This is a genomic window from uncultured Williamsia sp., from assembly GCF_947494875.1.
GTDB lineage: Bacteria > Actinomycetota > Actinomycetes > Mycobacteriales > Mycobacteriaceae > Williamsia_A.
The window spans coordinates 169235-226116 of sequence record NZ_CANLWM010000007.1 but is presented as its reverse complement, the minus strand read 5'-3'; the positions used below and the strand labels follow the sequence as shown (position 1 = coordinate 226116).

The following is a 56882-nucleotide window of genomic DNA, read 5'->3' as shown; positions in this document are numbered from 1 at the left end:
CGCGTTCATCGCCTGGAAGCGCTGGCCGTTGCACTCGAAGGTCGCGGTGAACACGGCATCGCCGGCCATGCCCTTGTCGTGCACGACGAAGTCGGGGAAGACGCGACCGTAGAGCTCGAGCGCATCGCCGAGGTCGTCGTCGAACCACAGGAACGGGGTGATCGGGGCGGCCATGGTGGTCTCCTTCGGGGAAGCGGGGTGGTCTCGCCTGTGTGGACTCGGTGGGGCGCCGGAACTCATCGCCGCGGCCTCGTCGGTGGGCGGCGTTCCCGCGTACCCTCCCAGGGCATGGCGCCGCGCGCGGTCGAACTGACGATCGGCGACCTCGCGCGCCGGTCGGGGGTGAGCACCTCGGCACTGCGCTTCTACGAGGACAAGGGCCTCATCTTCTCCCGTCGCACGTCGGGCAACCAGCGTCGCTACCACCGGGCCATGCTGCGGCGGGTCGCGTTCATCCGGGCATCGGCCGCGGCGGGTATCCCGCTGTCGAAGATCGCCGAGGTGCTCGCCGTGCTCGGGGACTCCGAGTCGCCGACGCCGAAGATGTGGGAGAAGGCGTCACGGAAGTGGGTCGCCGACCTCGACGCGCGCATCGAACTCCTCACGCACATGCGCGATCTCATGGGGTCGTGCGTCGGATGTGGGTGCCTGTCGATGACGTCGTGCAAGTTGCTCAACCCCGACGACGTCGCCGCCCGCAGCGGCCCCGGGGCTCAGCGCCTCGCGATCCCGTCGGAGATCACCGACCCCGACTGACCTCGGTGACTACTCGGTCGCCAGCCGCAGGCTGAACGCCACCAGGGCGGTGCCGGTGACGGCATCCATCGCCGCACGGACCCGGCTGCGGGAGAAGACCGCCCGGGCGCGGTCCACGCCGACGACGATCGCCAGGAGGTAGCCCACACCGATGGCGGGCACGGTGACCGCGTAGACCACGACGGTGCCGACGGCCGGGTCGGTGCCGAGGAACTGCGGCAGCACCGCGAGGTAGAAGGCGATGACCTTCGGATTGCAGATGTTCGAGAGGAACCCCTGGCGCAGGCCGGTCAGCACGGGGCGATCGGAGCGCACCGGGGTCACGACCACGTCGTCGCCGGTCCGGTGACGACGCATGGCGCGGAAGGTCTGTACGGCCAGGAACATGAGGTAGGCCGCACCGACCCACTTGATCGTGAGGAACAGCGGCTCGATCCGGACGACGAGGACGCTGAGACCGGCGGCCGCGGCGACGCTCTGCACGAGGTTCGCGACACCGATCCCGACCACCGCCGACAGCCCACGAACCCGTCCGCCGGCCAGCGTGTTCGCGATCGACACGGCCGTGTCGGGGCCCGGGATCAGCGTCAACACGACGGCGAACCCCAGGAAGACGACCCATCCGCCCCAGTCCATGCGGGTGAGGATACGGCCGCGCCGTCGGCGATCCGTAATCTGGCAACCGTGAGGAAACCGACGGCGGCCGTGGCGCTCGGCAGTGGGGGAGCGCGCGGGTACGCGCACATCGGGGTCCTCGAGGTTCTGCAGGAGCGCGGCTACGACATCGTCGCCGTCAGCGGCTCGTCGATGGGTGCGCTGGTCGCGGGACTCCACGCCGCCGGGAACCTCGACGAGTACGTCGACTGGGTGACCGGGCTCGGCCAGCTCGACGTGATGCGACTGCTCGACGTCTCGCTGACCGCGCCGGGCATGATCCACGCCGACAAGATCCTCGACAAGGTGCGCGAGATCCTCGGTGACCGGGTGATCGAGGACCTCGACATCCCGTTCACCGCCGTCGCCACCGACCTCACGTCGGGTCGCCCGCAGTGGTTCCAGCGCGGCCCCGTCGACGTGGCGATCCGCGCGTCCATCGCGATCCCCGGGGTGATCACCCCGCACGTGATGAACGGGCGCGTCCTCGTCGACGGCGGCATCCTCGACCCGCTGCCCATCGCCCCGCTCGCCGCGGCCCCGGCCGACGTCGTCATCGGCGTCGACCTCGGTTCGGAGGGCGTCGGCCTCGACGACGACAGCCGTCTCGAGAACGGGCCGCCGTCCGACGCCGACGCCGAGGAGTCGGTGCAACGCTCGGGCGAGACGGGCCCGGGGATGCCGCTCGACGCGATGTCGCGTCTGCGCCGGCTCGGGTCGCACGCGCTCGACAGCGACTTCGTGCGGTCCATCGTCGACCGGGTCGCCGGCGACTCGATGGGCGGCTCTGACCAGGTGATCGACGCCATCGCCGCCGAACAGCGGTCGGGGTCGGGCAATGCCGGCGACGCCGCGCGCAAGCTCAGTCGATTCGCGGTGATGAACAGGTCGCTGGACATCATGCAGGAGGCACTCGCGCGCCATCAGCTCGCCGCGTTGCCGCCCGACATCCTCATCCAGGTGCCCCGTACCGCCATCCGATCGCTCGACTTCCACCGCGCGAGCGAGGCCATCGAGCTCGGCCGATCGCTCACCGAACGTGCCCTCGACTCGCACGCCTCGCCGATGGTCACCGCGTTCGAGCGGCCCCGGAAGCAGGGTCAGGTGTCCTGACGGTCGCGACGATCGGGGGATTTGTCCGAGGTGATCCGATGCCGGACCATCGACAGGTGAGCGCATCCCCCCGTGACGACCGATCAGCTGGGGCGATCACCTTCCGACGGCTCACCCGCGACGACTTCCCGATGCTGGCCCGCTGGCTCGCCGACGAGCGGGTGCACCGCTGGTGGTTCCAGGATCACGACGACGCCGCGCTCGAGAAGGACTTCGGTCCGCAGATCGACGGCACCGAGCCGGGCGAGGACCTCGTCGTCGAGGTGGACGACGGTGCGACACCGCGACCGGTCGGACTGCTGCAGCGATCGCGGATCCATGACTTCCCCGAGGACGTCGCCGCCCTCGAACCCGTCGTCGGTGCCGTCCCGCCGACCGCGTGGTGCCTGGACCACCTGATCGGTGACGAGGCCGACCGCGGCCGTGGGCTCGGCCCACGGATCCTCGCCACCGCCGTCGACGACACGTTCGCACGGTTTCCCGAGGCCACCGAGATCCTCGTGCCGGTCGTCGCCGCGAACCGTGCGTCGTGGAGGGCGTTGGAGAAGGCCGGGTTCGCGATCGTCGCGACCGGGGACATCCCGCCCGACAACCCCGTCGACGAACCCCGCCACCACGTGCTGCGGCGCACGCGAACGGAGAACTGCTGATGCGCGCCATCCCGCGCGAGATCTGGGTCCTGCTGTCCGCCAACGTCGTCATCGCCCTCGGGTACGGACTGATCGCCCCGGCCCTGCCGGCGTTCGCGCGCAGCTTCGACGTGGGTGTCGGCGCGGCGTCGGTGATCGTCTCGGCGTTCGCGGCCATGCGCCTGGTGTTCGCGCCGGTCGGCGGCCGTCTGGTCTCACGCCTGGGGGAGCGACGGATCTACCTGACGGGCCTGGTCATCGTGTCCGCGTCGACCCTGGCGTGCGCCTTCGCCCAGTCCTACTGGCAACTGCTGCTGTTCCGGGCGGCCGGCGGCATCGGGTCGACGATGTTCACCGTCTCCGCGCTCGCGCTGCTGATCCGGTTGGCGCCGGCCGAGATCCGTGGTCGCGCCTCGGGCTTCTTCAGTGCGGGCTTCCTCATGGGCAGCATCACCGGGCCCCTGATCGGTGGGGCCCTGGTCGGCTTCGGCCTGCGCATGCCGTTCGTCGTCTATGCGATCGCACTCGTCATCGCGTCGCTGGTCGTCGCCACGCTGCTGCGGGGCGTCGGCGGGCGCCCGGTCGTCGACGCGTCGGCACCCGTCGCGCAGCCGCTGCCGTTCACCGAGGCGTTGCGCGACAGCGCCTATCGGGCGATCCTCACGTCGAACTTCACGCAGGGGTTCGCCTCGATGGGCGTCCGTGTCGCGCTCGTGCCGCTGTTCGTCGTCGACTCCGACGGTCTCGACGAGTCGCCCGCACTCGCCGGTGTGCTCCTGGCCGTGTACGCGGCAGGCAACGTCGTCGCGATCCTGGCCGCGGGACGACTGTCGGACCGGTTCGGCCGCAAGCCGCTGATGCTGCCGGGTCTGGCCATCATGGGGGCCTCGACGCTCGTCCTAGGGTTCAGCGGGAACATCGTGCTCGCCGGCCTGCTGAGCTTCGCGGCCGGCATCGGGTCGGGTCTGTTCGCCCCGACCCACCAGGCGTCCCTCGCCGACCTGCTGTCGGTGCGCGGTCAGGGCGGCACGGCGCTCGCGGCGTTCCAGATGACCTCCGACATCGGTGCGGTCAGCGGACCGGTCGTCGCCGGATTCGTGGCGCAGAGCGCGGGTTTCGGCCCGGCGTTCCTGCTGACCGGCGTGGTGCCGCTCGTCTCGCTCGTCTTCTGGTCGCTGGCGCGGGAGACAGCCCCTGCACGGTCCGCGGCCCCGACCGCGACCGCCACCGACGGTGTGTGACCGGGACAGGCACGCCGCCCCGCCACTACCGTGGGTCCATGGAGACCGAGGAACCGTCGACACCGCGGCCGCCTGGCGCCGATTCGGAGGTGGGTCGCCTGCGAACGGTGCTGCTGCACCGGCCCGGTGACGAACTGCGCCGCCTGACACCCCGCAACAGCGACCAGCTGTTGTTCGACGGTCTGCCCTGGGTCGACCGGGCGCAGGAGGAACACGACGCGTTCGCCGATCTGCTCACCGGGCACGGCGTCGAGGTGTTGCTGCTCGGCGACCTGCTGGTCGAGACCATGCAGACCAGTGGTGCCGCCCGGATGCAGGGCATCGCGGCGGCGGTCAGTGCCCGACGGCTCGGTCCGCATCTGGCGAGCGAGCTCGCCGCGTACCTCCGTGGCGTCGACGCGACGGAACTCGTCGCCGTGCTGACCGCGGGCATGACGTTCGACGAGCTGCCGGAGAGCCCCGCCGCGGCGCGCACCTCGCTGGTACGCCGCATGCACCACGGCGTCGAGTTCGCGATCGACCCGCTCCCGAACCTGCTGTTCACGCGGGACAGTTCGTTCTGGATCGGGCCCCGGTTCGCGATCACCAGCCTGGCCCTGCCGGCACGGTCCCGCGAGACGTCGCTGACCGACATCGTCTACGCCCACCACCCACGCTTCCGCGGCGCACGTCGGGCCTACGAGTCACACTCGGCGCCTGTCGAGGGAGGTGATGTCCTGCTGATGGCCCCGGGTGTCGTCGCGGTCGGTGTCGGAGAGCGGACGACGCCGGCCGGAGCGGAGGCGTTGGCACACAGTCTGTTCGACGACGATCTCGCCCACACCGTCCTCGCGGTGCCGATCGAGCAGCGCCGCGCCTCGATGCACCTCGACACCGTGTGCACCATGGTCGACACCGACGCGGTCGTCATGTACCCGGCTGTGCACGACACGCTCTCGGCGTTCACCATCACCCGCGACGCCGGAGCCGTCAGCGGCCCACGGCCGTTCGTCGAGGCCGCCGCCGACGCGATGGGCATCGGCAAGTTGCGCGTGATCGACACCGGCCTCGACCCCGTCACCGCCGAGCGCGAACAGTGGGACGACGGGAACAACACCCTGGCCATCGCGCCCGGCGTCGTCGTCGCCTACGACCGCAACGTCGAGACGAATCGTCGGCTGTCCCAGTCAGGCATCGAGGTGCTCACCATCGCCGGGAGTGAGCTCGGGTCCGGTCGGGGTGGACCGCGCTGCATGTCCTGCCCGGTCACCCGCGACCCGTTGCCGTCGGGGGCCTGAGACGTGGCCCTGTCCCTCGTCATCGACCCGGACTCGTCGGAACCGCCGTTCGAACAAGTGCGTCGCGGTGTGATGGACCTCGTCGCGCGGGGTGACCTCATCGTCGGGACCCGACTGCCGACGGTCCGCGCTCTCGCCGACGACCTCGGCATCGCGGCGAACACCGCCGCCCGCGCCTACCGGGAACTGGAGGCTGCCGGGGTGATCGAGACCCGGGGGCGTCACGGTTCGTTCGTCGCCGCCCGGTCCGACTCGGCGCGTGAGCAGGCACAACAGGCGACCACCGAGCACGTCGCCGCGCTGCGCGCACTCGGCATCGCCGACGACGACATCGTCGCGATGCTGGCCACGGCGGTGCGTCGGCCCTCGTGAGCGACGCTGTGCGCTGCGGTTATTGTCCGGTTACGACCGAATGTCTCTTCTGTGATCTTTTGGCGGTTGGAGCGTTTCGCTGCGAGAGTGATGGGTATGGCAGTCACGACATCCACCCCCGCCACCGGAGAACACGCTGACACCACCAGCGCCCCGTCGCCAAACGGTCGTCGCCGTGTCGGCGTCGACGCGGTCGTCTTCGGTGTCACCGCGGCACTCGTGGTCGGGTTCCTCGTCTGGGGGATCGTCGACAAGACGGGTCTGAAGGAGAGCACGGCGTCGATCCTCGCCGGCATCACCGACAACCTCGGTTGGCTGTTCATCCTGGCGGCGACCGCGTTCGTCCTCTTCGCGATCTTCCTGGCGGTGAGCAAGTACGGGAAGATCCCGCTCGGCCGCGACGGCGAGAAGCCCGAGTACCGCACCGTCAGCTGGATCGCGATGATGTTCAGCGCCGGGATGGGCATCGGGCTCATGTTCTACGGCGCCTACGAGCCGCTCACCCACTACGTCAACGCCCCGCCCAGGACCGACGCACGCGACGTGGGTGTCGCCATGGCCACCACCATGTTCCACTGGGGTCTGCACCCCTGGGCGATGTACGCCGTCGTCGGACTCGCGATCGCCTACAGCACCTACCGCTGCGGTCGGGGTCAGTTGATGAGCGCGGTGTTCGCGCCGCTGCTCGGCCATCGCGCGAACGGCTGGGGCGGCAAGGTGATCGACATCCTCGCCATCTTCGCCACGCTGTTCGGCACCGTGGCGTCCCTCGGACTCGGGGCGGCGCAGATCGGTTCGGGCTTCGAGGAGCTGAACTGGGTGGGGGAGAGCGGCAAATACCTGCTCGTCGGCGTGATCGCCGTCCTCACAGCGGCATTCGTCGCGTCGGCCGTGTCCGGCGTGGCCAAGGGAATCCAGTGGCTCTCGAACATCAACATGGTGCTGGCCATCGTGCTCGCGCTCTTCGTGTTCGTCGTCGGCCCGACGGTCTTCATCATGAACATCATGCCGACGTCGATCGGCAGCTACCTCAACGACATCACCTCCGACGCGGCGCGCAGCGCCGCCACCACCGACGCCGCCGGCCAGGAGTGGTTGTCGGGCTGGACGATCTTCTACTGGGCGTGGTGGGTCTCCTGGACCCCCTTCGTCGGTATGTTCCTGGCCAAGATCAGCCGCGGTCGCACCATCCGCCAGTTCGTGATCGGCGTGATGATCGTGCCGACGACCGTCTCCCTGGTGTGGTTCGCCGTCTTCGGTGGCACCGCCATCAGTCAGGAGATGGCCGGCGAGGGCCTGTCGAACAGTGAGAACGAGGAGTCGCAGCTGTTCGACATGTTGAACAACCTTCCGCTCGCCGGGATCGCGTCGGTGCTGGTGATGGTGCTGGTCGCCATCTTCTTCGTGTCGGGCGCGGATTCCGCCTCGCTGGTGATGGCCACGCTGTCGCAGCGGGGACGTGCCGAACCGTCGCGCAGCGTCACCATCTTCTGGGGTGTCTTGACCGGCGCCGTCGCCGCACTGCTGCTGTGGGTCAGCGGCGACGACGCTCTCGAGGGCATCAAGACGATGGCGATCATCGCGGCGCTGCCGTTCGTGATCGTGATGATCGCGATGTGCGTGTCCCTGTTCATGGACCTGCGCCGCGACCCGCTGATCATCGCCGCGCGGCAGCGCGCCGAGGGCATCGACGACAAGGTCCGCATCCACGCGAACACTCTGGCCGCCACCGACACGACAACCGACGTCCTGCCCTCGGGCAGCGTCCCCGTCGACGCGTCTCTGCTCGACCCGCCGCCGCCCGCCGACAAGATCTGAGTCGTCGGCGCGACGTCGGTAATCGGCGGGACTCGGCTGAGGATCGTTGATCCGGGATGCGATACTCGTCACAGTGCCGCATCCCGGCGGCGGATCTCACAGGAGTCTCGATGCGTCGTGCCGCACGGTGGTCCACCTCAGCTCTCGCCGGAGTCCTCGTCGCCGCGGGGGTGGCCGTGGGTGTCGCACCGGCGTCCGCGGCGTCGGTGACGGTGCCGTCGCCGGTGAAGGCCGCGCCGGGCAGCGTCGATCTGCGGTCGGTGACCGTCGACTACGACCGCGGCGCGGGCCGACTCGACATCACGCTGAACCTGCGGGGTTTCCCCGGGTTCGGTCGCGGTACCGGGCCGACGTACTCGGTCCTCCTCTACGGACCCCGCAACGTCACCGGCGGGACGGGACAGTCGGTGGCCGCGATCTCGGTGAGCGGCCCGCCCATCCGTGACGGCTTTCCCGTGCGCGGCGGGACCCCGTTCACGAGTCCGATGATCTTCAACCCCGTCGGGACCGACAGGAACCAGATCGTGGACACCGAGACGCGCTACGTCGGCCGGCAGGTCCAGTTCCGTGCGCAGGACGACAAGCTCAAGAACCTGCCGCTGGCGTTCTTCGACGTGCAGACGAGCCTCGACCAGATCTACGTCGCCTCTGACGTGGGGACCACCGACACCCTCCGCGGGGTCATCCCGCCCCGCTGAGCCGGCACGCCCAGGTCCGACCTGACGGCGTCACCGTCGTCGACCTCGTCGAGTGGGCGCTTGGACGCGTCGAGTGGGCGCTTGGGCGCGTCGAGTGGGCGGTACGCCGCCTTGCGCGTGCCGAGCCGCCCAGTCGACGTCTCCAACTGCCCAGTCGACGTCTCCAACTGCCCAGTCGACGTCTCCAACTGCCCAGTCGACGTCTCCGACCGCCCACTCGACGTGGTCGCGCCAGGGTTCAGCGGGGCGGTCGCTGCACGGTCAGCGCCAGCTGGGCAGCCACATCTGCAGGTTCCACTCGTGCAGTGAGAGTGGGCCGCCGGTGAGGATCGGCCACATCCAGATGAAGTTCGTGACCACCAGACCGATGTAGATCGACGCGAGCGCCACGCCCAGCATCCGTCGTTCCCGTCCGAACGACCGCCATCGCCCGTCGGCGCCGATCAGGTCGCCGACGCACAGCGCCAGCCCGATCACCAGGAACGGCGCCATCGCGGTGGCGTAGAAGAAGTACATCTGGCGGTCGAGGTTGGCGAACCACGGCAGCCAGGCGGCGCCGTACCCGACGAGCACGACGGCGTACCGCCAGTCGCGTCGCGCGATCCAGCGCCACAGGCCCCACAGCAGCATCGGGAAGGCCAGCCACCACATGGCCGGCGTCCCGATCAGCATCTGTACACGGATGCACTCGCCGCCGCCGCACTGGTCCGGCCCGTTCTGCACCGCGTAGAGCATGGGGCGCAGGCTCATCGGCCACGTCCACGGCTTCGACTCCCAGGGGTGGTGATTGCCCGCCGAGTTCGTGAGTCCCTCGTGGAACTTGAGGATCCCGGCCTCGTAGTACCAGAGCGATCGCCACGCCCCGGGCACCCAGGAGAACGCGCCGTCGTAGCCGACCTGATTGCCGACCGCGTAGCGGTACACCGAGGTCTCGCCGGCGAACCACGGCGCGAAGCTCGCCAGGTACACCAGGATCGGGGTGACGGCGAGGCTGAACCCGGCGGGGACGACGTCGCGCCGCAGTGTTCCCATCCACGGTCGCTGCACGTGATACGTCCGCCGGTTGGCGACGTCGAACCCGAGCGACAGCACGAGGTAGAAGAGGACGAAGTAGATCCCCGACCACTTCGTCGCGCAGCCCAGGCCGAGCAGCAGGGCGGTCGCGAAGCGCCACCACCGGAACCCGAGACGTGGGCCGAAGGGCGTCTCGGCGATCCGTCCCTCCGACCACACGCGGTGCATCCGCGCTCGCATCTGGTCGCGGTCGGCGATGAGCGTCGCCATCGCCGCGAGCAGGAAGAAGATCTGGACGATGTCGAGCATCCCGACGCGCGACGACACGAACGTCACGCCGTCGCAGATGAGGAACACCGCGGCGATCGCGCCGATCAACGTCGAGCGCGAGAGTCGCCGGGTCATCCGGAAGACGATGAGCACCATGAGCGTGCCGAGGACGGCGGATGCGAACCGCCACCCGACGGGCGTGTAGCCGAACATCCCCTCGCCGATCGCGATGATCCACTTGCCGACCGGCGGGTGCACCACGAGCCCGTAGGCGGGGTTGTCCTCGATCCAGTTGCCGCCGGTGAGCACCTGCCACGCCTGCGGGACGTAGTGCTTCTCGTCGAAGACCGGTGTGCCGTTGTCGGTGGGATGCCCGAGGCCCCAGAAGCGGGTCACCGCGGCGATGACGGTCAGCACTGCGGCGACGATCCATCCGCGGCGGGTGTCGGTCGCGCCGAACACGGGTGGCGGGACCGAGGGACCGGGGCGGGCACCGAGGTCCTCGGCCTGTCCGCGCCCGTCGAGCAGTTCCGACGCGTCGACGAGACCTCGGGGGTCGACGGGTGCGGCGGTGCTCACCCGCACGATCGTAGGCTGTCCGACGATGGGGACCACGGATGACGGCGACGCCGACCCGGCTGCGCGCCCGGGTTGTCTGATCCTGGCCGCGACCCCGATGGGCCGCGCCGACGACGCCTCGCCACGGCTCCGGGAGGCATTGAGCAGCGCCGACGTCGTCGCCGCCGAGGACACACGGCGCACGCGTGCCCTGGCTGCCGCCCTGGACGTCACGATCACCGGGCGTGTCGTCAGCTACTACGACCAGGTGGAGGAACGCCGAGCCCCCGGCCTCGTCGAGGAGGTCGCGGCCGGATCGCGGGTCCTGCTCGTCACCGACGCGGGCATGCCGTCGGTCAGCGACCCGGGGTACCGCCTCGTCGTCGCCTGTGTGGACGCCGGTCTGCCGGTCACCTGTCTGCCGGGCCCGTCGGCGGTGACGACGGCGCTCGCGCTGTCGGGGTTGCCCGTCGAACGGTTCTGCTTCGACGGGTTCGCGCCGCGGAAGGGGTCCGCACGCCGGTCGTGGCTGGCCGAGCTCGCCACACAGCCGCGGACCGTCGTGTTCTTCGAGTCCCCGCATCGCCTGGCCGACTGTCTGGCCGACGCGGTCACCGTGCTGGGTCCCGACCGCCGCGCGGCCGTCTGTCGGGAGCTGACCAAGACCTACGAAGAGGTCCGGCGCGGCCCGCTCGCCGAGCTGGCGGCCTGGGCGGCCGATGGCGTACGCGGTGAGATCACCGTCGTCGTGGAGGGCGCGGTCGCGACCGAGGCGGACCCGGCCGACCTCGTCGGGGAGGTCGAGGCCCTCGTCGCCGACGGCGCGCGACTCAAGGACGCCTGCGCCCAGGTGGCCGCGCGCGCAGGCGTGGGGCGTCGCGACCTCTACGAGGCGGTTCTCGCCGCGCGCTGAACCGTCACCGGGAGTGCGTCAGGCCGATGATCGACGCCGCCTTGTCCAGACATTCCTGCCACTCCCGCGACGGGTCGGAGTCGATGGTGATGCCGCCGCCCACGCCGAGACCCATCGCGCCGTCGGGGGTGATCTCGACGGTGCGGATCGCGACGGACAGGTCGAGGTCGCCGTCGGGTGCGCGGACCCCGATCGCGCCGCAGTAGACCCCACGGGCGTCGGTCTCCCAGTCCGACAGCAGTTCTCGCGCACGGAGCTTCGGGGTGCCGGTCACCGAGCCGGGTGGGAACGTCGCGTCGAGCAGTGCGTCGGTGTCGACGGACGGCGACACGTGGGCGGTCACGGTCGACACGAGGTGCCAGACGCCCGGCGCGGCGTGCACGGACAGCAACTCGGGGACGGTGACGGTGCCGGGCACCGCGACCCGCCCGAGGTCGTTGCGGACCAGGTCGACGATCATGATGTTCTCGGCGACGTCCTTGACCGACGCACGCAGGAGAGCGGGGTCCTCGGACAGCGGCAATGTGCCCTTGATGGGACTCGACGAGACCACGTCGCCGACCCGCCGGAGGTAGGTCTCGGGCGAGAACGAGACGACCGAACCCCATGCGCCCGTGAGGAACGCGGCTTTCCGGGGCGACGTCCGCGTCACCCCGTCGCGGAACAGGTCGACGGGCTCCCCGCGCAGGTGTCCGGTGAACCGACTGCACACACAGGCCTGGTAGATCTCGCCGGCCGCGATCGCGTCCAGACACGAGAGGATCGCGCGCTCATGGTGGTCCCGGTCAGGTGCGCGCCACCGGGCCGTCCACTCCTCGATGACCGGCGGGTGGTCGGTCACACTGACGCGCAGTGCATCCGGACATCGGGCACCCGTCGACGAGGCGTGGTGCCACACCCCGTCCCGCAGGAACAGAACGGCGTCACACGTGCCGCCGAGCACGGCCGGCAGCCGGACCTGAGCGGTGCGGTCGGGGAAAGACAGTGCGCCGAACCAGAACCGGTCCGGGTGCGTCGACGGTCCGAGTCCCGCGACCACCTCCAACGAGGGCGCGATCACCGCCTCGGCGTCCAGCCAGTCGCCGACGAGCGCCGCCGGGGGCGGGATCCCGTGTGTGCGTGCGTGATCGGCGAGGGACCCCAGGACGTCGACGGCGCTGCGACCGGGACCGAGCACCTCGGTCGTCATGGCAGCTGTCAGTCGCGGGAGTCGTCGTAGCGCGGGAACACCGGTGTCGGTTTCGGCAGTGCGGCACCCGCGGTGAGGCGGTCGCCGAGGTGAGCGAAGGTACGGGAGTTTTCGTCGACGGCCAGGAGATCGAGGATTCGACCCGTCGATCCCGGCATCACCGGCTGCGCCAGCATCGCGACGATCCGCACCACCTCGGCGCACACGTAGAGGACGGTTCCCGCGCGCGGCAGGTCCGTCTTGGCGAGTTTCCACGGTTCCTGCGCCGAGATGTACCTGTTCGTCTCGCCGAGCACCTCCCACATCGCCTCGAGGGCGAGATGCATGGCCTGCACGTCGAACTCGGCGCGCACCTTCTCCAGCAGACCGTCGGCCCGGGCGAGCAGTGCGGTGTCGTCGTCGGTGAACTCGCCGGGCTCGGGGACCGCTCCGTCGAAGTTCTTCGCGATCATCGACAGCGAGCGCTGCGCGAGGTTGCCGAACTCGTTGGCGAGGTCGGCGTTGATCCGCGACACGATCGCGTCGTGCGAGTAGCTGCCGTCCTGGCCGTAGGACACCTCGCGCAACAGGAAGAAGCGCAGCGGGTCGAGGCCGTACTGCTCGACGAGCGCGTACGGGTCGACGACGTTGCCGACCGACTTGCTCATCTTCTCGCCCTTGTTGAACAGGAAGCCGTGCGCGAACACCCGCCTCGGCAGCTCGATCCCGGCGCTCATCAGGAACGCGGGCCAGTACACGCAGTGGAACCGGACGATGTCCTTGCCGATGACGTGCAGGTCGGCGGGCCAGAACCGTTCCAGCAGAGCGGGATCGGTGTCGGGGAAACCGACGCCGGTGAGGTAGTTGGTCAGCGCGTCGACCCAGACGTACATGACGTGGTCGGGGTCGCCGGGAACCGGGACGCCCCAGTCGAAGGTGGTGCGCGAGATCGACAGGTCCCGGAGGCCGCCCGCGACGAAGCTCGCGACCTCGTTGCGCCGTGTGGCCGGCCCGATGAACTCGGGCCGGGACTCGTAGAGCGCCAACAGCTTGTCCTGGTAGGCCGACAGCCGGAAGAAGTAGCTGGCCTCCTCGGTCCACTCGACGGGGGTCTGTGTGGCGGTGGCGATCCGACTGCCGTCCTCGAGCGTCGTCAGCTCGTCCTCGCCGTAGTAGGCCTCGTCACGGACGGAGTACCACCCGCTGAACGTGTCGAGGTAGATGTCGCCTGCGTCGGCCATGCGGCGCCACAGCTCCTGGCTCGCGACCTCGTGGTCGGCGTCGGTGGTGCGGATGAATCGGTCGAAGCTGCTGCCGAGCGTCTCCTGCATCGCGCGGAACGCGGCGGCGTTGCGGTCGGCGAGCTCACGAGTCGGGATGCCCTCGGCGGCAGCGGTCTGCTGCATCTTCTGGCCGTGTTCGTCGGTCCCGGTGAGGAATCGGACGTCGAAGCCGTCGAGCCGCTTGAACCTGGCGATCGCGTCGGTCGAGACGTACTCGTAGGCGTGGCCGATGTGGGGGACACCGTTCGGGTAGGCGATGGCGGTCGTCACATAGAACGGGGTCGCGGTGTCGTCAGCCATGATGGGCCAGCTTAGACAGTCGCCGTCCGGGCGATGTTGTCGGTGATGGCGCCGACGATCTGCGGCCACAGCGGCTCGGGCAGGTCGTGGCCCATCCCGTCGAGCAGGAGCAGTCGGGAGTCGCGGACGGCGTGGGCGATGGCCTTGCCGCCCGCCGGGCGCATCAGGGTGTCGGCCCGGCCGTGGATGACGACCGTCGGGGCGGTGATCGCGCGGGCGTAGCGGCGCAGGCTGCCGCTGCCCATGACGGCCGCCGACTGCCGCATGACGCCGGCGGGGTCGAACGCGCGGTCGTGGAACGAGGCCGCGAGCTCCCACGCCTCGTCGTCGGAGAGCGGGTAACCGGGGCTGCCGATGGTCTGCAGTGCCTTCGCCGACGCCGCGATGTACTCCTCGCGCGTCGCGCCCTTGCCCGGGCCGGACAGCAACGCCATCAGCTTCTCCGGCGCCGGCGGCGGCAGGAACATCTGCAGCGTCGAGGAGAAGATGATCGCCGCGGACAGGGTGCGCTCGGGGTACTTGCCCGCGACGACCTGCGCGATCATGCCGCCCATCGACGCCCCGACGACGTGCACGCGGTCCAGACCGAGGTGGTCGAGCAGGCCGATGGCGTCGGCCGCCATGTCGACGACCGTGTAGGGGACAGGGCTGCCGAACCCGAGTTCGGTGCGGATGAGGCGCGGGATCAGTGAGCCGCGCACCCGGACACCGTCGAGGTGGGTCGACAGTCCGATGTCGCGGTTGTCGAACCGGATCACCCGGAACCCCGCGTCCACCAGGGCCTCGCAGAACCCGACGGGCCAGACCGTCAGCTGCGCCGAGAGCCCCATGACGAGAAGGATCGGCGGGGCGGTCTCGTCACCGAGGTCTTCGTAGTAGATCTCGATCTCGTGGCGCTTGCCATCGATCTCGGCGGTCCCGACCTGCGCTCTCCCCGTCCGCATCTGCATGCGATCGACGATAGTCAGGACGGGTCACGGCACCGCGCGAGGCAGGCGGAGACCCGCCTGCGCCATCACGGTCCGCAGGCGGTCGGGGTAGTCGGTGATGAGGCCGTCGACGCCGAGGTCGATGAAGTGACGCATCGTGGCGGGGTCATCGACGGTCCACGGGATGACCCGCAGCCCGGCGCGGTGGGCGTCGTCGACCATCCGTCGGTCCGGGTAGGGAGTGAACGTCCCGTCCCCGATCCGCCCGTCCTGCGGGAAACCCTGCACCGGCGAGATCGCGGTGACGCCGGGGATCGCACGGGCCGCGCGCACCAGGTCGCCTCCGACGTCGTCGGCGTCGAGCCCACCGAGCCACGGAGACCGGCCCGGTTGCCCGACCTGCAGGAAGTCGCGGTTGCTGAGCGCGACGAGCGGGATCGTCGGGGCCAGGCGGTGCATCACCCGCAGCGCGCCCCAGTCGAAGCTCTGGACGGTGACCTGGCGGGCGAGACCGGACCGGGCGATCTCCGACCACACCCGCCCGACGAACAGCTCGCGCGGTTGGGTCTGTTCGGGGGACCCTGCCTCCACCTTCGTCTCGATGTTCATCCGGACGCCGAACGCCCGCCGCTCGCGGATGAGGTCGAACAACTGGTGCAGCTCGAGCAGTCGCGCGCCGGGGACCCGCCGCTGGGTGGGGAACTGGGGCAGCTGCCGAAAACCGCAGTCGAGTGTGCGGATCTGGGCGAGCGACAGGTCGCGGATGTATTTCCCGACGTACGGGAACTGCGGGTCACCCGGGCCGGCGGGCGCGGTGTCGGCACACTTGTCCCGCGAGATCTGACGGTCGTGAGAGATGACCACGCGCAGGTCGCGGGTCACCTGGGTGTCGAGCTCCAGTGTGGTGACGCCGAGACGCAGAGCGGTGTCGAACGCATCGAGCGTCGACTCCGTCGTCAACCCGATGCCGCCGCGATGAGCCTGCAGGTCGAACGCCGGCGCGGGGCGGGCGGGAGCCCAGCCCGCGCCGGCGACAAGCAGTGTCGTCAGGAGGGCGGCGAGGACGAATCGGCGGGCGCGCACGGCGGACGACGTTAGCGATTCGAGACCTCCTGCACCCCAACGGCGGGTGTCATCTGGCTGAACCACCGCAGTGTGGTCGAGAGCGCCTCGTCGAGCGGTGTCGGCGCGACGCCGAAGGTCGTCTCGAACGCCGTCGACACCATGTTCTGCGGGATCCGGTGCTGATAGAACATCTCGGCGTACTCGGCCATGAACTGCTCGTCGAACCCGCCGATCGGCTGCGGCTCGTCGAGCACCAGCGCCTCGAGGGAACGGCCCAGCATCGAGCCGACCCGACGGTGGACCTCGGCGGTCGACACCGCCGGCACGGTCGGCAGGTGCCAGACCCGCCCGAGGGCGCGGCTGTCGGTGCCGAGGGTCACCAACCCGGCTGCGACGTCGGGGACGTAGCTGTAGGAGTGCGGCAGGTCGATGTCGCCGAACGCCACCACGGGCTCCCCCGTGAGCGCCTGCGGGAAGAACCCGGCACCCAGGGTCGACGACCAGACGCCGGGACCGAAGAAGTCGGCGGAGCGTCCCAGACCGACACGGATGCGGCCACGCTCGTGCTCGCCGAGGTAGCGACGGTCGAGGTCCGCACGCATCCGGCCCTTACGGGTCGTCGCGGCCCACGGCGTCGACTCGGTGATGCGGTCACCCTCGGCGGTGCCGTAGGGGTAAAGGGTGTCGAGGACGACGAGGGTCGCGTCGTGGTGGGCTGCAGCGCCGATGATCGCGTCGGCGATGACCGGCATCTCCGCGATCTGACGGTGATACGGCACGTTGACCGCGTGGTAGATCGTCGCCGCCCCGTCGGTCGCGGAGATCGCCGCCTCCGGGTCCGACACGTCGGCGACGACGGTCTCGACGGCGGGGTCCTCGACGACGACGGGGGAGCGGGAGACATGGCGGGTGCGCAGACCGCGGCGACGCAGTTCGGTGACGGTCGCGGTGCCGGCGGGGCCGGCGCCGAGGACGACGTGCAGGGGTGTGGTGGACATGGTGAACCTTTCAGTGATCAGTCACTCACTATGAGCGGCGGCGATACCCGACATCGGCGGTGTCGGGGGATCAGGGGTGGGGCGCGGCGTGCTCGATGCCCTCGGTCACCGTCGTGGCCCACGGGTCGTCGAGAGCGAACGCATCGATCGCGGTCAGGAGATGGCAGAGCTGGCCGACGGCGAGGAATCGCTGGATCTCTTCCGCCGGCGCGTCGCTGAGCTCCTGTGCCACGGTGACCGTACGGGCGACACCGCGTCGGACGGCGTCACGGATCTGCGGCTCGGAGGTCGCCGCGACCGCGTGCACCTGCAGCATCAGCAGCGTGCGGTCGGCGATGAGCGCCGCGTAGGCGCTGCCCAGGTTCTCGAGCGCGGCGCGTCCGGTCACCCCGGGGCGAGCAGCTGCGCGCAGCGTCTCCTCGATGCGGTCGTAACAGGCGTCGACGGCGGCGACGAACAGGTCGACCTTGGTGGGGAAGAGCTTGAACGCGTACGCGGTGGAGATCCCGGCCTCCTGGGCGACCGCTGTGGTCGGCGTGGCGTGGAACCCGGCTGTGGCGAAGACGCGGACGGCGGCCCGCACGAGGGCGTCGGTGCGTTCCTCGGCGGTCGACAACGTGCGGGTCCCGGACATGTGAGTGACCGTACACTCACTCTTGCGTCGGCGCCAGATCCCGGGCCATGAAGATGCTGACCTCGTTCCAGCCCTGCGGGTGATAGGGGTCGACGACGGCGTACCCCAGGCGCTCGTACAGCGCGACCGCCTCGGGTTGACGGTTCCCGGTCTCGAGGACGATCCGCGTCAGCCCTCGTGCCCCGGCGCGCGCCTCCAGCGAGGACATCAACGCCTGGGCCACGCCGGCGCGGCGGGCGGTGTCGTCGACGTAGAGCCGCTTCACCTCGCCGACGCCGGGGAGGTCGTCGTGGACGACGAGGGCGATGCACCCCACGGGTCGGCCGTCGAGGCGGGCGACGAAGTATTCGGCGTCGTCGACGAACGGCTCCGGGTGGTAGGTGGGATAGCGGGCGGTGAGCTCGGCGACCGTGCGCCGGAGGAGTTCGGCGAGGTCGGCGTCGTCGTCGCCGACCCGCGACACCCACACCGTCGGCGAGGAGTCATGGCTGGACATCGATCGCGAACGCTACGCCGGGAAACCTCGTCGCATGCAGGCGATGCCACCTGACACGATGACCTCGTGACCACACCGACCACCCGTCCCTTCGCCCAGGTCGACGTGTTCACGTCGGGTCCGCTCACGGGCAACCCCGTGGCCGTCGTCCTCGACGGCACGGACGTCGACGACGCGACCATGGCCGCGTTCGCCCGCTGGACGAACCTGTCGGAGACGACGTTCGTGCTGCCGCCGACGGACTCGTCGGCCGACTACCGACTGCGCATCTTCACCCCGGGCGGGGAACTGCCGTTCGCCGGTCATCCGACACTCGGGTCGGCGCACGCGTGGCTCGAGTCCGGCGGGCTGCCCGCCGGCGACGTGATCGTGCAGGAGTGCGGGATCGGTCTGGTCACCATCCGGCGCGACGGCGACCGTCTCGCGTTCGCGGCGCCGCCACTGCGGCGGTCGGGGCCCGTCGACGAGACCGTGCTCGCCGAGATCCGCACCGCACTCGGGCTCGCCCCGTCCGACGTCGTCGCGAGCAACTGGGTCGACAACGGCCCGGGGTGGATCGGCCTGATGCTCACGTCGGCGGAGCGCGTTCTCGCCGTCCGTCCCGACTTCGCCGCGCTCGGCCACCACGAGGTCGGCCTCATCGGTGCCCATCGCGATGGCCCCGAGGGCGTCGACTACGAGGTGCGCGCGTTCGCGCCCGGCGACGGGGTGCCGGAGGACCCGGTGACCGGCAGCCTCAACGCCGGGTTCGCCGTCTGGCTGCGGTCGGTCGGCGAGGTCCCCGCGCGCTACGTCGCGGCGCAGGGCACGGCGCTCGGCCGCGCGGGTCGCGTGTTCGTCGACGACGACGGCACCGACATCTGGGTGGGCGGCGCGTCGACGACCACGATCTCGGGCACGGTGGGCCTGTGAGCACGCGCAAGCCTCCGCCCCCGGACCCCGAACCCCTCGCCCCGCTGATCGACGCCCACACGCACCTCGCGGCGTGCGGTGGTCGGGACGCAGAGGCAGTCCGCGTGATCCTCGATGATGCCGAGTCGGTCGGCGTCGGAGGCGTCGTCACCGTCGCCGACGACATGGTCGACGCCCGGTGGGCCGTCGCGGCCGCCGAGTGGGACCACCGCGTGTGGGCCGCGACCGCCCTGCACCCCACCCACGCCGACGACCTGACCGAGGAGACCGGAGAGGAATTGCGCGCCATGGCCGCACATCCCCGCGTCGTCGCGGTGGGGGAGACCGGCCTCGACTGGTACTGGCTGCAGCGCTCCGACGACTGCGCCCCGCGGGAGGTGCAGATCGAGTCGTTCCGGTGGCACATCGCGCTCGCGAAGGAGGTCGGCAAGCCGCTGATGATCCACAACCGCGACGCCGGCCGCGACGTGCTCGACGTCCTCGACGATGCCGGGTCGCCGGAGACGGTGATCATGCACTGCTTCTCCGAGGACGAGGCCATCGCGCGGGAGTGCGTCGACCGTGGGTACCTGCTGTCGTTCTCCGGCACCGTCAGCTTCACCAACGCCTCGACGCTGCAGGAGGCCGCCCGCGTGGTGCCGCCGGAGCTGCTCCTCGTCGAGACCGATGCGCCGTTCCTCACACCGCATCCGTTCCGCGGACACCCGAACCAGTCCTACTGCCTGCCGTACACGGTGCGGGCGTTGGCGCAGGTCCGCGGGGACGACGCCGGCGACCTGGCGCGTCAGGTGACCATGAACGCCGAACGTGCGTACGGGGTCGGTCTGCCCCGATCCTGAGCCCACGACTTTGCGCCCGGCGATGACCCTCGTTATATTTCTGTGATCGCAGCGATCCCAACCGGTGATCGCTGCTGCGTGGGGGAAACCCGAGACCTTGCCGCCGACCAGAAGTTGACGTGTGTCTTTTCTAGCCAGAATCAACGAGTCGAACTCCCTGCGAGTGCGAATCGCCATCGCCGCGCTCCTCGCGACCATCGTCGCCGGCGGCATCCTCGGCGTCGTCCGCCACAAGACGGTCACCATCGACGTCGACGGCAAGGTCATGACCGTCTCGACGATGCGGTCCTCGGTCGAGGACGTGCTCGCCGACCAGGGCCTGCACCCGGCCTCCGGTGACCTGGTGAAGCCCGCCGCGTCGGCCGGCCTCGGCAACGGCGAGACGATCACGTTCCACCGCCTGAAGACCGTCGTGCTCAACGTCGACGGAACCCCGCGCGAGATCAAGACCAACGCCGTCACCGTCGAGCAGGCGCTCGCACAGCAGAACCTCGGTGGCCCGACCGTCGATGTCGAGGCGTCGCGGACCGCGCCGCTGCCCGTCGACGGCGCCGCCGTCTCGGTGATCCTGCCCAAGCCGGTCACCGTCGTCGACGCGAAGAAGGTCTCGAAGCCCACCGTGGCGGCGAAGACCGTCGGCGACCTCCTCTCCGACCTCGGGGCCCCGCTGTCCGGCGACGACATCGTCACGCCCTCCGCCGACACCCCGGTGAGCGCGAACATGCGGATCGCTGTCACCCGCATCCGGACCGAGCAGGTCACGGCCACCGAGCCGCTGACCGCCCCGGACGAGGAGACCCCGGACCCGACGCTCGTCAAGGACAAGCGCGAGGTCACGAAGCCCGGTACCCCCGGCAGCCAGGAGGTCACCTACTCGGTCACCACCGTGGACGGCAAGGAGACCAAGCGCGTCAAGCTCGGCGCGAAGGAGCTGACGCAGCCCGTTGCCGCCGAGGTGAAGGTCGGCACCAAGCCGGGCGCCCCGTTCGTGCCGTTCGGCTCGGTCTGGGACCAGCTCGTGCAGTGCGAGTCGACCGGCAACTGGGCCATCAACACCGGCAACGGTTTCTACGGTGGCGTCCAGTTCGACCAGAACACCTGGGACCGCTGGGGCGGCCAGGAGTACGCCCCGCGTGCCGACCTCGCGACGCGCGAGGAGCAGATCGCGATCGCCGAGAAGACGCTCGCCGCCCAGGGCTGGGGCGCGTGGCCGTCCTGCTCGTCCAAGCTGGGCCTCCGGTGATTCCCGCCGCCGGCAGGGGCCCGCGCTGACCGACCCGACACCCGGGCTCCTCGGACCTGTACGGATCCGTGAGCTCGCCGACGAGCTCGGTGTGCGGCCGACGAAGTCGCTGGGGCAGAACTTCGTCCACGACGCCAACACGGTGCGACGGATCGTCGCCGAGGCCGGCGTCGGCCCGGGCGACCACGCGCTCGAGGTGGGTCCCGGTCTCGGGTCGCTCACCCTCGCGCTGCTCGGTGCCGCGGGCCGGGTGACCGCCGTCGAGGTCGATCCGGTTCTCGCCGACGCGCTCCCGCGGACCGTCGCCGAACTGGCGCCCGCGCAGGCGTCGTCGCTGACCGTGATCCGGGCAGACGCGCTCGACGTCACGGCGTCCGACGTCGGCGACGTGACCGCCCTCGTCGCGAACCTTCCCTACAACGTCGCGGTCCCCGTGCTCCTGCACCTCATGACGCAGTGTCCGGGCATCCGCACCGCGCTGGTGATGGTCCAGCTCGAGGTGGCCGAGCGCCTCGCCGCCGGCCCCGGCAGCAAGACCTACGGGGTGCCGAGCGTGAAGGCGCGGTTCTTCGGCGACGTCCGTCGCGCCGGGACCGTCGGCGCCGGGGTCTTCTGGCCCGTCCCCAAGGTCGAGTCCGGGCTGGTGCGCATCGACCGCCGCGAGATGCCGTGGCCCACCGACGAGACCACCCGCCGCGCGGTGTGGACCGTCGTCGACGCGGCGTTCGCGCAGCGCCGCAAGACCCTCCGCGCGGCGCTGGCCGGATGGGCCGGATCGCCGACGGCCGCCGAGGAACGACTGCGCGCCGCCGACATCGACCCGTCCCTGCGGGGCGAACGCCTGGACGTGGCCGACTTCGTCCGGCTGGCGCTCACTAGTGTGGGATGACGTGCTGTCCGTCGTCCCCACGCCCGTGCTCGTCCGGGCGCCCGCGAAGATCAACCTGCACCTCGGTGTCGGTGACCTGCGCCCCGACGGGTACCACGAACTGGAGACCGTGTTCCAGGCCGTCTCGCTCACCGACCTCGTCCGGCTGAGTCCCGCGGACTCCCGCAGCATCACCGTCACCGGTCCCGGCGGCGTCGCCGACCGCGCCCTCGCCTCGGTCCCGCTCGACGGCGACAACCTCGCGTGGAAGGCCGTCGACGCCGTCCGCGACCACGTCGGTGGAACCCACGGCGAGGTCGGCATCGCCATCGCCAAGGGCATCCCGGTCGCCGGCGGCATGGCGGGCGGCAGTGCCGACGCCGCCGCGGTGCTCGTCGGCCTGAACCGGTTGTGGCGCCTGGACCTCGAACGCGAGGAACTCGCGACCATCGCCGCGGGACTCGGCAGCGACGTCCCGTTCTCCGTCCAGGGCGGCACCGCGCTGGGCACGGGGCGCGGCGAGAGTCTCACCCGCGTGCTGTCGCGGGGCGCGTTCCACTGGGTGATCGCCGTCGCCGCAGGCGAACTGAGCACACCGCAGGTCTACCGCGAACTCGACACCCTGCGCGCCGCGGAGCGGTCGGAGCCGCTGCGTCGGGCCGGTGGTCCCGACGACGTGATGACGGCCCTCGCCGCCGGCGACGCGCGTCGCCTCGCCGCCGCACTCGTCAACGACCTGCAACCGGCGGCCCTGAGCATGCGGCCCGCGCTGCGGCGCACCCTGCGCGCCGGTGTCGAGGCGGGCGCGCTCGCCGGGATCGTGTCGGGGTCGGGGCCGACGTGTGTCTTCCTGTGCGCCGACGATCAGCACGCCGTGCGGGTGGCGGCCGAACTGTCCGGTGCCGGGGTCGCCCGCGCCGTCCGCACCGCGTCGGGGCCGGTCGCAGGGGCCCGCGTCGTCGACGCCGAGTCAGGAGCCGCACGGTGAGCAACCTCGTCAACGCCGAGAAGATCAGCAAGAGCTTCGGGATCGCGCCGCTGCTGGAGTCGGTGAGTCTCGGTGTGCAGGAGAACCAACGGATCGGTGTCGTCGGCCTCAACGGGGGCGGCAAGACCACGTTGCTGGAGATCCTCGCCGGCATCACCGAACCCGACTCGGGTCGCGTGTCGATCGCCGGTGGCGTCCGGATGGCCACGGTCACCCAGCGCGGCGTGCTGCCGCCCGGGTCCACCGTCGGCGACGTCGTGCTCGGACCGCTCGACGTCGCCGAGCACGAGTGGGCATCCGACGCGCGTGTCCGTGCCGTGCTCGCCGGAATCGGCATCGACCGCCTCGACGGCGGACTCGAGCGCCGTGTCGAGGAGCTCTCCGGTGGACAGCGGCGTCGGGTCGCCCTGGCCGCGGCGCTGGTGCAGGAGCTGGACCTGCTGATCCTCGACGAGCCCACCAACCACCTCGACGTCGAGGGTGTGCAGTGGCTCGCCGACCACGTCGTGAACCGTCGCAGCGCACTCGTCGTCGTCACCCACGACCGGTGGTTCCTCGACACCGTCGCCACGCGCACCTGGGAGGTCGCGCACGGATCGGTGACGGAATACGAAGGCGGGTACAACGACTGGATCTACGCGCGCGCCGAACGCGGACGCCTCGCCGACGCCGCCGAGGAGCGTCGCCGCAACCTCGCCCGCAAGGAACTGGCGTGGCTGCGCCGCGGACCGCCGGCACGGACCTCGAAGCCGAAGTACCGGATCGAGGCCGCCGAGAAGTTGATCGCCGACGTCCCGCCCGTCCGCGACAGCGTCGCGTTGTCGACGTTCGCCAAACGGCGCCTCGGCCGCGTCGTCATCGAACTCGAGGACGCCACCCTGCGCACCCCCGACGACCGCGTCCTCGTCGAGGACCTCACCTGGCGCCTGCAGCCCGGTGAGCGCATCGGTCTCGTCGGCATCAATGGCTCCGGCAAGACCACACTGCTGCGTGCGCTCGCCGGGGAGGTGGCCGTCGATCCCGGCCGCCGCAAGGAGGGCACCACGGTCTCCATCGGTTGGCTGCGTCAGGAACTCGACGACCTGCCCACCGACATGCGCGTGCTCGAGGCGGTGGAGGACGTCGCAGGACGCATCACCATCGGTGCGGGCACCAAGCAGGAGAAGGAGATCTCGGCGGGCCAGCTCGCCGAGCGTCTCGGGTTCTCCCCGGCGCGGCAACGGACTCCGGTCGGTGACCTGTCCGGTGGCGAACGCCGTCGGCTTCAACTGACGCGGGTGCTGATGGGTCAGCCGAACGTGCTCCTCCTCGACGAGCCCACCAACGATCTCGACATCGACACGCTGCAGCAACTCGAGGACATCCTCGACGGCTGGGCGGGAACGATGGTCGTCATCAGCCACGACCGCTACCTCATCGAGCGGATCTGTGACAGCACCTGGGCGCTCTTCGGCGACGGCGGTCTCACCAACCTGCCCGGCGGAATCGAGCAGTACCTGCAGCGCCGCGCGGCCATGCACGCGGTCGAGTCGACGGGGGAGTCGACGGCCAGCCGCGCGGGGTCGTCGGCCGGATCGGGAGCCGCACGGAGTACCGACGCCGCCGCCGAACGCGACGCGCAGAAGACGATGAAGCGTCTCGAGCGTCAGATCGCCAAGCTCGACGACCGTGAACGGACCCTGCACACCCAGCTCGCCGAGGCCGCCACCGACGCCGCGAAGGTCGCCGCGCTCGACACCGAGCTGTCCGGTGTGGTCGCGGAGAAGGAAGCCGCCGAGGCGCAGTGGCTCGAACTCGCCGAGCAGTGGGGCTGACGGGGTGAGTGGGGCCTGGGGCCAAGGGTGCGCAGTAGGGTGACGCCCATGTCGTTCCTCACCACCCGCGTCGACAACGGTGTCGGCGAGATAGTCCTCGACCGACCCAAGGCGCTCAACGCCCTCGACCAGTCGATGATCGACGACATGACCGACATCCTGCGTCGCTGGGCCGACGACGAGGCGATCGAGACGGTGTTGGTGACGTCGTCGTCGGAGCGCGCGTTCTGTGCGGGTGGCGACATCCGCGCGATCCGCGACAACGCGCTTGCCGGCGACACCGCAGCCATCACACGGTATTTCGGCTCGGAGTACGAACTCGACCAGCTGATCGCGGAGTACCCGAAGCCCTACGTGACGATGATCGCCGGCGCGGCGATGGGCGGCGGGCTGGGCATCAGCGTGCACGGCGAGGTCCGCGTGGTCACCGACTCGACGATGATGGCCATGCCCGAGACCGCGATCGGGTTCTTCCCCGACGTCGGCGCCACCTACTTCCTGCCGCGCCTGCCCGCCGGCGTCGGGATGTGGCTGGGCCTCACCGGCTCTCGGATCCACGGCGCCGACGCCGTCGCCGTCGGCATGGCCACGCACTTCGTCCCCGCCGACGACTTCGCCGGTGTCGCCGACCGTATCCGCACCGGCGCACCGCTGCCGGAGGTCTTCGCCGACATCGGCGATCCGCCGCGCAGCGAACTGCCGCTGACGTCGATCGCCGAGTACTTCGACGACACGTCGGTCGCCGGGATCGTCGGTGGCCTGCAGGGTGCCGTCGGCGACGAGTGGGCGCAATCGATGGTGACGGCGCTCGAGTCGGCGTCGCCGACGAGCCTGCTGGTGACCGCCGCGCTGATCGAGGCAGGCGGACAGTCGACGCTGGCTGAGTGCTTCGAGCGGGAACTCCACGCCGCGGAACGGATCTGCGCCACCCCCGACTTCGCCGAGGGGGTGCGCGCGGTCCTCGTCGACAAGGACCGGAACCCGTCCTTCACCCCGCCGTCCCTCGACGAGGTCGACGTGAGCGACGTCGTGCGGATCGTCACCGGGAACTGACGGCCGGGCTCAGCTGCCCAGCCGATACCAGCCGGTGATCGTCGCGCTCGGTGCGGCTGTCTCGGTGGCCGGCGGCGGTGCCGTCGGCGGCAGTCCCGGTGGTGCCGGCGGTGCGGGAGTCTGCGTGGTCGGTTCGGGTGACCGGTCGCTCGGTGCGATGTCGTCGTCGGGTGCGAACGGGTTGGTCTCGGCGAGAACCGCACTGGGACAGGTGAAGAGACCGGCGGCGCGGGTCTCGGTCAACACCGTCGTCTCGACCGAGCACGACGAGGCCTGATAGTGCCGTCCTTCGATCACGACCCCCACCTGGCCGACGAGACGCGGCCGGGAGACGAAGTCCGGCAGGGACATCTCCAGGAGCACGCCGTCGGTGGCGCTGTCGCGGAAGGCCATCACCACGCTCTCGACGGGGAGCACGGGATCGGCGGGACCCCAGTGTGGGTATCGGAAGCAGCCGATGGTCGACGCGGCGCCCGACTCGCCTGGGGTGCGATCAGGAGCCAGCGGAGGAGGCAACCGCCGCACCGACACCGCCACCTCACCACGGCTGAACCGGAAGGGTCCCTGCGGCTTCGTCAGCTCCCCCTTCGGAGGGGCTGTCGCGCACTGCTGTTCGTCGACCCGTCCCGCCACCGCGATCGGTGCGGTCGACGAGGACTCCGGGCGGGGCGCGTCGGTCCGTTGCGCCGTTGAACCGCATGCGGTCGCGAGCAGCGCGCACGCCATCAGGACGATCGGTACGCGCGTGTCAGTCCGCGGTTGCAACGAGCGGTTCCAGCGTCAGGTCGGGGTGTTCCTTCTCGATGTACTGCAGCCGCCACTTGTCGCTGACCAGGGCCAGTCGGACGCCGTCGCTGCGCGTGAACACCTCGACGCCGCGCTGACGGTCGAGTTCGGTGACGCTGTCCTCGTCGGTCCTGCGGGCGAGGGAGAACCCGAGGAACTCCACCGAGGTGTCGACGCCGAACTCCGCCTTGAGGCGGGCGGTGACGACCTCGAACTGCATGGGCCCGACCGCCGCGAGCACCGGCGACGCGTCGCCCCGCAGGTCGTTGCGGAGCACCTGCACGACGCCCTCGGAGTCGAGTTGGTCCATACCCTTGCGGAACTGCTTGTACTTGCCGGCGCTGTCTGCGCGCAGGACCGCGAAGTGCTCCGGTGCGAACGACGGGATCGGCGGGTACTGCACCGGCGGGTCGGTGTAGAGGGTGTCGCCGGGTGCCAGCGTCATCGCGTTGACGAGGCCGACGACGTCGCCCGGGAAGGCGGTGTCGACGGTGGCGCGATCGCGGCCGAAGACCGCCTGCGCGTACTTCGTCGCGAACGGTTTTCCCGTCTGCGCGTGGGTTACCACCATGCCGCGCTCGAACTCGCCGGACACGATGCGCATGAAGGCGAGGCGGTCGCGGTGCGAGGCGTCCATCCCGGCCTGCACCTTGAACACGACCGCGGAGAACGGGTCGGTGACCTCGCGGACCACGTCGTCGACGGACGTACGGCCGGCGGGCGGGGGAGCGAGTTCGACGAGGGTGTCGAGCAGTTGTCGCACACCGAAGTTGAGCATCGCCGAGGCGAAGATCATCGGGGAGGTCTCGCCGGCGAGGAACAGTTCCTGGTCGTGGTCCTGGCCCATCTCGGTGAGCAGCTCGGACTCCTCGACCGCCGCCGTCCATTCGTCGCCCTCACGCTCCTGGGCGTCGGCGGCGGGCATCAGTTCCTCGGGGGCGATCGTCGCGCCGCCCGCGGTGCGGGTGAAACGGACGTAGTCACCGGAGCGACGGTCCAGCAGGCCGCGGAAGTCGCCGGCGATCCCCACGGGGAAGAACAGGGGTGTCGGCGTCAGGCCGATGCGGTCGGCGATCTCGTCGATCAGTTCCAGCGGGGTCCGGCCGGGCCGGTCCCACTTGTTGATCACCGTGATGACGGGGATCCCGCGGTGGCGGCACACCTGGAACAGCTTGAGCGTCTGCGGCTCGAGACCCTTGGCGGCGTCGATGAGCATCACCGCGGCGTCGACCGCGGTGAGCACGCGGTAGGTGTCCTCGGAGAAGTCGGCGTGGCCGGGGGTGTCGACCAGGTTGACGACGGCGTCGCGGTAGGTGAACTGCAGGGCGGTGGAACTGACGGAGATGCCGCGCGCCTTCTCCATCTCCATCCAGTCCGAGACGGTCGACTTGCGTCCGGCCTTGCCGTGGATCGCACCCGCCTCGCCGATGACCCTGGCGTGCAACGCCAACGCCTCGGTCATCGTCGACTTGCCGGCGTCCGGATGGGAGATGATCGCGAAGGTGCGACGGCGTGCCACCTCACGTGCGATGGCTTCAGAACTCACCGCAACACGATACTCGACGCCCGTTTCGCTGATCCGTAGAGATCGTTCCCGCTGAGCGGGAGACATCACCACGGATCTCGCGGACGGAACCGATCGCCTGCCGATCGCGTCGAATGGTCGTGAACGCAAGTGTGCGAGAACTGCTCGCAGCTCACGACGGCGTCATCACGCGGGCGCAAGCCATCACCGCCGGCTTGAGCAGTTCCGCGATCGGACGTCTCCGGACGAGCGGGGAGTGGCAGGCAGTCGGAAAGGGTGTCTACGTCGCCGGGGACCACGCCGTGACGGACCGTGCGCGCATGCGTATCGCGTGTGCGCGCGTCGGGCCCGGGGCGGCTCTCGGTGGCCTGGCCGCGGTCTGGTGGCATCGAAGGGTCGACCGGCCGCCCTCACGGCCGATGGTCGTCGCGCCGCGCGGTCGACAGGGACGTGCGGTGGCCGGTGTAGTGACAGTCCATCGCGATCTGCGCGACGAGGATGTCGTCGAGCGGGATGGGCTCCGAGTGGTGGCGCTGCCGCTCGCTGCTCTGGAGGCCGCGGCCGTGGAGGACTCCCTCGATGTCCTGGATCGTGCGCTCCTCCGGAAGCAGATCACTCTCGACGAGGTCGTCGCCGCACACGAGCGATACCCCGGTCGACGTGGTGCGACTGCTGCCGGACGCATCCTCGACGCAGCCGCCGGCGGAGCGCGGTCGGAGGCCGAGCGCATTGCCCACCGCCTGCTCCGTCGGGCGTCCATCGGCGGGTGGAAGGCGAACAAGACCGCGTCCGGCTACATCTGCGACGTGGTGTTCGATGCAGCTCGGGTCGTCGTCGAGCTGGACGGCTTCGCGTTTCACACCGACCCTGAGGCGTTCCGGCGCGACCGTGAGAAGCGCAATGCACTGGTTGCCGCAGGATGGACGGTGCTGCACTTCACCTGGCGAGACCTGACACAGCGGCCCGGATACGTCGTGGCGACCATCCGCCACGCCATCCGTAGAGATATTTCCCGCTGAGCGGGAAGGATCTCTACGGATCGGCCTGGCTGGGAAAGATCTCTACGGATTGCCCTCGAAGGGGATCGGGGGGAGCTTGACGACCTGTGCGGCGTAGCTGAGGCCGGCGCCGTAGCCGAGGAGGAGGGCGGTCTGGCCGGGCTTGGCGCGACCGGTCGACAGGAGGTTCTCCATGGCCAGCGGGATCGAGGCGGCGGAGGTGTTGCCGGTGAACTCGATGTCGTCGGCGACCACCGTGCCCTCCTTGAGGTGGAGGTTCTTGGCGAGCAGCTCGTTGATACGGGCGTTGGCCTGGTGGGGCACGAAGACGTCGAGGTCCTCGGCGCCGATCTTGGCGGCCTCCAGCGCGCGCTGCGCGGCCTTGCCCATCTCGAACGCGGCCCAGCGGAACACCGACGTGCCCTCCATGCGGAGGTACGGGCGCTGCTTGCGGTCGCCGTCGAGGAAGGTCACCCAGTCGAAGTCCTGGCGGATGGCGTTGTACTGCGAGCCGTCGGAGCCCCACACGACGGGGCCGAGCTGCTGGTCGTCGGTCGGTCCGACGACCACGGCGCCCGCACCGTCACCGAAGATGAAGCAGTTGCCGCGGTCTGTCATGTCCATCGTCACCGACAGCTGCTCGGCGCCGATGACCAGCACGTGCTGTGCGCTGCCGCCGCGGACCATGTCCGACGCGAGCGCCATGCCGTAGCCGAAGCCCGCGCACCCGACGGTCACGTCGAAGGCGGGGACACCGTTGGCGCCGAGCTCGGTGGCGACCTTCGTCGCGCCGGCCGGGGTCAGCAGGAGGTGGGTGTTGGTGGCGAGGATGACCGCGTCGATGTCGGATCCCTGCAGCAGCGCGTTGGCGATCGCGGTGCGACCGGCCTTCACGGCCATCTCGGCGACGTCCTCGTCACGGCGTGCGAAACGACGGGTCTTGATGCCGGTGCGGGTGTAGATCCACTCGTCGGACGAGTCGATGTGCTCACAGATCTCGTCGTTGGTGACCACCCGCTCGGGTCGGTACGCGCCGATCCCGAGCATGCCGATGGTGTTGATCCCCGTGGTCTCCGCGATCGCGGTCATGCCGTGTCCTTTCGTCGCCCCGTATCACTGTCGCAGGTGATCCCCCAGGTGTTAACCCCGTCACCGAATCCGCGTGTCGTGCCCATCGGGTTCGGCGTGTCGTGTGATCAGAGACTGGTCTCGGCGGGTGCCGGTGGCAGCGTCACGACCTGCCCGGCGTAGCTCAGACCGGAACCGAACCCGAGGAGCAGCGCGGTCTGCCCGCCCTTGGCCTTGCCGGTCGCCAGCATCTCCTCCATCGCGAGCGGGATCGACGCCGCGGAGGTGTTGCCGGTCTGCTCGATGTCGTTGGCCATCGGGATCTCGTCGCGCAGGCCGAGATTCTTCTTCATCAGCTCGTTGATGCGCGCGTTGGCCTGATGCGGGATGAAGATGTCGATGTCGTCGGCGGTGATGCCCGACTCCTCGAGCGTGCTCGACAGGGCCTTCGGCAGTGCGATGGCCGCCCACCGGAACACCCTCGACCCCTGCATGGTGACGACCATGCGGTCGAGGGGGGCCTCGGCCGGGTCGAGGGCCTGCATCTCCTGCGCCCGGTCCATGTACTCGATGATGTCGTAGCTCTGGCCGATCGCCTCGCCGTTCTCGCCGTCGCTGCCCCAGACAGTCGGGGAGATGCCGTTCTCCCCGCTCGGTCCGACGACGACGGCGCCGGCACCGTCGCCGAAGATGAAGGCGGTGTTGCGGTCGGTGGGGTCGAGCACGATCGACAGGGTCTCGACACAGATCAACAGGACGAACTCGCTGGACCCGGCGCGCACCATGTCGGCGGCGACGCCCAGGCCGTACCCGAAACCACTGCAGCCCGATGCGAGGTCGACGGCGGCGACACCGTTGATGCCGAGGTCGTAGGCGATCTGCGGGGCACCGTGCGGGATCTTCGTCTTCCAGCTCAGCGTCGACAGCAGGACCGCACCGATCTTCTCCCGCGGCACGCCGGAGTTGCTGATCGCGCGCTCCGCGGCGGCGACGGCCATCGACCGTGCCGACTCGTCACCGGAGATCCAGCGACGGCTGCGGATGCCGGTCCGCTCGTAGATCCATTCGTCGGTGGAGTCGAGCGTTTGGCAGATCTCGTCGTTGGTGACGACGCGACTCGGTCGGTACGCGCCGATCCCCAGCATCGCGACGTTCTCGCGTCCGCTGTTCGCCTTGATGGTTGCCATTGCTCCCCACTCACTCTCCCCGCTGACGCGGTGATCGGTGTCCTCCCCGCGCAGGCGGGGTCAATCTTGTCTGTGTCGCCGTGCCCGCGAGCGCGATCGCCGCGCCTCCGGTCACAGCGTGCACGGTCGCGGCGACGAGTTGTGACTCACCACGCATGCACCGTGTTCTGCGCGTCCTCGAGCGCGCTGGTGAGGACGAGCTCGACGGCGTCGGCGCCGTTGGTCACCAGCAGTTCCACCTCGGCGCGATCGGCCGCGGGGAACGATTTCAGGACGAAGTCGGCGGGATCCATACGTCCGGGCGGTCGCCCGATCCCCAGCCGCACCCGTAGGTAGTCGCGGGTGCCCAGTGCCGAGGTGATCGAGCGGAGCCCGTTGTGGCCACCCTCGCCGCCGCCACGCTTGAGCCGCACCAGACCGAAGTCGATGTCCAGCTCGTCGTGCAGCACGACGACGTCGGCGGGGGTGACCTTGTAGAAGGACGCCAGCGGGCCGACCTGCCGACCGAGTTCGTTCATGTACACGCGCGGCCGGGCGACGAGGACTGCCTCGCCGCCGACGCGAATCGAGGCGACCTCGGCCCCCGACTTCTTGTGCACCGTGTACCGCTCGCCGGCGCGGGCGACCATCGCGTCCGCCACCGTCGCGCCGATGTTGTGGCGCGTGGTGGCGTAGCGAGGGCCCGGATTCCCCGCGCCGACGATCAGGCGCACCTACTCGTCGTCGGACGTAGCCTCGGCGTCGCCGGACTCGGCGTCGCCCTCGGCGGTCTCGCCGTCCTCGCCCTCGGCGCCCTCCTCGGGCTCCTCGTCGGGCAGCAGGTCCTGGTCGAGCTCGGCCTCGAGGTCCTCGGCGGTCGGCGCCGCGTTGACCGCGACGATGAGCGTCTCGGGATCGGTCTCGAGGGTGACGCCGGTCGGCAGGTCCAGATCGGCCGCGGTGACCTGCAGGCCGACTTGGGCCTCCTCGACGGACACGACGATCTGCTCCGGGATCGACATGACGTCGGCCTCGACCTCGACGGTGTTGAGCTCCTGCGTGACGAGGGTGCCCGGGGCGGCCTCGCCCTCGACGGTCACCGTCACCTCGACGACGACCTTCTCGCCGCGCTTGATCACGAGGAGGTCGGCGTGCTGGATGAACTTGCGCACCGGGTGGACGTCGACCTGCTTGGTGAGGGCGAGCTGCTTGGTGCCGTCGATGTCGAGCTCGATGACGGCGTTGGTGCCGTTGGCTCGCAGGATCGCGGCGAACTCGAGCTGAGGGAGGGCGAGGTGGCGGGGGTCGGAGCCGTGGCCGTAGAGGACCGCGGGGACGTTGCCGGCGCGACGTGCGCGACGAGCGGCGCCCTTGCCGCGCTCGTCACGCAGTCCGACGGTGAGCTGGGGGGTGTCGTTCGCCATGGTTCTCCTCGATCCGGTGGTGGCAGGTCCGCACGGCAGACACAGAGCACACCGGAGAGGTCGAGACCACTTCGGGTGCAGCCGCGCCGATGACGGTGGGACCAGCCCACCCTCGCCGTGACAACGTCGGTCAGGCTACTGCAGCGGGGACCGGGGTGTCACATCGCGACCGTCGTCCTCCCAGGCTCTCCTCAGGCAGTGTTCGCCGATCGGTCATGTCGAGTTGGGGCCCGTGTCGCGATCCGCGCGGACCATGGACGTCCCACGGGGCACACATGTCGGCAGAGGAGGTGGTCACGATGACGTCGATGCACCACTGCCTGCTGTGGTCGGCCGAGGACGTCGCCGTCCGCTTCCTCGAGTCGTTGGCCGCCGGCGACGCGGAGATCGCGCGACACCTGCTGGCCCCCGACGTCCGCTACCGGTTCGCCGGGGTGTGGGTGGGTCGGGGTCGAGAGCGGGTGTCGCACGCGCTGCAGCGGGTCGCGGGCGGACACGGTCGCTTCGACGTGGCGATCCACGACGTCTCCGCCGACCATCCGGAGACCTCGACGCGAAGCGGCGCGGTCGACGTCGTGCGCACCCTGCGCACCGACCACCTCCGGCTCGGTCCGATGCACCTGCAGTTCGCGGTGCAGGGGACGGCGCGGATCCGCGACGGCAAGATCACCGTGTGGGAGGACCGCGTCGGCGCCACTGTCATGACCTCGGCGCTCGGTCGCGGGCTGCTCGGGACCGTCGTACCGGGCGTCCGACCGCACCTGCCGCGGACCTGATACGCCTCAGGCGGTGACGACCTCGGGCCGGTACCTCTCGATGATGGCCATGAACTCCGACCGCTCACGGTCGGGTACGCCGAGGAAGTTCAGCGTCGCGTCGATCTCGGTGTAGACGGCGTCGAAGCCGGCGCGGTCGATGGCCAGGTGGTCGTGCGCGGCCACCATGTCCCGACCCGGGTAGCAGGGCGGACCGCCCGCGGCCTCGATCGACCAGCCGGTGACGAGGAACTTGTAACCCGCGGCGTTCGCCCGATCGCCGTGGTGCCCGTGCACGGCGGGGTTCGCGTTCACCGCGACGTTGTCGAAGAGGCGGTCGACGAGGATGTCGACGGCGCCGGCGATCCCGTAGACGCCGCCGAGCCGCTCGAACAGCGACGCGTCGTCGGGTGCGGCCTGCGCCGCCTCGTGCAGATCGGGTTCCGGAGCTGTCTGGGTCATGGGGCCTCCCGCGTCGACGACCGTGACGTGCGTCACCCCTCAAGTAGCGCACGCGCGAGGCATCACGCGCAGGCGTTCAGAGGATCTCGTCGACGGTCTCGACGGGTCGGGCGAGGCGGGTCCCCTTCGGGGTGACGACGAACGGGCGCTCGATGAGCCGGGGGTTCTCCGCCATGGCGTCGAGGAGCGCCGCGTCGTCGGCATCGGCCAACGACAGTTCGGCGAACAGCTTCTCCCGGCGCCGGACCGCCTGCGACGGGGTGAGACCGGCAGCCGAGATCATCTGCGCCAGCTCGTCGCGGGACGGTGGCGTCTTCAGGTACTGCACCACCTCGGGCTCGACCCCGGCGTCACGCAGGCGCTGCAGGGTCGTGCGGGACGTCGAGCACTGGGGGTTGTGGAAGATCCGCGCGTCCACGACGACCTCAGGCGACGCCGTCGAACAGGCTTGTCACCGAGCCGTTCTCGAACACCTGGTGGATGGTCTGGGCGAGCAGCGGCGCGATCGAGAGAACGGTGAGGTTCGCGAACTGCTTGTCCGGGGTGATCGGGAGCGTGTCGGTCGCGATGACCTCCTTGGCCCCGCAGGTGGCGAGGCGCTCGGCGGCCGGATCCGAGAAGACTCCGTGGGTGGTCGCGATGATGACGTCGCCCGCGCCTGCCTCCTTGAGGACGCGCACCGCCCCGGCGATCGTGCCGCCGGTGTCGATCATGTCGTCGATGAGCACGCAGATGCGGCCCTCGACCTCACCGACCACCCGGTTCGACTTGACCTGGTTGGGCACCAACGGATCTCGCGTCTTGTGGATGAAGGCGAGCGGCGCGCCGTTGAGGGCGTCGGCCCACTTCTCGGCGACGCGGACGCGACCGGAGTCGGGGGAGACGACGGTGACGTTGTCGGTGCCGTAGTGCTCCCTGACGTACTCGGCGAGCTGGCCCTGCGCGTGCATGTGGTCCACGGGACCGTCGAAGAAGCCCTGGATCTGGTCGGTGTGCAGGTCGACGGTGATGATGCGGTCGGCGCCCGCGGTCTTCAGCAGGTCGGCGACGAGGCGGGCCGAGATCGGTTCGCGCCCACGGTGCTTCTTGTCCTGACGGGCGTAGGGGTAGAACGGCAGGATCGCGGTGATCCGCTTGGCCGATCCGCGCTTGAGTGCGTCGATCATGATGAGCTGCTCCATGAGCCACTTGTTCAGCGGCGCCGGGCAGCTCTGCAGGACGAATGCGTCCGAGCCGCGGACGGAGTCCTCGAAGCGGACGAAGATCTCACCGTTGGCGAAGTCGCGGGCGGTCTGCGGCGTCACCTGGATGCCGAGTTCCTTGGCGACGGCCTCCGCGAGCTCCGGATGGGCGCGGCCGGAGAACAGCATCAGGTTCTTCTGGTTGTCGGTTGTCCAGCTCACTGCTCGTCCGCCTTCTGTTCGTCCTGTGCGCCGGCCTCCCGGGCGCGTCGCGCCGCGTCGGCGGCAGCGGTGCCGGGGCGTCGGTCCTCGACCCAGCCCTCGATGATCCGTTGGTCCCCCGACGACAGGGCGAGCGCGCCCGGTGGCACATCTCGCCTGAGCACCGTACCGGCACCGGTGTACGCACCATCACCCACGGTCAGCGGGGCGATGAACATCGTGTCGCTGCCGGTGCGGCAGTGCGACCCGATGACGGTGCGGTTCTTCTCGACGCCGTCGTAGTTGACGAAGACGCTGGACGCGCCGATGTTCGACTGCTCACCGATCGTCGCGTCGCCCACGTAGGTGAGATGGGGCACCTTCGTCCCGGCGCCGATCGTGGAGTTCTTGACCTCGACGAAGGTGCCGATCTTCCCGTCCGTGCCGAGGGAGGTCCCCGGGCGGAGGTAGGCGAACGGCCCGACCTGAGCGTTGTCGCCGATGACGGCCTCGCTGCCGTGCGTGCGGATCACCTCGGCGCCCTCGCCGACGGTCACGTCGGTCAGCGTCGTGTCGGGTCCGACGACGGCGTGTTCGCCGACGACGGTGCGTCCGTGCAGCTGCGTACCCGGCAGCAGGGTGGCGTCGACGTCGACGCGGACGTCGATGTCGACCCAGGTGGTGGCGGGGTCGACGACGGTGACACCGGACCGCATGAGGTCGTGCAGGATCCGTCGGTTCAGCTCGGCGCCGAGTTCGGACAGCTGCAGACGATCGTTGCAGCCGGCGACCAGCGCGGCGTCCTCGATGTGGGCGGCGCGCACCGTGCGGCCCTTGTTGCGGGCGAGGGCGACGACGTCGGTCAGGTACAGCTCGCCCTGTGCGTTGTGGGTGCCCAGCTCGCCGAGTGCCTGCGCGAGGATGCGGGCGTCGAAGGCGTACACGCCCGAGTTCACCTCGGTGATCCGCTTCTGCTGCGGCGTGGCGTCGGACTCCTCGACGATCTGCGTGACCTGCCCGTCCTGGGTGCGCAGCACGCGGCCGTACCCCGTGGGATCGGTCGCCGTCGACGTCATCAGCGTGACGTGGGCGCCGGCCGCGCGGTGCTCGTCGCGCAGGTCGGCGAGTGCCGCGGCGGTCAGCAGCGGGACGTCGCCGGCGGTGACGAGGACGACGCCGTCGAAATCATCAGGGAGAGCGGTCATCCCGGCAGCGACGGCGCCGCCGGTGCCGTTCGGGACCTGCTGGACGGCGGTGATCACCGGCCGACCGAGGTCGTCCGACAGTTCGTCGCAGGCGGCGGCGACACGTTCACGGTCGTGGCCGACGACGGCGACGAGGTGGTCGGGGTCGACCCCTGCGGCGGCGTGCAGCGCGTGCGAGAGAAGGGTCCGGCCACCGATGCGGTGGAGGACCTTCGGGATGGACGACCGCATGCGCGTCCCCGCGCCGGCGGCGAGGACGAGGACCGCGACCGCTGAGCCGTCCGACACGGCGTCGTCGCTGCGTTCCCCGGGTGTCGTCACTGACATGGAACTCCTGTCGTGCGCCCCTCACGCCGGGCGCGCGGGGGCGATGTTACGCACTGATAGAACTAGGTGAGGCCAGGGCGGCCACCAGATCAGTCGAGGAGAGAAGGTACCGGTGAGCGAGCGCAGAACGGCAATTGTGACGGGTGCGGCACGAGGTATCGGGGCGGCCGTGGCGAAGCGCCTGGCGTCGGACGGGCTGGCCGTCGGCGTGCTCGATCTCGACGCCGCCGCGTGCGCGGACACGGTCGAGGCGATCACCTCCGCGGGTGGGTCGGCGATCGCCGTGGGGGCGGACGTCGCCGACGAGGCCTCGGTGGACGCCGCGGTCGAGAAGGTCGCCTCCGAACTCGGCGGGCCCACGGTGCTCGTGAACAACGCCGGCATCACCCGCGACAACCTGCTGTTCAAGATGACCGTCGAGGACTGGGACTCCGTCCTCGGCGTCCACCTGCGCGGAGCGTTCCTCATGACCCGCGCGGTGCAGAAGCACATGGTCGAGGCCAAGTGGGGTCGCGTCGTCAACCTGTCGAGCACCTCGGCGCTCGGCAACCGCGGCCAGGTGAACTACTCGGCGGCCAAGGCCGGTATGCAGGGCTTCACCAAGACGCTGGCGTTCGAGCTGGGCAAGTTCGGTGTGACCGCCAACGCCATCGCCCCCGGGTTCATCGAGACCGAGATGACGGCGAAGACCGCCGAACGCCTCGGCATGCCGTTCGAGGATTTCAAGGCGTTCAACGCCAAGGAGATCCCAGTGCAGCGTGTGGGCCAGCCCGAGGACATCGCCCACACGGCGTCGTTCTTCATCAGTGAGGGCGCCGGATTCGTCTCCGGCCAGGTCGTCTACGTCGCGGGCGGCCCGAAGGACTGAGACGTAGGGCTGTCGGACGTCCGTCAGACGGTCTACCCTTCGGGCAACCAAGGGAACGGCGGTACCCATGTCTGCCGAGGGGCGCGGCGGGGACAACGTACGACTGCCGTCGGTGATCGCTGTCGGCAGTTCGGCCGGGGGTATCGCGGCACTGACCGGCATGCTCGCCGGTGCGACGATCGGCGATGGGCTGTGTTACGTGGTCGCGCAGCACATCTCACCCGCGACCGACAGCGTCCTCGCCGAGATCATCGCCAACGTCACCGATCTGCATGTCGCGGCCGGATCCGACGGTGCCGTGCTCGAGGCGGACGTCGTCTACACCCCGACGCCGGGTGCCGATTTGTCGGTGGAGAACGACCGACTGCGCGTCACGCCCAGCGTCGGGGAGCACCGCATGTCGCCCAGCATCGACGTGTTGTTCTCGTCGGTGGCAGAGGCGTACGGGGCCGGTGCGATCGCGGTGTTGCTGTCGGGCACCGGTGACGACGGGACGGCGGGGCTCGAGGCGGTGCAGCGTGCCGGCGGGCTGGTGGTCGCCCAAGATCCCGCGACGGCGGACTTCCCGGACATGCCCGATTCCGGGATCTCCACGGGCGCAGTCGATCTCGTGCTCCCGGTGTCGGCCATGGTCGAGGGCGTCCTCGACGTGCTCGATCGGCAGGACGGAGCTCCGACCCCGCCGCAGGCCGACGACGCCGGCGACGAGGCGTTGGTGCACGACGTCGTCGAGGCACTCCGCGAGCGGACCGGTGTGGACTTCTCCGGGTACAAGCGGTCGACACTCGAGCGGCAGGTCCTGCGTCGGCAACGGATCTCCGGGCTCGGACGCGAGGGATACCTCGCGAGCGTCGCCGACGATCCGGGCGAGGCACGCGCGCTCATGGCCAACATCCTGGTCGGGGTGACGTCGTTCTTCCGCGATCCGCCCGTGTGGCAGGCGGTGGCGGAACATCTCGCGGCACTCGTCGACGACCTCCCCCGGGACGAGCAACTCCGCATCTGGGTGCCGGGTTGTGCCACCGGCGAGGAGGCCTACACCGTCGCCATGATCGCGGCCGACGCGCTCTCCGGACGAGGTCGCGACGTGCGGACGTCGTTGAAGGTGTTCGGGACCGATCTCAACGAGAGTGCGCTCGCCGTCGCGCGGCGTGGTCGCTTCCCCGGCGCTGCCGTGGCCTCCGTGCCCGAGCGCCTCCGCACGACGTGGATGCAGGCCCGCGGTGCGGAGTGGGAGATCGTCCCCGTGCTGCGCGAGTGTCTGGTGATCGCCTGGCACGACATCGTGCACGATCCACCGTTCCCCCGGCTGTCGATGATCTCGTTGCGCAACACGATGATCTACTTCCAGAGCCATCTGCAGGAGCGGGTCCTCTCTCTGTGTCAGTTCGCTCTGGTCCCGCAGGGTCTCCTCGTCCTGGGGCAGTCGGAGCGCATACCCTTCGTGAACCGACTCTTCACCACGGTCGACGCGACCAGCCGGGTCTACCGACGTGCGGCGATGCCGCGCCCGGTGACGCTGCCCGCCGGTTCGTACCTGCCGCCGGCGGCCCCTCCGTCGATCGTCACCGCGGTGCGCGGGGCGCAGCCGCCCACGACGCTGTTCCGTCGTCTGCTGGCGACCCTGGTCCCGCCGTCACTGGTCCTCGACGGCGCCGAGTCGGTGGTGGAGGTCATCGGTGACGTGTCGCCCTGGTGTGCCGTGGGCACGGGACAACACACCGGCCACGTCAGTGACCTGATCAGGGAGCGCTACCGCGTCGTCGTGCGGACGATGTTGAGCCAGCTGCGGTTCAGCACCCCGGGATCCCTCTCGCGGACGATGTACCGCCCCGGCGCGGATCCGGTGGAGATCACGGCCACGCGGCTCGTGGGAGAGGGCGTCGGGACGGTCATCTCGTTCACCGCGCTCGCCGCCGAGGGCGACCCGGAACCCGTGGAACACGCGGTGGACGCGGGCGACTCGGCGGTGCGGTCGGCGCTGACCGACGAACTCCGCGCGACGCAGGACGCGCTGCAGGCGACGATCGCCGACCTCACCGCGTCGAACGAGGACCTACAGGCGCTGAACGAGGAGTTGCAGGCGTCGGCGGAGGAACTGCAGGCGACCACCGAGGAGGCGCAGGCCTCCAACGAGGAGCTCGAGGCGACGAACGAGGAGCTGTCCACCCTCAACGCCGAGGTGGTCTTGCGCAGCGACGAGGTCCAGCGCCTCAACGTCGATCTGCAGAACATCCAGTCGTCGCTCAGCAGCGGCCTGGTGATCGTGGACCGGGAGATGCGGGTCACGAGGTACACGTCGCTCGCCGTCCGCCTGTTCTCCCTGATCGCCGAGGACATCGGTCGTCCCCTGCCGGCGATCCCGACGACCATCCCGGTGCCCGGACTCGAGGAGGACCTGGAGGCGTCGTGGACGGGCCGCGGGACGCGTCTGCGTGAGCTGTCCGACGACCGCCGTGACCTGATGCTGCAGATCCAGCCCTACATCGGCTCCGACGACGAGGTGCAGGGCGCGATCCTCACCGTCACCGACATCGCCGACCTCGCCACGGAGCGACGGATCGCCGCGGCGGCGATGCGCAACCTCAACGACGTCGTCGCCTCGGTCCGCGAGATGGTCTGGCAGCGCCGTCTGGACGGGACGCTGACCGTCGTCACCCCGCAGGTCGAGGAGATGTTCGGGGTCAGTCGCCAGTCGGTCCTCGCCGAGCCCGGCCTGTTGCTGGCGACCGTCCATCCCGACGACCGCGAACAGGTCCGCATGATGTGGGCGTCGGCGCAGTCACGATGGCAACTCGACTACCGCGTCGTGCGGCCGGACGGCAGTGTGCGCAGGATCAGCGAGTCGGCACAACGGGTCTCGTCCGACGACGGCGGGCCCGAGCACATCAACGGGAGCTCGCGGGACACCACCGAGACCTGGGAGATCGCACGTCGGTCCGCATACAGTTCCGCTGTGCTGGAGGCGATCTCGGCGTCACCCGGCCTCGGCGTCGCCGTCCTCGACGCGGACGATCGCGTGCTGAGCGCGAACGAGACCGTGGGGGAGATCTTCGGCCACACCGTGGCGTCCTTGTTGGGCAGTCCCTTCTCGATGCTGCTGGAATCGGTCGTCCAGCGGGACGGTTCGGGCGGCCAGGAGTTCGTCGAGCAGGCCGCGGAGGTCATCGTCGTCGACGGCGAGACGAAGTGGGTCGCCGTCGACACGCATCCGGTGGCCGACCTCGAGCCGGGAATGACGACACCGCGGACGGTCGTGCTGCTGCGCGACGTGACCGCGCTGTGGGAGAGGGTCGCGCGCCTCGCCCGGCACCAGCAGTTCGATCCGCAGACCGGTCTGCTGACCCGCGAGCACCTGCGCACGCGCGCCGACGAGATGATGGCGGGGTCGACGCACGGTGTCGCGCTGCTGTGGATCGACCTCGACGGTTTCAAGCTCGTCAACGACCGCTTCGGTCACCGCACCGGCGACCTCGTTCTCGCGACGGTCGCCGAGCGCCTGCATCGGTCGGCGCGTCCCGACGACGTCGTGGGTCGGCTCGGCGGCGACGAGTTCGCGATGCTGGTGCCCCGCATCGACGATCTCGACGGGCTCGACGCCCTCGCCCGCCGCGTCCTGTCGGCCATCCGCGAACCGATACACATGCAGCACTCGCTCGTGTACGTGTCCGCCTCGGTGGGGATCGCGGTGCACCCCCAGGACGGGTCGAGCGCCGACGAGCTGCTGCACAACGCGGACACCGCGATGTACGCCGCCAAGCAGCGCGGACGTGATCGTCACGCGTACTTCACCTCCGAGATGAACGCCGCCGCCGACGAGCGCGCGGCGATGCGGCAGCAGTTGGCCGCCGCCCTCGACGCCGACCAGTTCGTCATGCACTACCAGCCCGTCGTCCACGTCCGTGACGGATCGATCGCCATGGTGGAGGCCCTGGTGCGATGGCGACGCGACGACGGGCGGTTGATGCCGGCGGGCGAGTTCATCGGGTACACGGTGGAGACGGGGCAGATGCGAGCCCTGGGACACACGGTGCTCACACTGGTCGACCGGGGGATCACCGAACTGCAGGACGCGCTCGGGGTGAAGCGGCCGAGCGTGGCCGTCAACCTGTCCGCGGTCGAACTCGACGAGCGCGAGATCGTCGACCGGCTGATGGTGTGGGCACCCGCCGGCGGGCTCGGCCGAGTCGTCGTCGAGGTGGTCGAGTCCGCCCTCCTCGACCCCGGGAGCCGGGCCATGGACACACTCGGTGTCCTCCGCCGCCTCGGCGCCACGGTGAGCATCGACGATTTCGGCACCGGCTACTCCAATCTGGAGTTGCTCGACCGACTCGAGCCGGGCGTGATGAAGATCGACCGGTCGTTGGTGCGTCGAGCGGTCGAGGACGCGCGCGGGCACAAGATCCTGCGCGCCGCGATCGAGGTGGCCAAGGCACTCGACGCCCGGGTGGTGCTCGAAGGGGTGGAGGACGCGGGCATGGCGGAACTCGCCGCCGAGCTCGACGCCGATCTCATCCAGGGCTATCACGTCGCGCATCCGATGCCGATCGACGAGCTGATCGACTGGATCCGGGCTCGCGAATGACCCGTGGCAGAATCTCGTGCGGCGGGCTCTGCCCGCCGGTCCCCCATGGTGTAATCGGCAACACTTCTGATTTTGGTTCAGGCATTCCAGGTTCGAGTCCTGGTGGGGGAGCCCTGGTCCGATCAGTGCATGAAGCACTTCTCCTCGACCCGGCTCGCGATACGCCAGCGACCGTCGATGCGGCGGTAGGTGTCGTGGTACCAGACGCCGACGGTGAGCACGGTGTTCTCCTCCCCGGCGAACACCATCGGGTTGAAACACATGACGGTGCCGGTGGCCTCGTCGCCGTCGACCCGGAGGTCGATGTTCGCGTTCAGGTGGTAGTACGCCGAGAACAGCGCCAGGTTCTCCCGCAGCCACGGGACGATCTCGCCCGGCGTCCCGACGGCCCCTCCGACGGCGGAGTAGTCGACGTGGGCGTCCGGGGTGAAGATCTCGTGGAGGTCGTCGAAGCGGCGACGGTCGACCGCGGTCGCGTAGTCGGTGAGCAACTGCTGCAGTTCGAGTCGGTCGGAGATCTCCTGCACACTGAGCATGAAGTCACCGTAATGGCCGAGACCGAGCTGGGTGAACACGTTCTCATGGAGCCCTGACCTGGAGGGACCGATGGCCGTCGACCGACCCGCCGATGCCGAACGCGAGGTCCGCGCGGCACCGCGAGCCCGGATGACCGGTGCCCAGCGCCGACTGCAACTGATCGAGGTCGCCCGCGGCCTGTTCGCCGAGCGGGGGTACGAGGGCACCTCGGTCGAGGAGATCGCGCAGCGGGCGTCGGTGTCGAAGCCGGTCGTCTACGAACACTTCGGCGGCAAGGAGGCCCTCTACGCGGTCATCATCGACCGCGAGATGGAGACACTTCTCGAGCGTGTCACGTCGTCGCTCACCAACAACCGCTCCCGCTCACGACTGGAGGCGGTCGCGCTGGCGCTGCTGACCTACATGGAGGAGCGGACCGACGGGTTCCGGATCCTGGTGCACGGGTCACCCGCCACGGGCGGTGACCCCAAGTACTCCAGCCTCCTCAACGACGCCATCAGCCAGGTCGAGCACATCCTCGCCGGCGACTTCGAACGACGCGGGTTCGACGCGTCGCTCGCCCCGCTCTACGCCCAGGCGCTGGTGGGGATGGTGTCGGTGACGGCGCAGTGGTGGCTCGACGTGCGGGAGCCGTCGAAGGAGGTCGTCGCGGCGCACCTGGTGAACCTGTGCTGGAACGGCCTGACCCACCTGGAGATCGACCCGCGCATCGGCGAGGCCTGACGCGTCAGCGCAGGGTGATGCTCCGCTTCGACAGGCCCATCCAGAACCCGTCGATCACCTGGTCGGGGATCTGCCCCGGATCGTCGGACGCCCCGAGGGCGACGAACAGTGGCGCGAAGTGCTCGATCGTCGGGTGCGCGTAGGGCATTCCCGGTGCGCGCGTGCGGAAGTCGACGAGAGCGTCGACGTCGGCGTCGGCCAGCCTCTCCGCCGTCCACGCGTCGAACTCCTGTGACCATCCCGGAGGCGTCGCCTCCGGCGTCCGGTCGGTGAGGTACGGCAGGCCGTGGGTGGTGAACCCCGAGCCGAGGACGAGAACACCCTCGTCGCGCAGATCGTGCAGGCGCCGACCGAGATCGATCAGCGACTCCGGTTCCAGGGTCGGCAGCGACACCTGCAGCACGGGGATGTCGGCGTCGGGGTACATCACCGACAGCGGCACGAACGCGCCGTGGTCCAGGCGCCGGTCGGGGTCGTGCCGGACGGCGACGGGGTCGGGCATCATCGCCGCCACCCGGCGCGCGAGATCGGGGGCGCCGGGGGAGTCGTAGCGCAGACGGTAGAAGCGGTCCTCGAAACCCCAGAAGTCGTAGGTGAGCGGGGTCGCGCCGTCGGTCGACCCGATGGTGAGCGGTGCGGACTCCCAGTGCGCGGAGAGGACGAGGATCGCCGTCGGTCGCGGCAGCGACGCCGCGAGATCGCGTAGTTCGCCGACCCAGCGCGCGTCGTCGAGCAACGGCGGGGCGCCGTGACTGATGAACAGCGCGGGCAGTCGGGTCGCTGTGGTCATGACCCTCCAAACGGACCGTGGTCCGCAAATGTTCCCATCCTGGCGGGCGGGGACACGTCAGGTGCCCGGGACCTCGTACTGCAGCACGGCGCAGTCGATCCAGCGGTCGAACTTCCACCCGATCCGCCGCAGGGTGCCGGTCCGCTCGAACCCGAACCGCTCGTGCAGGCGGATCGACGCGTCGGATTCGATCACCGAGATCACCGCGACCACCCGTCGGACCGACTCGGTGTCGAGATCGGCGAGCAGGGCCTGCAGCATCGCCGATCCCAGCCCGCGCCCGGTCGCGTCCGGCCGGAGATAGATGCTGTCCTCCGTGGTCCAGTCGTAGGCGGTCTTCGTGCGGAAGTCACCGAGGTAGGCGTAGCCGAGCACCACGTCGCGGTCCTCGGTGTCGGTGGCGACGAGGAACGGGCGACCCCGCCCGGTGATCGTCGCCAGTCGCGAGCGCCACTCGTCGACGTCGGGGGCGGTGTAGTCGAACGTGATGACGGTGTGCGCCACGTAGTGGGCGTAGATCTCTGCCACCTGGCCCAGATCGGACTCGACGGCGGGGCGGATGGTCGTACTCACAGCGGGAACTCCGATCCTGTCTGCGCGGCCGCGGCCTCCCACAACAACCCGGCGGCACGCAGGTCGGACGCCGCCGGGGATCGCCCGACGAGCGTCGGCGCGCCACGGATGCCGCGACCACGAGGCCCGACGAACGCGCCGGGTGGGACGGGCATCACCGCGGCGTAGAGCTCGCAGTCGGCGGCGCGCTCCGCGGTGTTGGCGATCCGCGCGGCCGCCCAGATGACGCCGTCGTTCACCCGCTGCAGGGGTGTGAGGCTGGTGATCTCGGTCGCCGCGACGCCGGGATGGCACAGGACGGCCGCCGTCCGTGACCCCGCCTGCCGCAGCCGTCGGTCGAGTTCGAGCGCCCACTGGGCGTTCGCCAGTTTCGAGTCGGCGTAGGCGCGCTTCTGTGACCAGCGGCGCTTCGCGAAGTGCAGGTCGGACGGGTCGACGACGCCGAGCCGGTGGACGATCGACGTGACGACGACGACACGGTCACGCACGCGCGGCAGGACGGAGTTCGTCAGCAGGAACGGGCCGAGCAGGTTCGTCGCCATCCCCGACTCGAACCCGTCGGAGGTGTGTTCCGGTGCGGCGGGGATGATCCCGGCGTTGTGCAGCAGGACGTCGACGTCGACGAGGCTGTCGGCGAACCGTAGGATCGAGTCGCGGTCGGTGAGATCGAGGCCGGCGCCGACGACGTGCGCGCCGGTGTCGGCGGACACGCCGGCCGCGACGTCGACCGCGGCCTCCTCCGACCGGCCCGTGATGACGACGTGCGCACCGGCGGCCGCAGCGGCGCGGGCGGTGGCGAGGCCGATCCCCCGGGTGCCGCCGGTGACGACGATCGTGCGGCCGTCGAGGCGGGGCAGATGCGCCGCCGTCCAGGTCGAGGTCATGGCGCGAACGATATCCCCGACTCGCGCCCCGCCTCAGTACAGGAGGCGGCGGTAGTTCTCGTCGCTGTAGTGCTCCTGCAGCTCGGCGAGGTCGTCGCCGCTGATCGTGTGCGCGATCTGCGCGGGGCTCGGGAGGGTGTCGGGTTCCCAGGTCTCCGTGTCCCAGAGATGCGATCGCAGGAACGCCTTCGCGCAGTGGAAGAACACCTCCTCGACCGCGATCTCGACGGCGAGGATCGGGCGTTTATCCTGCACCCGCATCGCGTCGAAGTACGGCGCGTCGGCGACGATCCGTGCCCGACCGTTGACGCGGAGGGTGTCGCCGCGGCCGGGGACGAGGAACAGCGTCCCGGCCCGCGGGGTGTCGAGGATGTTGCGGTGGCCGTCGACCCGACGGTTCCCGGGTCGTTCGGGGATGGCGATCGTCGTGTCGTCGAGGACGTGCACGAATCCCGGGGGATCGCCCTTGGGTGAGGCGTCGACGCGGCCGTCGGAGTCCACGGTCGACAGCACGAGGAACGGTGAGGCGGCGATCCACTCGCGGTGGATGTCGGTGAGCCGCGAGCGGACCTTCGTCGCGGCCCGCTGATTCGGCACCCCGACGATGGCCTCGAGCTGCGCCGGGGAGGTGACGGTGTGGTCGGTGGGGTCCGCGGTCGTCATGGCGCTCATCGTCGCACCGCCGGTGTCGGGGTGACGAGGTGTTTTCTCTAGGATGGACAGAGTGCCATCCACTCTGGCCGTTGGGTCCCCGCTCGCCGGCCTCACCGAGGTCGCCTGCGCAGATCCCGCCATCGCGCAGATCCGCGACAGCCTCGGCCGTCCTCAGCTCGACATCGTCGCGCCCGACGCGGCGCGTCCCTTCCTGCTCGCCGCCGCGGCGGCGGGTGCAGCGGGCGCGCCGATCCTCGTCGTGTCCGCGAACGGCCGCGAGGCCGAGGACCTGACAGCCGAGCTGCAGGCGATGCTCGGCGACGGCGTCGTCGACTTCCCGTCCTGGGAGACCCTCCCGCACGAGCGGCTCTCACCCAGCGCCGACACCGTGGGGCGGCGCCTGCAGGTGCTCTACCGGCTGTCGCATCCCGACGACGACTCCTACGGCCCACCCGTGCAGGTGGTCGTGACCACGGTCCGCTCGTTGATCCAGCCGATGGCGCCCGACGCGGGGACCGTCGAGCCGATCGTGCTGCGCGAGGGCGCCGAGTTCGACTTCGACGACCTGCTCGCCCGACTCGTGGAGCTCGCCTACACCCGCGTCGACATGGTCGGCAAGCGCGGCGAGTTCGCAGTTCGCGGCGGGATCCTCGACATCTTCCCCTCGACCGCCGACCACCCGGTCCGTGTCGAGTTCTGGGGGGACGAGATCACCGAGCAACGCGCGTTCGCCGTCGCCGACCAGCGCAGCCAGCCCGAGGTCGACGCGTCGCTGGTGCACGTCCACCCCTGCCGCGAGCTGCTGCTGACCGCTGAGGTGCGCCGACGCGCGGAGGAGTTGGGGGCGGCGAACTCCGGTGACCGGGCGACCGCCGAGATGTTCGCGAAGCTGGCCGAGGGCATCCCCGTGGAGGGGATGGAGGCGCTGATCCCTGCGCTGGTCGACGGCAGGATGCGGCTGCTCGCCGAGGTGATGCCGCAGCGCACCCACATCGTGGTGCTCGACCCCGAGAAGGTGCGCACGCGCGCCGCCGACCTGTCGGCGACGGGCATGGAGTTCCTCGAGGCGTCCTGGACCGCCGCGGCGACCGGCGGCGACGCGCCGCTGGACTCGGGCGCCAACGGCTCCGCCCTGGGTGGGGTGGACCTGCAGGCCAGTGCCTACCGGTCGCTCGACGAGGTGCGCGAGACCGTCATCGACACGCGGCGTCCCTGGTGGACGGTGTCGCCGCTGGCGACCGGGCCCGAGGAGGACGAGTACACGCTCGTCGTCGACGTGACGCCCGGACCGTCGCCGCGAGGCAGCGAGGACGAGGTCGCGACGACGTTCGCGTCCCTGCGCGCCCACGTCAGCACCGGCGGTCGTGCCGCGATCGTGGTGCAGGGCAAGGGAACCGCGCAGCGGTACCGCGAGCGACTCGGGGAGGCCGAGGTGCCCGCGGCGATCGTCGACGAGGGCGCCGTCCCCGACGAGGGTGTCGTCTCGGTCATGTGTGGGCCGCTGCGGCACGGCATCGTCTGTCCCGGAGCGGGTCTCGTCGTGGTGTCGGAGGCCGACCTCACCGGGACGCGCGTCGCGGCCGCCGGTGACGGCAAGCGCATGCCCGCCAAGCGTCGCAACACCGTCGACCCACTGGCGCTGTCCGCCGGCGACCTCGTCGTGCACGACCAGCACGGCATCGGCAAGTTCGTCGAGATGATCGAACGGACCATCGGTGGTGCCCGGCGCGAATACCTGGTGCTCGAGTACGCCGCGTCGAAGCGGGGGCATCCCGGCGACCGACTGTTCGTGCCGATGGACTCACTCGACCAGCTCTCCCGCTACGTCGGTGGCGAGCAGCCGTCGTTGTCGAAGCTGGGTGGCTCGGACTGGCAGAACACCAAGCGCAAGGCGCGCAAGGCCGTTCGTGAGATCGCCGGTGAGCTGGTCGCGCTGTACGCGGCACGGCACGCCGCGCCCGGTCACGCGTTCGCGCCCGACACCCCGTGGCAGGCCGAGATGGAGGACGCGTTCGGGTTCACCGAGACCATCGACCAGATGACGGTCATCGGCGAGGTGAAATCCGACATGGAGAAGGCGGTCCCCATGGACCGCGTCATCGTCGGCGACGTCGGCTACGGCAAGACCGAGATCGCCGTGCGCGCCGCGTTCAAGGCCGTCCAGGACGGCAAGCAGGTGGCGGTGCTCGTCCCGACGACCATTCTGGCGCAACAGCATCTGCAGACCTTCACCGAGCGCATGTCCGGCTTCCCGGTCCGCATCCGGGGCCTGTCGCGGTTCACCGACGCCAAGGACTCGCGCGAGATCATCGACGCGATGGCCGAGGGGTCCGTCGACATCGTCGTCGGGACCCACCGGCTGCTGCAGACCGCGGTCCGCTGGAAGGACCTCGGGCTGGTCATCGTCGACGAGGAGCAGCGGTTCGGCGTCGAGCACAAGGAGCACATCAAGTCCCTGCGGACCCACGTCGACGTGCTCACCATGTCGGCGACACCGATCCCGCGCACGCTGGAGATGTCGATGGCCGGCATCCGTGAGATGTCGACCATCCTCACCCCGCCCGAGGAACGCCACCCGGTGCTGACGTATGTCGGTGCCTACCAACCCAAGCAGGTCGCCGCGGCCATCCGGCGCGAGCTGCTGCGCGACGGGCAGGTCTTCTACGTCCACAACCGCGTGAGCTCGATCGACCGCACCGCGAAACAGGTGCAGGACATGGTCCCCGAGGCGCGGGTCGTGGTGGCGCACGGCCAGATGAACGAGGACCAGCTCGAACGCACGGTCGCCGGCTTCTGGAACCGTGAGTACGACGTGCTGGTGTGCACCACCATCATCGAGACCGGCCTGGACATCTCGAACGCGAACACGCTCATCGTCGATCGCGCCGAGGCGCTGGGTCTGTCGCAGCTGCACCAGCTGCGTGGTCGCGTCGGTCGCAGCCGTGAGCGCGGGTACGCGTACCTGCTCTACAGCGGGGAGAAGCCGCTCACCGAGACGGCCTACGACAGGCTGTCGACCATCGCGCAGAACAACGAGCTCGGCGCCGGTATGGCTGTGGCGCTGAAGGATCTGGAGCTGCGCGGCGCGGGCAACGTGCTCGGCGCGGAGCAGTCCGGGCACGTCGCGGGCGTCGGCTTCGACCTCTACGTGCGTCTTGTCGGCGAGGCCGTCGAGGCCTACCGGGCGGCCGCCGACGGTCAACCGATCGCGGCCGAGGAGTCGAAGGAGGTCCGCATCGACCTGCCCGTCGACGCACACATCCCCGCCGACTACGTCGACTCCGACCGGCTCCGACTCGAGGCCTACCGCAAGCTCGCGGCGGCGACCACCGACGACGACGTGCGCGCCGTCGTCGACGAGATGCTCGACCGCTACGGCCCACTGCCGGAGGAGGTCTCACGCCTGGTGTCGGTGGCCAAGCTCCGGATCCTCGCCCGCGAACGCGGCGTCACCGAGGTCGGTATGGCCGGCACACAGGTGAAGATCGCGCCGGTCGACCTGATGGACAGCCAGCAGATCCGGGTCAAGCGCGTGTTCCAGGGGTCCACGTACCGCGCGACCACCTCGGTGCTGACGGTGCCCGTGCCGCGTACGTCGGGCCTGGGCAGTGCACGCGTCCGCGACGTCGAGTTGATCCAGTTCGTGGCCGACGTGCTGTCGGTGGTGAGCGGCAACGACCCCGGGTCCCGGGACATGCGCGGGCCCGTCGTCACCGAAGCATCGTGACGGGGATGTCGTGACCGAGCCGGGGCCGCGCTCGGGCGAGGCCCTGCTCGAGGCCGTCGAACTCATGGACCACCTCCGACGGGTCGGCCCGTGGGAGGCCACGCAGACGCACGACTCGCTGCGGCGATACCTGCTCGAGGAGACCTACGAACTGCTCGACGCGATCGACTCGGGCAACCGTGACGACATCGTCGAGGAGCTGTCGGACCTGTTGCTGCAGGTGCTGTTCCACGCGCGGATCGGCGCCGATCGCGACGACGACCCGTTCGACATCGACGACGTCGCCCGGGCGTTCACCGGGAAGATCTCGGCGCGGTCGGCCGGTGTGCTGGCGGGGGAGACCGATCTGGCCACGCAGATCGCGCAGTGGGAGCAGAACAAGGCGACCGAGAAGCGGCGCGACTCCGTCCTCGACGGCGTCCCGACCGCGCAGCCCGCTCTCGCGTTGACGCAGAAGGTGATCGAACGGCTCGACGCCGCCGGTTTCCCTCGCGATATGGTTCCCGAGGCACTTCTGACGGTGCATCTCGCCGCGGACCTGGCGACCGACGACGAGTCGAGCGTCGAGGACCGTCAGCGTTCCCGCGTGATCGCGTTCGTCGAGCAGGTACGCACCGCGGAGTCGGCGCTGCGCGCGGCAGGCATCACGACACCCGACGGGGACGCCTGGCGCCGCGCGCTGGGGTGATCACTCGTCGGTGGCCGGCGGGTCCTGCCGGAGGATGTCGTCGGCCGGGAGCCACAGCGGGATCTCGGTGAACCGTTCCGCCCAGGACGGGTAGGCCGGACGCACCCACACCTGGGTGTCGTCGAGCTGGGTGAGCACGACCCGCCGCCACCGCCAGTCAGGCTGCGGCCGTGTGAGGTCGGTGTCGCGGGTGATGGGCGTGGGCATGAGCGCCCAGCAGCGGTCGCTCAGGGACGCGAGACCGCGCGCCACCAGCACGTCGTGTGCCTGCTCGAACTCGAGGCCGTGGGCCACGGGCTGCCCGACGGGGTTCACCGCGTCGACGAGGTCGTCGTCACGGTCGGTGACCGTCCACCCGACGATCTCCCCGTCCGACGGCCGCCGCACGGGGATCCGACTGCGCCAGAGGCCGAGATCCACACCTCCACGCTACCGACACGTGGGGCTCCGAATCGGTAGAGATACCTCCCGCTGGGCGGGAACAACTGCGTCGGATGCCGGCTCGGCGTCGGCAGGTAGCAGTTTGTGTCGGTGGACGACACGTTCTGCTACGGGCTGGGCGGATCGGTAGAGATGTTTCCCGCTGAGCGGGAGGAATCTCTACGGATCGCCAGAAAGTTCGATGCCGGCTCAGTGTCGGCTGGTAGCAGTTCGTGTCGGTAGGCGACACGTTCTGCTACGGATCGGGCGGGAGGCGGGTCAGGACTCGAAGAGTCGTTGGCCCCACCACTCGCCGGACCCCAGGCCGGGTGGGCAGGCGAAGAGGGCGCTGCCGTTGTGTGTGAGGTACTCCATCATCGCGTCCTTCGACGCGAGTGCCCGCTGCATCGGGACGAACTGCTTGCCCGGATCGCGGCAGTAGGCGATGAAGAACAGGCCCGCGTCGAGGTGACCGAAGCCGTCCGAGCCGTCGGTGAAGTTGTAGCCGCGCCGTAGGATCTGCACCCCACCGAGGTTGTCGGGGTGGGCCAGACGCACATGCGCATCCCGTGCGATGACAGGTCCGTCACCGGTGGCGACCGAGAAGTCGGGGGTGTCGTTCTCGTTCGACATCCCCAGCGGCGCACCGACACCCTTGGTGCGCCCGACGATCGCCTCCTGCTCGGACAGGTTGGCTCGATCCCACGGCTCGATGTCCATGCGGATACGCCGGGCGACGAGGTAGGAACCACCGGCCATCCACGCGGCCTTGCCGGGGACGTCGGCCGGGTCGACCCAGACCCACCGGTTCAGCACGTCGGTCTGGTCGGCGCGGATGTTGGCCGTTCCGTCCTTGAACCCGAACATGTTCCGTGGCGTCTGCTGCGACGAGGTCGTGCTCGACGTGCGACCGAAACCGAGCTGCGACCACCGCACGCTCACCACTCCGAAGCCCATCCGGGCGAGGTTGCGGATCGCGTGGACGGCGACCTGCGGATCGTCGGCACACGCCTGCACGCAGATGTCGCCGAAGCTGCGTGTCGGCTCGATCGCGTCCTTGGCGAACTTCGGCAGGTCCACCAGCGCCGCAGGACGATGGTCGGCGAGGCCGAACCGGTCGGTGTGGGTCGGGTCCGACGCGCTCGGGCCGAACAGTCCGGGCCCGAAACCGATCGTCAGCGTCAGCGACGACGCGTCGAGGCCGAGGGCTTCGCCGGTGTCGGCGGGCGGCATGTACTCACCGTGGTCGACGGCGCCGCCGGCGACGGTCTCCTCGCCCCGGGTCATCCGCTCGGCCGCGGCGGTCCACCGCTGCAGCATGTCGACGAGATCGGCCTTCGAGTCGGTGATGACGTCGAATGAGGCGAAGTGCAGCCGATCCTGCGCCGCAGTGGTGATCCCGGCCTGGCGGTCACCGCGGAACGGCACCACACCCGCCATCGACGCATGGTCGTCGGCGGTGCTGCGACCGACCGCGACGCCCGCCGCCGCGGCTGCGACCACGCCGGCACCGGCGCCTCCGAGCAGGGCCCGGCGCGAGAACCCGCTCACTGCTGCAGGACCAGCCCCGGCACCTGGCTCAGCGACTGCGACAGCGCGTCGATCTGGTCGGAGAGTGCCTTGCGCTTGTCCTCGGGGACCTCGTCGTACGAGGCGTACCCGTCGCCGGAGCGGAATGCGTTGATGTCGGAGCGGATCGCGGCGAACTGCTGCGTGATCTTGTCCATCAGCGCGGGGTTCTTGGCGGAGATGATCGGCTGCATGTCGGCGATCAGCGTCTCCGACCCGTCGATGTTCGCGGCGAAGTCGAAGAGGTCGGTGTGGGAGTAGCGATCCTCCTCACCGCCGACCTTGGTGGCGGCGACCTCGTCGACGAGAGCCTGCGGGCCCTTCACGAACGACTGTGTCTCGAAGGTGAAGTCGGGCTTGTTCACCTCGGTGCGCAGCCGACCGACGTCGGTGTTCAGCTGTGCGGCCACGGCGTCGATGTTCTGCTTGGTGTCGGTGGCCTTCGCGTTCGCCATGTCGGCCGGGGCGACGTCGCCGGGCTGCTCGCCCACGTCGGCCTGCTGCGGCGGCCACAGGAACCGCTCGAGGCGGTGGAAACCGGTGAAGGGCTCGGCGCCGTCGGCGGTGTCGTCCCAGCGCATGTCGATGGCGGGGTCGAGATCGGGGAAGGACTCCGCGACGGGCTCGATCCGCTCGTAGAACGTGCGCGTCAGGCCGAACTGGGCCCGCGCCGCGTCCAGGTTGCCCGCGATGATCTCGTCGGTGAACGACTTCGTCTGCGCGGCCAGGCCGTCGAGTTGGCCGCGGACGTAGGTGAGGTAGGTCGCCTTGGCCTGCTGCACGCTCGCCGGCGCCTGCTGCTTCTCCTTCTTCTCGCCGGAGACGGTGAGTGCGGTGCGGATCCCGTCGCCGACCATGCCGGGTTTGCAGGCGGTCTGGTACGTGCCGGGGTCGACGACCTCGACGGTGAGCTTGCCGGTGAGACCCGGCCCGATGTTCTCCACCTCGCCGAGAACGCGGTTGTTGTTCCCGTACACGTAGAACTCGGTGACCTTGTCGCCGTTGTTCGTCACCGCGAAATCGACGGTGCCCGTGGATGCCTCGGTGCGCGACAGATCACAGGACGAGTCGGTCGAGGTGACCGCGATCGCGCCGTCGGACGACGACGACTTCGCGGTACAGCCGGCCGTCAACGCGACGGCGGCGATGGCGGCGCACGCCGCAGAGGTGGTGACGACGCTTCGCTTCACCGATGGTGCCTTTCTCACGGGTCGGCGCGCTCAGGCGGCCGGGACGGGGGTGCTCGCGGCGTCGGGACGGACGCGCGACGCGGGGGAGGGACGGAAGAACAGTGTCATCACGACGGCGAGGTAGACGCACCAGGCGATCACCTGGAGCAGCGTCGGATCGGGCCGGAAGTTGAAGATCCCGGCGAGAAGCGTCCCGTACCAGGACGACTGGTCGTACACCGACGAGATGTCGAAGGCGCGCGTGCCCAGTCCGGGCAGCCAGCCGACGGTCTGGATCGCGCGGACGCCGTAGGCGAGGATGCCGGCCGCGACGACCACGAGGAAGGCGCCGGTCCAGGTGAAGAACTTCTGCAGGTCGATGCGGACCGTCCCCTGGTACAGCCCGATCGTCAGTACGACGGCCACCAGCACACCGAGCACCAGCCCGACGAGCGGCCAGCTGCTGCCGGAGGTGTTCTCGGCGTAGCCCACCATCAGCAGCGCGGTCTCGAGGCCCTCGCGGCCGACGGCGAGGAACGCGAGCAACAGCACGGCCGGAGCGCCCAGCTGGAGGGCACGACCCATGCCCGCCTTCAGGTCCGACGAGATGTGGGCGGCCGCCCTGCGCATCCACAGCACCATGCCCGTGACGATGACGACCGCGACCAGGGACGCGACGCCGGCGACCGCCTCGGCGGCGAGCCCCGAGATGGTGGACGTCCCGTAGTGGATGCCCACGAACACGGCCAGCACCATCACGACGGCTGCGGCGACGCCGAGCCAGACCCACCGCAGCGCGTCGCGTCGGTCGGACTTGACCAGGAAGGCGACCAGGATCATCACGACGATGCCGGTCTCGAGACCCTCGCGGACACCGATCAGGCCACTGCCGAGCAGCTGCGAGGCGACCGACGGACTGCTCACGGCGGCATCCCTTCGTCACGGGCAAGACAGGTTAGGCTCGGCAACCTTCGGTTAGGCTGGCCTCAGCGGACAGTACTCGTCGCGGCGTGGGAACCACAATCAGGTCTCGACAGTTGTCACCCTGAACCCGTGACCACCGGGCGCAGGAGGAGTGACGAGATGTCGGGCACACGCCGTCGGGCGCCGCGTCGGCTCGCGAGGCTGATCGCACCCGTCGTCCTCGTCGTCGCGACCGCACTCGGGGCGACCGCATGCGTCGACCTCCCCGGCAGACCGAACGTCGACATCCCCGAGGGCCTCCCGCCCGGACCCGGTGCCGCCGTGCCCTACCTCGACATCAACGCCCCCGGGCGCACCGCCGACCGCCTCGATGCGTGGGCCCGCCCGTTGTCGGAGGGGACCGGGATACCGCTCATCGCGATGGAGGCCTACGGCAATGCCGCGGAGATCCAGCGTCAGCAGCATCCGGAGTGCGGACTGGCCTGGACGACACTCGCCGGCATCGCCGGCGTCGAGAGCAAACACGGGACCTACCGCGGTGCGCGGATCGCGCCGAACGGCGATGTCAGCCCGCCCATCCGTGGCGTCAAGCTCGACGGCACCGCCGGCAACCTCACCATCCGCGACACCGACGGCGGGACGATGGACGGCGACCCCGAGCACGACCGCGCGATGGGCCCGTTCCAGTTCATCCCCGAGACGTGGAAGCGCTATGGCGTCGACGCGAACGGCGACGGTGTCGCGAACCCCGACAACATCGACGACGCGGCCCTATCGGCGGCGCGTTATCTGTGCGTCTCGGGGGGTGACCTGACGACGGCCGCCGGGTGGCAGAAGGCGGTCCGCGTCTACAACAACTCGCGCAAGTACGTGCTCGACGTCCGTGACCACGCCAACGCGTATTCGATCAACGTCCGCTTCTGACGCCGATCACCGGACATCGCGGCCCGCCGGGCGAGTCCGGCCGGGGGGATCGGCCCCCACGCACTAGTCTTTGACGCGACATGACCCGGCCGGCTGGTGGCGCCGGGGGAGCGCGCAGGACGAAAGGTGAGGTCACGTGGCGATCATCGAGCAGGTCGGGGCCCGCGAGATCCTCGACTCCCGGGGGAACCCGACCGTCGAGGTCGAGGTCGCTCTCGAGGACGGCACGTTCACCCGGGCGGCCGTGCCGTCGGGTGCATCGACCGGTGAGCACGAGGCCGTGGAACTCCGCGACGGCGGCGACCGCTACGGCGGCAAGGGCGTCACCAAGGCGGTCGAGGCGGTCCTCGGTGACATCGCCCCCGCGGTGATCGGCATCGAGGCCGACGACCAGCGCGTCGTCGACCAGGCCCTGCTCGACCTCGACGGCACCGCCGACAAGTCGCGCCTGGGCGCCAACGCCCTTCTGGGCGTCTCGCTCGCGATCGCCAAGGGTGCCGCGGAGTCCGCGGGTCTGCCGCTCTTCCGCTACATCGGCGGCCCGAACGCGCACATCCTCCCGGTGCCGATGATGAACATCATCAACGGTGGCGCCCACGCCGACAGCGGCGTCGACGTCCAGGAGTTCATGATCGCCCCCGTCGGTGCTCCGACGTTCAAGGAGGCGCTGCGCTGGGGCGCCGAGGTCTACCACTCGCTGAAGTCGGTGCTCAAGGCCCAGGGTCTGTCCACGGGTCTCGGTGACGAGGGAGGCTTCGCCCCCGACCTCGCCGGCACCCGCGCCGCACTGGACCTCATCCTCGAGGCGATCTCCGGCGTCGGCCTGACCCCCGGTCGGGACGTCGC

At 70.1% G+C, this 56882-nt stretch carries 54 protein-coding genes, 1 tRNA gene and 1 pseudogene (2 of these 56 running past the window's edge); 27 read left to right on the top strand and 29 right to left on the bottom strand.

Features of this window, described 5'->3' with window-relative positions; all coding sequences use genetic code 11:
* On the bottom strand, positions 1-174 hold the 5' end (the start) of the coding sequence (locus Q1A98_RS17220) for a VOC family protein (protein WP_299575742.1). Its footprint begins 285 nt before the window's first position; only the first 174 of its 459 coding nucleotides appear in the window; its start codon is at positions 172-174; the stop codon falls past the left edge of the window.
* A gap of 114 nt (positions 175-288) precedes the next feature.
* Between Q1A98_RS17220 and soxR the strand changes: the two genes are divergently transcribed.
* Positions 289-756: a redox-sensitive transcriptional activator SoxR gene (gene soxR, locus Q1A98_RS17215; RefSeq protein ID WP_299575740.1), complete on the top strand. Its 468-nt coding sequence runs from the start codon at positions 289-291 to the stop codon at positions 754-756.
* A 9-nt stretch (positions 757-765) separates the two neighbouring features.
* Here the strand turns inward: soxR and Q1A98_RS17210 are convergent, their stop codons facing one another.
* Complete coding sequence (locus Q1A98_RS17210; protein ID WP_299575739.1) at positions 766-1392, bottom strand: LysE family translocator; 627 nt, start codon at positions 1390-1392, stop codon at positions 766-768.
* Positions 1393-1440: 48 nt separating this feature from the next.
* Between Q1A98_RS17210 and Q1A98_RS17205 the strand changes: the two genes are divergently transcribed.
* The 7 genes from Q1A98_RS17205 to Q1A98_RS17175 all read left to right on the top strand — a co-directional run bounded on the left by Q1A98_RS17205 (position 1441) and on the right by Q1A98_RS17175 (position 8558).
* Entirely contained in the window at positions 1441-2523 is a 1083-nt protein-coding gene (locus Q1A98_RS17205) for a patatin-like phospholipase family protein (protein WP_299575737.1), read from the top strand.
* A 56-nt stretch (positions 2524-2579) separates the two neighbouring features.
* The gene (locus tag Q1A98_RS17200; RefSeq protein ID WP_299575735.1) at positions 2580-3173 is read left to right on the top strand and encodes a GNAT family N-acetyltransferase; all 594 of its coding nucleotides are present in this window, start codon (positions 2580-2582) and stop codon (positions 3171-3173) included.
* Positions 3173-4393, top strand: a complete 1221-nt coding sequence (locus Q1A98_RS17195) for an MFS transporter (RefSeq protein ID WP_299575733.1) — start codon at positions 3173-3175, stop codon at positions 4391-4393. Before Q1A98_RS17200 ends, Q1A98_RS17195 begins: the two co-directional genes overlap by 1 nt.
* A gap of 38 nt (positions 4394-4431) precedes the next feature.
* Entirely contained in the window at positions 4432-5670 is a 1239-nt protein-coding gene (locus Q1A98_RS17190) for an arginine deiminase (RefSeq protein ID WP_299575731.1), read from the top strand.
* A gap of 3 nt (positions 5671-5673) precedes the next feature.
* Entirely contained in the window at positions 5674-6042 is a 369-nt protein-coding gene (locus Q1A98_RS17185; protein WP_299575729.1) for a GntR family transcriptional regulator, read from the top strand.
* A 96-nt stretch (positions 6043-6138) separates the two neighbouring features.
* Positions 6139-7860: a BCCT family transporter gene (locus tag Q1A98_RS17180; protein ID WP_299575727.1), complete on the top strand. Its 1722-nt coding sequence runs from the start codon at positions 6139-6141 to the stop codon at positions 7858-7860.
* A gap of 110 nt (positions 7861-7970) precedes the next feature.
* The gene (locus tag Q1A98_RS17175) at positions 7971-8558 is read left to right on the top strand and encodes a hypothetical protein (RefSeq protein WP_299575725.1); all 588 of its coding nucleotides are present in this window, start codon (positions 7971-7973) and stop codon (positions 8556-8558) included.
* A 261-nt stretch (positions 8559-8819) separates the two neighbouring features.
* Here the strand turns inward: Q1A98_RS17175 and Q1A98_RS17170 are convergent, their stop codons facing one another.
* Positions 8820-10370: a phospholipid carrier-dependent glycosyltransferase gene (locus Q1A98_RS17170; RefSeq protein WP_299575981.1), complete on the bottom strand. Its 1551-nt coding sequence runs from the start codon at positions 10368-10370 to the stop codon at positions 8820-8822.
* A gap of 76 nt (positions 10371-10446) precedes the next feature.
* Between Q1A98_RS17170 and rsmI the strand changes: the two genes are divergently transcribed.
* On the top strand, positions 10447-11313 hold the full coding sequence (gene rsmI, locus Q1A98_RS17165) for a 16S rRNA (cytidine(1402)-2'-O)-methyltransferase (protein WP_299575723.1): 867 nt from the start codon (positions 10447-10449) through the stop codon (positions 11311-11313).
* A gap of 4 nt (positions 11314-11317) precedes the next feature.
* On the opposite strand, the gene Q1A98_RS17160 is transcribed toward rsmI, so the two are convergent.
* The 7 genes from Q1A98_RS17160 to Q1A98_RS17130 all read right to left on the bottom strand — a co-directional run bounded on the left by Q1A98_RS17160 (position 11318) and on the right by Q1A98_RS17130 (position 18186).
* Positions 11318-12502 (bottom strand): aminodeoxychorismate synthase component I, encoded by a 1185-nt coding sequence (locus tag Q1A98_RS17160; RefSeq protein ID WP_299575721.1) that lies wholly within the window; start codon positions 12500-12502, stop codon positions 11318-11320.
* An 8-nt stretch (positions 12503-12510) separates the two neighbouring features.
* The gene (gene metG, locus Q1A98_RS17155; RefSeq protein ID WP_299575719.1) at positions 12511-14064 is read right to left on the bottom strand and encodes a methionine--tRNA ligase; all 1554 of its coding nucleotides are present in this window, start codon (positions 14062-14064) and stop codon (positions 12511-12513) included.
* An 11-nt stretch (positions 14065-14075) separates the two neighbouring features.
* Positions 14076-15014: an alpha/beta hydrolase gene (locus tag Q1A98_RS17150; RefSeq protein ID WP_299575717.1), complete on the bottom strand. Its 939-nt coding sequence runs from the start codon at positions 15012-15014 to the stop codon at positions 14076-14078.
* A 24-nt stretch (positions 15015-15038) separates the two neighbouring features.
* Positions 15039-16076 (bottom strand): glycerophosphodiester phosphodiesterase family protein, encoded by a 1038-nt coding sequence (locus Q1A98_RS17145; RefSeq protein WP_299575715.1) that lies wholly within the window; start codon positions 16074-16076, stop codon positions 15039-15041.
* Positions 16077-16087: 11 nt separating this feature from the next.
* Positions 16088-17056: an NAD-dependent epimerase/dehydratase family protein gene (locus Q1A98_RS17140; RefSeq protein ID WP_299575713.1), complete on the bottom strand. Its 969-nt coding sequence runs from the start codon at positions 17054-17056 to the stop codon at positions 16088-16090.
* Between the two features lie 70 nt (positions 17057-17126).
* Positions 17127-17690: a TetR/AcrR family transcriptional regulator gene (locus Q1A98_RS17135; protein WP_299575711.1), complete on the bottom strand. Its 564-nt coding sequence runs from the start codon at positions 17688-17690 to the stop codon at positions 17127-17129.
* Between the two features lie 16 nt (positions 17691-17706).
* The gene (locus tag Q1A98_RS17130; RefSeq protein ID WP_299575709.1) at positions 17707-18186 is read right to left on the bottom strand and encodes a GNAT family N-acetyltransferase; all 480 of its coding nucleotides are present in this window, start codon (positions 18184-18186) and stop codon (positions 17707-17709) included.
* Between the two features lie 66 nt (positions 18187-18252).
* Here Q1A98_RS17130 and Q1A98_RS17125 point away from each other — a divergent pair, with 66 nt between their 5' ends.
* The 7 genes from Q1A98_RS17125 to Q1A98_RS17095 all read left to right on the top strand — a co-directional run bounded on the left by Q1A98_RS17125 (position 18253) and on the right by Q1A98_RS17095 (position 25903).
* A complete protein-coding gene (locus tag Q1A98_RS17125; RefSeq protein WP_299575707.1) occupies positions 18253-19098 on the top strand; it encodes a PhzF family phenazine biosynthesis protein in 846 nt (281 codons plus the stop codon).
* Positions 19095-19937 (top strand): TatD family hydrolase, encoded by an 843-nt coding sequence (locus Q1A98_RS17120; protein WP_299575705.1) that lies wholly within the window; start codon positions 19095-19097, stop codon positions 19935-19937. The genes Q1A98_RS17125 and Q1A98_RS17120 overlap by 4 nt, the downstream gene beginning before the upstream one ends.
* Positions 19938-20100: 163 nt before the next feature.
* The gene (locus Q1A98_RS17115; protein WP_299575703.1) at positions 20101-21180 is read left to right on the top strand and encodes a resuscitation-promoting factor; all 1080 of its coding nucleotides are present in this window, start codon (positions 20101-20103) and stop codon (positions 21178-21180) included.
* Between the two features lie 25 nt (positions 21181-21205).
* Positions 21206-22069 carry a 16S rRNA (adenine(1518)-N(6)/adenine(1519)-N(6))-dimethyltransferase RsmA gene (gene rsmA, locus Q1A98_RS17110; protein ID WP_299575980.1) on the top strand — a complete coding sequence of 288 codons (864 nt, stop codon included), beginning with the start codon at positions 21206-21208 and terminating at the stop codon, positions 22067-22069.
* Position 22070: 1 nt separating this feature from the next.
* Positions 22071-23036 carry a 4-(cytidine 5'-diphospho)-2-C-methyl-D-erythritol kinase gene (locus tag Q1A98_RS17105; protein ID WP_299575701.1) on the top strand — a complete coding sequence of 322 codons (966 nt, stop codon included), beginning with the start codon at positions 22071-22073 and terminating at the stop codon, positions 23034-23036.
* A complete protein-coding gene (locus tag Q1A98_RS17100) occupies positions 23033-24850 on the top strand; it encodes an ABC-F family ATP-binding cassette domain-containing protein (RefSeq protein ID WP_299575699.1) in 1818 nt (605 codons plus the stop codon). The genes Q1A98_RS17105 and Q1A98_RS17100 overlap by 4 nt, the downstream gene beginning before the upstream one ends.
* A gap of 48 nt (positions 24851-24898) precedes the next feature.
* The gene (locus tag Q1A98_RS17095) at positions 24899-25903 is read left to right on the top strand and encodes an enoyl-CoA hydratase/isomerase family protein (protein WP_299575698.1); all 1005 of its coding nucleotides are present in this window, start codon (positions 24899-24901) and stop codon (positions 25901-25903) included.
* A 9-nt stretch (positions 25904-25912) separates the two neighbouring features.
* On the opposite strand, the gene Q1A98_RS17090 is transcribed toward Q1A98_RS17095, so the two are convergent.
* Positions 25913-26629, bottom strand: a complete 717-nt coding sequence (locus Q1A98_RS17090) for a hypothetical protein (RefSeq protein WP_299575696.1) — start codon at positions 26627-26629, stop codon at positions 25913-25915.
* Between the two features lie 22 nt (positions 26630-26651).
* Positions 26652-28235, bottom strand: coding sequence for a peptide chain release factor 3 (locus Q1A98_RS17085; protein WP_299575694.1), 1584 nt, complete (start codon positions 28233-28235; stop codon positions 26652-26654).
* Between the two features lie 113 nt (positions 28236-28348).
* Between Q1A98_RS17085 and Q1A98_RS22385 the strand changes: the two are divergent.
* Together Q1A98_RS22385 and Q1A98_RS17080 are read left to right on the top strand one after the other, a co-directional pair.
* Positions 28349-28489, top strand: a pseudogene (locus tag Q1A98_RS22385) (type IV toxin-antitoxin system AbiEi family antitoxin domain-containing protein); the annotation flags it as partial.
* 180 nt (positions 28490-28669) lie between these two features.
* Entirely contained in the window at positions 28670-29233 is a 564-nt protein-coding gene (locus Q1A98_RS17080) for a DUF559 domain-containing protein (RefSeq protein ID WP_299575692.1), read from the top strand.
* 42 nt (positions 29234-29275) lie between these two features.
* Here Q1A98_RS17080 and Q1A98_RS17075 read toward each other — a convergent pair whose 3' ends face one another.
* The 4 genes from Q1A98_RS17075 to Q1A98_RS17060 all read right to left on the bottom strand — a co-directional run bounded on the left by Q1A98_RS17075 (position 29276) and on the right by Q1A98_RS17060 (position 32870).
* Positions 29276-30301, bottom strand: coding sequence for a beta-ketoacyl-ACP synthase III (locus Q1A98_RS17075; RefSeq protein ID WP_299575691.1), 1026 nt, complete (start codon positions 30299-30301; stop codon positions 29276-29278).
* A 107-nt stretch (positions 30302-30408) separates the two neighbouring features.
* On the bottom strand, positions 30409-31467 hold the full coding sequence (locus Q1A98_RS17070) for a beta-ketoacyl-ACP synthase III (RefSeq protein WP_299575689.1): 1059 nt from the start codon (positions 31465-31467) through the stop codon (positions 30409-30411).
* A gap of 146 nt (positions 31468-31613) precedes the next feature.
* Positions 31614-32180 (bottom strand): aminoacyl-tRNA hydrolase, encoded by a 567-nt coding sequence (pth, locus tag Q1A98_RS17065; RefSeq protein ID WP_299575688.1) that lies wholly within the window; start codon positions 32178-32180, stop codon positions 31614-31616.
* Positions 32181-32870 carry a 50S ribosomal protein L25/general stress protein Ctc gene (locus Q1A98_RS17060; protein WP_299575687.1) on the bottom strand — a complete coding sequence of 230 codons (690 nt, stop codon included), beginning with the start codon at positions 32868-32870 and terminating at the stop codon, positions 32181-32183. It lies immediately after the preceding gene.
* A 299-nt stretch (positions 32871-33169) separates the two neighbouring features.
* Between Q1A98_RS17060 and Q1A98_RS17055 the strand changes: the two genes are divergently transcribed.
* Positions 33170-33646, top strand: a complete 477-nt coding sequence (locus Q1A98_RS17055) for a limonene-1,2-epoxide hydrolase family protein (protein WP_299575686.1) — start codon at positions 33170-33172, stop codon at positions 33644-33646.
* Positions 33647-33652: 6 nt separating this feature from the next.
* Here Q1A98_RS17055 and Q1A98_RS17050 read toward each other — a convergent pair whose 3' ends face one another.
* The 4 genes from Q1A98_RS17050 to glmU form a co-directional block, all read right to left on the bottom strand.
* The gene (locus tag Q1A98_RS17050; protein WP_299575685.1) at positions 33653-34087 is read right to left on the bottom strand and encodes a group 1 truncated hemoglobin; all 435 of its coding nucleotides are present in this window, start codon (positions 34085-34087) and stop codon (positions 33653-33655) included.
* Between the two features lie 76 nt (positions 34088-34163).
* Complete coding sequence (arsC, locus tag Q1A98_RS17045) at positions 34164-34505, bottom strand: arsenate reductase (glutaredoxin) (protein ID WP_299575684.1); 342 nt, start codon at positions 34503-34505, stop codon at positions 34164-34166.
* A 7-nt stretch (positions 34506-34512) separates the two neighbouring features.
* The gene (locus tag Q1A98_RS17040) at positions 34513-35490 is read right to left on the bottom strand and encodes a ribose-phosphate diphosphokinase (RefSeq protein WP_299575683.1); all 978 of its coding nucleotides are present in this window, start codon (positions 35488-35490) and stop codon (positions 34513-34515) included.
* Positions 35487-37001: a bifunctional UDP-N-acetylglucosamine diphosphorylase/glucosamine-1-phosphate N-acetyltransferase GlmU gene (glmU, locus tag Q1A98_RS17035; RefSeq protein WP_299575682.1), complete on the bottom strand. Its 1515-nt coding sequence runs from the start codon at positions 36999-37001 to the stop codon at positions 35487-35489. The genes Q1A98_RS17040 and glmU overlap by 4 nt, the downstream gene beginning before the upstream one ends.
* Positions 37002-37113: 112 nt before the next feature.
* On the opposite strand from glmU, the gene fabG reads away from it, so the two are divergent.
* The 3 genes from fabG (at position 37114) to Q1A98_RS17020 (ending at position 42565) form a co-directional block, all read left to right on the top strand.
* A complete protein-coding gene (fabG, locus tag Q1A98_RS17030; protein ID WP_299575681.1) occupies positions 37114-37869 on the top strand; it encodes a 3-oxoacyl-ACP reductase FabG in 756 nt (251 codons plus the stop codon).
* A gap of 67 nt (positions 37870-37936) precedes the next feature.
* The gene (locus tag Q1A98_RS17025; RefSeq protein WP_299575680.1) at positions 37937-42454 is read left to right on the top strand and encodes an EAL domain-containing protein; all 4518 of its coding nucleotides are present in this window, start codon (positions 37937-37939) and stop codon (positions 42452-42454) included.
* 39 nt (positions 42455-42493) lie between these two features.
* Positions 42494-42565: transfer RNA gene (locus Q1A98_RS17020), tRNA-Gln, on the top strand.
* A gap of 11 nt (positions 42566-42576) precedes the next feature.
* On the opposite strand, the gene Q1A98_RS17015 is transcribed toward Q1A98_RS17020, so the two are convergent.
* Entirely contained in the window at positions 42577-42990 is a 414-nt protein-coding gene (locus Q1A98_RS17015; protein ID WP_299575679.1) for a nuclear transport factor 2 family protein, read from the bottom strand.
* 70 nt (positions 42991-43060) lie between these two features.
* On the opposite strand from Q1A98_RS17015, the gene Q1A98_RS17010 reads away from it, so the two are divergent.
* Positions 43061-43714 carry a TetR/AcrR family transcriptional regulator gene (locus Q1A98_RS17010; protein WP_299575677.1) on the top strand — a complete coding sequence of 218 codons (654 nt, stop codon included), beginning with the start codon at positions 43061-43063 and terminating at the stop codon, positions 43712-43714.
* A 4-nt stretch (positions 43715-43718) separates the two neighbouring features.
* On the opposite strand, the gene Q1A98_RS17005 is transcribed toward Q1A98_RS17010, so the two are convergent.
* From Q1A98_RS17005 to Q1A98_RS16990, 4 genes are read right to left on the bottom strand one after another with little or no spacing between them, the layout of a single operon-like run.
* Positions 43719-44504: a class III extradiol ring-cleavage dioxygenase gene (locus tag Q1A98_RS17005; RefSeq protein WP_299575676.1), complete on the bottom strand. Its 786-nt coding sequence runs from the start codon at positions 44502-44504 to the stop codon at positions 43719-43721.
* A 57-nt stretch (positions 44505-44561) separates the two neighbouring features.
* On the bottom strand, positions 44562-45077 hold the full coding sequence (locus tag Q1A98_RS17000; RefSeq protein WP_299575675.1) for a GNAT family N-acetyltransferase: 516 nt from the start codon (positions 45075-45077) through the stop codon (positions 44562-44564).
* Positions 45074-45961 (bottom strand): SDR family NAD(P)-dependent oxidoreductase, encoded by an 888-nt coding sequence (locus Q1A98_RS16995; RefSeq protein ID WP_299575674.1) that lies wholly within the window; start codon positions 45959-45961, stop codon positions 45074-45076. The genes Q1A98_RS17000 and Q1A98_RS16995 overlap by 4 nt, the downstream gene beginning before the upstream one ends.
* Before the next feature lie 33 nt (positions 45962-45994).
* A complete protein-coding gene (locus Q1A98_RS16990) occupies positions 45995-46624 on the bottom strand; it encodes a pyridoxamine 5'-phosphate oxidase family protein (RefSeq protein WP_299575673.1) in 630 nt (209 codons plus the stop codon).
* 61 nt (positions 46625-46685) lie between these two features.
* On the opposite strand from Q1A98_RS16990, the gene mfd reads away from it, so the two are divergent.
* Both mfd and Q1A98_RS16980 read left to right on the top strand, forming a co-directional pair.
* Positions 46686-50342, top strand: coding sequence for a transcription-repair coupling factor (gene mfd / locus Q1A98_RS16985; RefSeq protein ID WP_299575672.1), 3657 nt, complete (start codon positions 46686-46688; stop codon positions 50340-50342).
* Positions 50343-50352: 10 nt separating this feature from the next.
* Entirely contained in the window at positions 50353-51030 is a 678-nt protein-coding gene (locus tag Q1A98_RS16980) for a MazG family protein (RefSeq protein ID WP_366943474.1), read from the top strand.
* Here Q1A98_RS16980 and Q1A98_RS16975 read toward each other — a convergent pair whose 3' ends face one another.
* From Q1A98_RS16975 to efeU, 4 genes are all read right to left on the bottom strand, one after another.
* Positions 51031-51450, bottom strand: coding sequence for a hypothetical protein (locus Q1A98_RS16975; RefSeq protein ID WP_299575671.1), 420 nt, complete (start codon positions 51448-51450; stop codon positions 51031-51033).
* A 279-nt stretch (positions 51451-51729) separates the two neighbouring features.
* Entirely contained in the window at positions 51730-53001 is a 1272-nt protein-coding gene (efeB, locus tag Q1A98_RS16970) for an iron uptake transporter deferrochelatase/peroxidase subunit (RefSeq protein ID WP_299575670.1), read from the bottom strand.
* On the bottom strand, positions 52998-54209 hold the full coding sequence (gene efeO, locus Q1A98_RS16965) for an iron uptake system protein EfeO (protein WP_299575668.1): 1212 nt from the start codon (positions 54207-54209) through the stop codon (positions 52998-53000). The genes efeB and efeO overlap by 4 nt, the downstream gene beginning before the upstream one ends.
* A 30-nt stretch (positions 54210-54239) precedes the next feature.
* Complete coding sequence (efeU, locus tag Q1A98_RS16960; protein WP_299575666.1) at positions 54240-55112, bottom strand: iron uptake transporter permease EfeU; 873 nt, start codon at positions 55110-55112, stop codon at positions 54240-54242.
* A 159-nt stretch (positions 55113-55271) separates the two neighbouring features.
* On the opposite strand from efeU, the gene Q1A98_RS16955 reads away from it, so the two are divergent.
* Both Q1A98_RS16955 and eno read left to right on the top strand, forming a co-directional pair.
* A complete protein-coding gene (locus tag Q1A98_RS16955) occupies positions 55272-56036 on the top strand; it encodes a lytic murein transglycosylase (protein WP_299575665.1) in 765 nt (254 codons plus the stop codon).
* 136 nt (positions 56037-56172) lie between these two features.
* A protein-coding gene (gene eno, locus Q1A98_RS16950; protein WP_299575664.1) for a phosphopyruvate hydratase crosses the window boundary here: on the top strand, positions 56173-56882 show its 5' portion. Its footprint extends 577 nt past the window's final position; the window shows 710 of its 1287 coding nt (coding positions 1-710); the start codon lies at positions 56173-56175; the stop codon falls past the right edge of the window.

What these genes read in the sequence shown, in the direction of transcription:
- soxR (WP_299575740.1), top strand. Translation starts at nt 289, where the DNA reads ATGGCGCCGCGCGCGGTCGAACTGACGATCGGCGACCTCGCGCGCCGG.
- Q1A98_RS17210 (WP_299575739.1), bottom strand. Translation starts at nt 1,392, where the DNA reads ATGGACTGGGGCGGATGGGTCGTCTTCCTGGGGTTCGCCGTCGTGTTG.
- Q1A98_RS17195 (WP_299575733.1), top strand. Translation starts at nt 3,173, where the DNA reads ATGCGCGCCATCCCGCGCGAGATCTGGGTCCTGCTGTCCGCCAACGTC.
- Q1A98_RS17190 (WP_299575731.1), top strand. Translation starts at nt 4,432, where the DNA reads ATGGAGACCGAGGAACCGTCGACACCGCGGCCGCCTGGCGCCGATTCG.
- Q1A98_RS17180 (WP_299575727.1), top strand. Translation starts at nt 6,139, where the DNA reads ATGGCAGTCACGACATCCACCCCCGCCACCGGAGAACACGCTGACACC.
- Q1A98_RS17175 (WP_299575725.1), top strand. Translation starts at nt 7,971, where the DNA reads ATGCGTCGTGCCGCACGGTGGTCCACCTCAGCTCTCGCCGGAGTCCTC.
- rsmI (WP_299575723.1), top strand. Translation starts at nt 10,447, where the DNA reads ATGGGGACCACGGATGACGGCGACGCCGACCCGGCTGCGCGCCCGGGT.
- Q1A98_RS17160 (WP_299575721.1), bottom strand. Translation starts at nt 12,502, where the DNA reads ATGACGACCGAGGTGCTCGGTCCCGGTCGCAGCGCCGTCGACGTCCTG.
- metG (WP_299575719.1), bottom strand. Translation starts at nt 14,064, where the DNA reads ATGGCTGACGACACCGCGACCCCGTTCTATGTGACGACCGCCATCGCC.
- Q1A98_RS17150 (WP_299575717.1), bottom strand. Translation starts at nt 15,014, where the DNA reads ATGCAGATGCGGACGGGGAGAGCGCAGGTCGGGACCGCCGAGATCGAT.
- Q1A98_RS17140 (WP_299575713.1), bottom strand. Translation starts at nt 17,056, where the DNA reads ATGTCCACCACACCCCTGCACGTCGTCCTCGGCGCCGGCCCCGCCGGC.
- Q1A98_RS17135 (WP_299575711.1), bottom strand. Translation starts at nt 17,690, where the DNA reads ATGTCCGGGACCCGCACGTTGTCGACCGCCGAGGAACGCACCGACGCC.
- Q1A98_RS17130 (WP_299575709.1), bottom strand. Translation starts at nt 18,186, where the DNA reads ATGTCCAGCCATGACTCCTCGCCGACGGTGTGGGTGTCGCGGGTCGGC.
- Q1A98_RS17095 (WP_299575698.1), top strand. Translation starts at nt 24,899, where the DNA reads ATGTCGTTCCTCACCACCCGCGTCGACAACGGTGTCGGCGAGATAGTC.
- Q1A98_RS17090 (WP_299575696.1), bottom strand. Translation starts at nt 26,629, where the DNA reads ATGGCGTGCGCGCTGCTCGCGACCGCATGCGGTTCAACGGCGCAACGG.
- Q1A98_RS17075 (WP_299575691.1), bottom strand. Translation starts at nt 30,301, where the DNA reads ATGACCGCGATCGCGGAGACCACGGGGATCAACACCATCGGCATGCTC.
- Q1A98_RS17070 (WP_299575689.1), bottom strand. Translation starts at nt 31,467, where the DNA reads ATGGCAACCATCAAGGCGAACAGCGGACGCGAGAACGTCGCGATGCTG.
- Q1A98_RS17060 (WP_299575687.1), bottom strand. Translation starts at nt 32,870, where the DNA reads ATGGCGAACGACACCCCCCAGCTCACCGTCGGACTGCGTGACGAGCGC.
- Q1A98_RS17055 (WP_299575686.1), top strand. Translation starts at nt 33,170, where the DNA reads ATGACGTCGATGCACCACTGCCTGCTGTGGTCGGCCGAGGACGTCGCC.
- Q1A98_RS17050 (WP_299575685.1), bottom strand. Translation starts at nt 34,087, where the DNA reads ATGACCCAGACAGCTCCGGAACCCGATCTGCACGAGGCGGCGCAGGCC.
- glmU (WP_299575682.1), bottom strand. Translation starts at nt 37,001, where the DNA reads ATGTCAGTGACGACACCCGGGGAACGCAGCGACGACGCCGTGTCGGAC.
- Q1A98_RS17025 (WP_299575680.1), top strand. Translation starts at nt 37,937, where the DNA reads ATGTCTGCCGAGGGGCGCGGCGGGGACAACGTACGACTGCCGTCGGTG.
- Q1A98_RS17015 (WP_299575679.1), bottom strand. Translation starts at nt 42,990, where the DNA reads ATGCTCAGTGTGCAGGAGATCTCCGACCGACTCGAACTGCAGCAGTTG.
- Q1A98_RS17010 (WP_299575677.1), top strand. Translation starts at nt 43,061, where the DNA reads ATGGCCGTCGACCGACCCGCCGATGCCGAACGCGAGGTCCGCGCGGCA.
- Q1A98_RS17005 (WP_299575676.1), bottom strand. Translation starts at nt 44,504, where the DNA reads ATGACCACAGCGACCCGACTGCCCGCGCTGTTCATCAGTCACGGCGCC.
- Q1A98_RS16995 (WP_299575674.1), bottom strand. Translation starts at nt 45,961, where the DNA reads ATGACCTCGACCTGGACGGCGGCGCATCTGCCCCGCCTCGACGGCCGC.
- Q1A98_RS16990 (WP_299575673.1), bottom strand. Translation starts at nt 46,624, where the DNA reads ATGACGACCGCGGACCCCACCGACCACACCGTCACCTCCCCGGCGCAG.
- Q1A98_RS16955 (WP_299575665.1), top strand. Translation starts at nt 55,272, where the DNA reads ATGTCGGGCACACGCCGTCGGGCGCCGCGTCGGCTCGCGAGGCTGATC.